This window comes from Ornithinimicrobium cryptoxanthini, assembly GCF_023923205.1.
GTDB classification, from domain to species: domain Bacteria; phylum Actinomycetota; class Actinomycetes; order Actinomycetales; family Dermatophilaceae; genus Ornithinicoccus; species Ornithinicoccus cryptoxanthini.
In genome coordinates, this window is record NZ_CP099490.1 from 1371804 (window position 1) to 1428225 (window position 56422).

53 protein-coding genes and 1 riboswitch (2 of these 54 only partly in view) are annotated in these 56422 nt (G+C 69.2%); of the genes, 34 read left to right on the plus strand and 19 right to left on the minus strand.

All coding sequences use genetic code 11. The annotated features are described in order from the left end of the window. Positions 1 to 103, minus strand: partial view of a DUF937 domain-containing protein gene (locus NF557_RS06385; protein ID WP_252622750.1) — the beginning only. Its footprint begins 503 nt before the window's first position; 103 of the gene's 606 nt are visible here — the first part of the coding sequence; it begins with the start codon at positions 101 to 103; its stop codon lies off the left edge, out of view. An 87-nt stretch (positions 104 to 190) separates the two neighbouring features. Here NF557_RS06385 and NF557_RS06390 point away from each other — a divergent pair, with 87 nt between their 5' ends. After that, positions 191 to 412 (plus strand): hypothetical protein, encoded by a 222-nt coding sequence (locus tag NF557_RS06390; RefSeq protein ID WP_252622752.1) that lies wholly within the window; start codon positions 191 to 193, stop codon positions 410 to 412. Positions 413 to 442: 30 nt separating this feature from the next. Here the strand turns inward: NF557_RS06390 and NF557_RS06395 are convergent, their stop codons facing one another. Beyond that, on the minus strand, positions 443 to 1033 hold the full coding sequence (locus tag NF557_RS06395) for a DUF3043 domain-containing protein (RefSeq protein WP_252622754.1): 591 nt from the start codon (positions 1031 to 1033) through the stop codon (positions 443 to 445). Between the two features lie 39 nt (positions 1034 to 1072). Between NF557_RS06395 and NF557_RS06400 the strand changes: the two genes are divergently transcribed. Then, positions 1073 to 2470: a dipeptidase gene (locus tag NF557_RS06400; protein WP_256855749.1), complete on the plus strand. Its 1398-nt coding sequence runs from the start codon at positions 1073 to 1075 to the stop codon at positions 2468 to 2470. Then, positions 2463 to 3464, plus strand: a complete 1002-nt coding sequence (locus tag NF557_RS06405; protein WP_252622756.1) for a glutathione S-transferase family protein — start codon at positions 2463 to 2465, stop codon at positions 3462 to 3464. The genes NF557_RS06400 and NF557_RS06405 overlap by 8 nt, the downstream gene beginning before the upstream one ends. 643 nt (positions 3465 to 4107) lie before the next feature. On the opposite strand, the gene NF557_RS06410 is transcribed toward NF557_RS06405, so the two are convergent. Beyond that, entirely contained in the window at positions 4108 to 4830 is a 723-nt protein-coding gene (locus NF557_RS06410) for a hypothetical protein (RefSeq protein ID WP_252622758.1), read from the minus strand. Between the two features lie 241 nt (positions 4831 to 5071). On the opposite strand from NF557_RS06410, the gene trpS reads away from it, so the two are divergent. The 8 genes from trpS (at position 5072) to NF557_RS06450 (ending at position 12802) form a co-directional block, all read left to right on the plus strand. After that, the gene (gene trpS / locus NF557_RS06415) at positions 5072 to 6214 is read left to right on the plus strand and encodes a tryptophan--tRNA ligase (RefSeq protein WP_252622760.1); all 1143 of its coding nucleotides are present in this window, start codon (positions 5072 to 5074) and stop codon (positions 6212 to 6214) included. Between the two features lies 1 nt (position 6215). Then, the gene (locus tag NF557_RS06420; protein ID WP_252622762.1) at positions 6216 to 7292 is read left to right on the plus strand and encodes a glycerate kinase; all 1077 of its coding nucleotides are present in this window, start codon (positions 6216 to 6218) and stop codon (positions 7290 to 7292) included. Positions 7293 to 7440: 148 nt separating this feature from the next. Next, positions 7441 to 7815, plus strand: a complete 375-nt coding sequence (locus NF557_RS06425; RefSeq protein ID WP_252622764.1) for a HesB/IscA family protein — start codon at positions 7441 to 7443, stop codon at positions 7813 to 7815. 76 nt (positions 7816 to 7891) lie between these two features. After that, positions 7892 to 8866, plus strand: a complete 975-nt coding sequence (locus tag NF557_RS06430) for a carbohydrate kinase family protein (protein WP_252622766.1) — start codon at positions 7892 to 7894, stop codon at positions 8864 to 8866. 5 nt (positions 8867 to 8871) lie between these two features. Then, a complete protein-coding gene (gene aat / locus NF557_RS06435) occupies positions 8872 to 9549 on the plus strand; it encodes a leucyl/phenylalanyl-tRNA--protein transferase (protein WP_252622768.1) in 678 nt (225 codons plus the stop codon). A 195-nt stretch (positions 9550 to 9744) separates the two neighbouring features. Next, on the plus strand, positions 9745 to 10602 hold the full coding sequence (gene ctaC / locus NF557_RS06440; RefSeq protein WP_252622770.1) for an aa3-type cytochrome oxidase subunit II: 858 nt from the start codon (positions 9745 to 9747) through the stop codon (positions 10600 to 10602). Then, positions 10602 to 12404 (plus strand): aa3-type cytochrome oxidase subunit I, encoded by a 1803-nt coding sequence (gene ctaD, locus NF557_RS06445; protein ID WP_252622772.1) that lies wholly within the window; start codon positions 10602 to 10604, stop codon positions 12402 to 12404. Before ctaC ends, ctaD begins: the two co-directional genes overlap by 1 nt. Then, positions 12401 to 12802 (plus strand): cytochrome c oxidase subunit 4, encoded by a 402-nt coding sequence (locus NF557_RS06450; RefSeq protein ID WP_252622774.1) that lies wholly within the window; start codon positions 12401 to 12403, stop codon positions 12800 to 12802. The genes ctaD and NF557_RS06450 overlap by 4 nt, the downstream gene beginning before the upstream one ends. 97 nt (positions 12803 to 12899) lie before the next feature. Here NF557_RS06450 and NF557_RS06455 read toward each other — a convergent pair whose 3' ends face one another. The 6 genes from NF557_RS06455 to ctaE all read right to left on the minus strand — a co-directional run bounded on the left by NF557_RS06455 (position 12900) and on the right by ctaE (position 19525). Beyond that, positions 12900 to 13241: a metallopeptidase family protein gene (locus NF557_RS06455; protein ID WP_252623967.1), complete on the minus strand. Its 342-nt coding sequence runs from the start codon at positions 13239 to 13241 to the stop codon at positions 12900 to 12902. Positions 13242 to 13488: 247 nt separating this feature from the next. Next, positions 13489 to 14925 (minus strand): HNH endonuclease signature motif containing protein, encoded by a 1437-nt coding sequence (locus NF557_RS06460; protein ID WP_252622776.1) that lies wholly within the window; start codon positions 14923 to 14925, stop codon positions 13489 to 13491. A gap of 238 nt (positions 14926 to 15163) precedes the next feature. Then, complete coding sequence (qcrB, locus tag NF557_RS06465; RefSeq protein ID WP_252622778.1) at positions 15164 to 16930, minus strand: cytochrome bc1 complex cytochrome b subunit; 1767 nt, start codon at positions 16928 to 16930, stop codon at positions 15164 to 15166. Further along, positions 16930 to 18015 (minus strand): cytochrome bc1 complex Rieske iron-sulfur subunit, encoded by a 1086-nt coding sequence (qcrA, locus tag NF557_RS06470; RefSeq protein ID WP_252622780.1) that lies wholly within the window; start codon positions 18013 to 18015, stop codon positions 16930 to 16932. The genes qcrB and qcrA overlap by 1 nt, the downstream gene beginning before the upstream one ends. Positions 18016 to 18018: 3 nt before the next feature. Then, positions 18019 to 18822, minus strand: coding sequence for a cytochrome bc1 complex diheme cytochrome c subunit (gene qcrC / locus NF557_RS06475; RefSeq protein WP_252622782.1), 804 nt, complete (start codon positions 18820 to 18822; stop codon positions 18019 to 18021). A gap of 49 nt (positions 18823 to 18871) precedes the next feature. Then, positions 18872 to 19525 (minus strand): aa3-type cytochrome oxidase subunit III, encoded by a 654-nt coding sequence (gene ctaE, locus NF557_RS06480; protein ID WP_252623969.1) that lies wholly within the window; start codon positions 19523 to 19525, stop codon positions 18872 to 18874. Positions 19526 to 19684: 159 nt separating this feature from the next. On the opposite strand from ctaE, the gene NF557_RS06485 reads away from it, so the two are divergent. From NF557_RS06485 to NF557_RS06495, 3 genes are all read left to right on the plus strand, one after another. Next, positions 19685 to 20095, plus strand: coding sequence for a response regulator transcription factor (locus NF557_RS06485; RefSeq protein ID WP_252622784.1), 411 nt, complete (start codon positions 19685 to 19687; stop codon positions 20093 to 20095). Beyond that, a complete protein-coding gene (gene trpD, locus NF557_RS06490; protein ID WP_252622786.1) occupies positions 20092 to 21153 on the plus strand; it encodes an anthranilate phosphoribosyltransferase in 1062 nt (353 codons plus the stop codon). Before NF557_RS06485 ends, trpD begins: the two co-directional genes overlap by 4 nt. Positions 21154 to 21380: 227 nt before the next feature. Next, positions 21381 to 25157 carry a cell wall-binding repeat-containing protein gene (locus NF557_RS06495; RefSeq protein WP_252622788.1) on the plus strand — a complete coding sequence of 1259 codons (3777 nt, stop codon included), beginning with the start codon at positions 21381 to 21383 and terminating at the stop codon, positions 25155 to 25157. Between the two features lie 64 nt (positions 25158 to 25221). On the opposite strand, the gene NF557_RS06500 is transcribed toward NF557_RS06495, so the two are convergent. Both NF557_RS06500 and NF557_RS06505 read right to left on the minus strand, forming a co-directional pair. Beyond that, positions 25222 to 25503, minus strand: coding sequence for an Lrp/AsnC family transcriptional regulator (locus tag NF557_RS06500; RefSeq protein WP_252622790.1), 282 nt, complete (start codon positions 25501 to 25503; stop codon positions 25222 to 25224). Positions 25504 to 25539: 36 nt separating this feature from the next. Further along, a complete protein-coding gene (locus NF557_RS06505) occupies positions 25540 to 27312 on the minus strand; it encodes a DEDD exonuclease domain-containing protein (protein ID WP_252622797.1) in 1773 nt (590 codons plus the stop codon). A 157-nt stretch (positions 27313 to 27469) separates the two neighbouring features. Between NF557_RS06505 and NF557_RS06510 the strand changes: the two genes are divergently transcribed. From NF557_RS06510 to NF557_RS06520, 3 genes are all read left to right on the plus strand, one after another. Continuing rightward, the gene (locus NF557_RS06510) at positions 27470 to 28012 is read left to right on the plus strand and encodes a DUF7010 family protein (RefSeq protein ID WP_252622798.1); all 543 of its coding nucleotides are present in this window, start codon (positions 27470 to 27472) and stop codon (positions 28010 to 28012) included. Between the two features lie 139 nt (positions 28013 to 28151). Then, positions 28152 to 28433: a hypothetical protein gene (locus tag NF557_RS06515; protein ID WP_252622800.1), complete on the plus strand. Its 282-nt coding sequence runs from the start codon at positions 28152 to 28154 to the stop codon at positions 28431 to 28433. Between the two features lie 208 nt (positions 28434 to 28641). After that, positions 28642 to 29418: a hypothetical protein gene (locus NF557_RS06520; protein WP_252622802.1), complete on the plus strand. Its 777-nt coding sequence runs from the start codon at positions 28642 to 28644 to the stop codon at positions 29416 to 29418. A 55-nt stretch (positions 29419 to 29473) separates the two neighbouring features. Here NF557_RS06520 and NF557_RS06525 read toward each other — a convergent pair whose 3' ends face one another. Continuing rightward, positions 29474 to 31285: an AMP-dependent synthetase/ligase gene (locus NF557_RS06525; RefSeq protein ID WP_252622809.1), complete on the minus strand. Its 1812-nt coding sequence runs from the start codon at positions 31283 to 31285 to the stop codon at positions 29474 to 29476. 52 nt (positions 31286 to 31337) lie between these two features. Here NF557_RS06525 and NF557_RS06530 point away from each other — a divergent pair, with 52 nt between their 5' ends. The 7 genes from NF557_RS06530 to NF557_RS06560 all read left to right on the plus strand — a co-directional run bounded on the left by NF557_RS06530 (position 31338) and on the right by NF557_RS06560 (position 35948). Continuing rightward, positions 31338 to 31805: an SRPBCC family protein gene (locus NF557_RS06530; RefSeq protein WP_252622811.1), complete on the plus strand. Its 468-nt coding sequence runs from the start codon at positions 31338 to 31340 to the stop codon at positions 31803 to 31805. Next, positions 31798 to 32292: a hypothetical protein gene (locus NF557_RS06535; RefSeq protein ID WP_252622813.1), complete on the plus strand. Its 495-nt coding sequence runs from the start codon at positions 31798 to 31800 to the stop codon at positions 32290 to 32292. The genes NF557_RS06530 and NF557_RS06535 overlap by 8 nt, the downstream gene beginning before the upstream one ends. Beyond that, a complete protein-coding gene (locus tag NF557_RS06540; protein ID WP_252622815.1) occupies positions 32283 to 33332 on the plus strand; it encodes an ROK family glucokinase in 1050 nt (349 codons plus the stop codon). Before NF557_RS06535 ends, NF557_RS06540 begins: the two co-directional genes overlap by 10 nt. 45 nt (positions 33333 to 33377) lie before the next feature. Then, the gene (locus tag NF557_RS06545; RefSeq protein ID WP_252622817.1) at positions 33378 to 34376 is read left to right on the plus strand and encodes an ROK family glucokinase; all 999 of its coding nucleotides are present in this window, start codon (positions 33378 to 33380) and stop codon (positions 34374 to 34376) included. Beyond that, positions 34373 to 35119 (plus strand): endonuclease/exonuclease/phosphatase family protein, encoded by a 747-nt coding sequence (locus tag NF557_RS06550; protein WP_252622819.1) that lies wholly within the window; start codon positions 34373 to 34375, stop codon positions 35117 to 35119. Before NF557_RS06545 ends, NF557_RS06550 begins: the two co-directional genes overlap by 4 nt. 64 nt (positions 35120 to 35183) lie before the next feature. Next, positions 35184 to 35244: riboswitch (guanidine-III (ykkC-III) riboswitch) on the plus strand. A gap of 37 nt (positions 35245 to 35281) precedes the next feature. Next, a complete protein-coding gene (locus NF557_RS06555) occupies positions 35282 to 35596 on the plus strand; it encodes a DMT family transporter (protein ID WP_252622821.1) in 315 nt (104 codons plus the stop codon). Between the two features lies 1 nt (position 35597). Next, positions 35598 to 35948, plus strand: coding sequence for a DMT family transporter (locus tag NF557_RS06560; RefSeq protein ID WP_252622823.1), 351 nt, complete (start codon positions 35598 to 35600; stop codon positions 35946 to 35948). 536 nt (positions 35949 to 36484) lie between these two features. Here the strand turns inward: NF557_RS06560 and NF557_RS06565 are convergent. From NF557_RS06565 to NF557_RS06575, 3 genes are all read right to left on the minus strand, one after another. Further along, on the minus strand, positions 36485 to 36895 hold the full coding sequence (locus NF557_RS06565; protein ID WP_252622825.1) for a hypothetical protein: 411 nt from the start codon (positions 36893 to 36895) through the stop codon (positions 36485 to 36487). 105 nt (positions 36896 to 37000) lie between these two features. Next, positions 37001 to 37678, minus strand: coding sequence for a hypothetical protein (locus NF557_RS06570; RefSeq protein ID WP_252622827.1), 678 nt, complete (start codon positions 37676 to 37678; stop codon positions 37001 to 37003). Continuing rightward, entirely contained in the window at positions 37668 to 38438 is a 771-nt protein-coding gene (locus NF557_RS06575; RefSeq protein WP_252622829.1) for an alpha/beta hydrolase, read from the minus strand. The genes NF557_RS06570 and NF557_RS06575 overlap by 11 nt, the downstream gene beginning before the upstream one ends. Positions 38439 to 38519: 81 nt before the next feature. On the opposite strand from NF557_RS06575, the gene NF557_RS06580 reads away from it, so the two are divergent. From NF557_RS06580 to NF557_RS06590, 3 genes are read left to right on the plus strand one after another with little or no spacing between them, the layout of a single operon-like run. Continuing rightward, positions 38520 to 39581 (plus strand): 1-acyl-sn-glycerol-3-phosphate acyltransferase, encoded by a 1062-nt coding sequence (locus NF557_RS06580; RefSeq protein WP_306254966.1) that lies wholly within the window; start codon positions 38520 to 38522, stop codon positions 39579 to 39581. 34 nt (positions 39582 to 39615) lie between these two features. Then, positions 39616 to 40977, plus strand: coding sequence for a class II 3-deoxy-7-phosphoheptulonate synthase (locus NF557_RS06585; RefSeq protein ID WP_252622831.1), 1362 nt, complete (start codon positions 39616 to 39618; stop codon positions 40975 to 40977). A 1-nt stretch (position 40978) separates the two neighbouring features. After that, entirely contained in the window at positions 40979 to 42085 is a 1107-nt protein-coding gene (locus NF557_RS06590; protein ID WP_252622833.1) for a threonine aldolase family protein, read from the plus strand. A 186-nt stretch (positions 42086 to 42271) separates the two neighbouring features. On the opposite strand, the gene pknB is transcribed toward NF557_RS06590, so the two are convergent. Together pknB and NF557_RS06600 are read right to left on the minus strand one after the other, a co-directional pair. Next, on the minus strand, positions 42272 to 44206 hold the full coding sequence (gene pknB, locus NF557_RS06595; protein ID WP_252622835.1) for a Stk1 family PASTA domain-containing Ser/Thr kinase: 1935 nt from the start codon (positions 44204 to 44206) through the stop codon (positions 42272 to 42274). A 49-nt stretch (positions 44207 to 44255) separates the two neighbouring features. After that, the gene (locus tag NF557_RS06600) at positions 44256 to 45683 is read right to left on the minus strand and encodes a LysM peptidoglycan-binding domain-containing protein (protein WP_252622837.1); all 1428 of its coding nucleotides are present in this window, start codon (positions 45681 to 45683) and stop codon (positions 44256 to 44258) included. Positions 45684 to 45815: 132 nt separating this feature from the next. Here NF557_RS06600 and NF557_RS06605 point away from each other — a divergent pair, with 132 nt between their 5' ends. Further along, positions 45816 to 46208 carry an Rv2175c family DNA-binding protein gene (locus NF557_RS06605; RefSeq protein ID WP_252622839.1) on the plus strand — a complete coding sequence of 131 codons (393 nt, stop codon included), beginning with the start codon at positions 45816 to 45818 and terminating at the stop codon, positions 46206 to 46208. 13 nt (positions 46209 to 46221) lie between these two features. Here the strand turns inward: NF557_RS06605 and NF557_RS06610 are convergent, their stop codons facing one another. Further along, positions 46222 to 47313, minus strand: a complete 1092-nt coding sequence (locus NF557_RS06610; RefSeq protein ID WP_252622841.1) for a polyprenyl synthetase family protein — start codon at positions 47311 to 47313, stop codon at positions 46222 to 46224. Positions 47314 to 47442: 129 nt separating this feature from the next. On the opposite strand from NF557_RS06610, the gene NF557_RS06615 reads away from it, so the two are divergent. From NF557_RS06615 to NF557_RS06635, 5 genes are all read left to right on the plus strand, one after another. After that, positions 47443 to 47841, plus strand: a complete 399-nt coding sequence (locus NF557_RS06615; protein WP_252622843.1) for a DUF6504 family protein — start codon at positions 47443 to 47445, stop codon at positions 47839 to 47841. Positions 47842 to 47851: 10 nt separating this feature from the next. Next, positions 47852 to 48376, plus strand: coding sequence for an SAV_6107 family HEPN domain-containing protein (locus tag NF557_RS06620; protein WP_252622845.1), 525 nt, complete (start codon positions 47852 to 47854; stop codon positions 48374 to 48376). Positions 48377 to 48381: 5 nt separating this feature from the next. After that, entirely contained in the window at positions 48382 to 52362 is a 3981-nt protein-coding gene (locus tag NF557_RS06625; protein WP_252623974.1) for a DNA polymerase III subunit alpha, read from the plus strand. A gap of 29 nt (positions 52363 to 52391) precedes the next feature. Then, positions 52392 to 53657, plus strand: a complete 1266-nt coding sequence (gene dinB, locus NF557_RS06630) for a DNA polymerase IV (RefSeq protein WP_252623984.1) — start codon at positions 52392 to 52394, stop codon at positions 53655 to 53657. 179 nt (positions 53658 to 53836) lie between these two features. Beyond that, positions 53837 to 54247, plus strand: coding sequence for a DUF3040 domain-containing protein (locus tag NF557_RS06635; protein WP_252622847.1), 411 nt, complete (start codon positions 53837 to 53839; stop codon positions 54245 to 54247). A gap of 73 nt (positions 54248 to 54320) precedes the next feature. On the opposite strand, the gene NF557_RS06640 is transcribed toward NF557_RS06635, so the two are convergent. Beyond that, positions 54321 to 55571: an aspartate aminotransferase family protein gene (locus NF557_RS06640; RefSeq protein ID WP_252622852.1), complete on the minus strand. Its 1251-nt coding sequence runs from the start codon at positions 55569 to 55571 to the stop codon at positions 54321 to 54323. 75 nt (positions 55572 to 55646) lie between these two features. Between NF557_RS06640 and NF557_RS06645 the strand changes: the two genes are divergently transcribed. Continuing rightward, positions 55647 to 56422, plus strand: partial view of an NAD-dependent succinate-semialdehyde dehydrogenase gene (locus NF557_RS06645; RefSeq protein ID WP_252622854.1) — the 5' portion only. 721 nt of this gene lie beyond the right edge of the window; the window shows 776 of its 1497 coding nt (coding positions 1–776); it begins with the start codon at positions 55647 to 55649; the stop codon falls past the right edge of the window.

The window sequence follows — 56422 nt, forward strand, 5'->3', positions numbered from 1 at the left end:
GCACCTGCTGCACCGCCTGGGAGACCTGGCTCTCGTCCGCCCCCACCTGCTGGGCGAGCTGAGACATGGGGATGGCGGCGAGCAACTCGTCATACTGGCTCATCTTCGTTCCCTTTCCTGGTGACCCGAGCTGGGTCGTCCTGGGCCCGAGCCTAGAGACAATCCGGGGTTTCCGCCTAGTGTGGAACCCATGAGTGAAGTGTTCACATGGCGATACTGCGACGAGACCGGAGAAGCGATCCCGGACCTCGGACTCACCGGGGTGGCGTTCCCGACCCAGGCCGACGCGGAGGCCTGGCTCTCCGACGAGTGGCACATGCTGGCCGACGCAGGGGTGAAGTCGGTGACGCTGCTCAACGGCGACCACGAGGTCTATGGCCCGATGGGGTTGGGCCCCGCTGACCCTGAGTGACGCCTTCCCTGAGTGACCCCCTGGCTCGCCTCAGTGGCGGTGGGGGACCACGGGGTCGCCGCGCTTGATCTGCGGGCGGGGCACGCGCGACATCCGCATCTGCATGGAGCGGAGCGCGACATACATGCTCGTGCCCTTGGGTGCCTCGGTGCCGAACTCCTCGGCGACGCGGCGCTTGGCGCGGCGGGCGAGCAGCCAGGCGTCCATGACACCGACGGCCATCACGCCATAGACGACGGGCAGGATCAGGATCTGCGCCTGCGGGTTGTTGCCGCCCAGGAGCATCAGCATCAGCACGACCAGCATCAGCGGCAGCAGGAACTCACCGATGTTCCACCGGGCGTCGACCATGTCGCGCAGGAACCGCTTGACCGGGCCCTGGTCGCGTGAGGTGAGGTATCTGTCGTCACCGCGCATCATGCCCTCGCGGGCCTTGGCGCGCTCTGCCTTCTGTCGGGCCTTGACGTCCGCGCTCACCGCCTTGGAGTCGCCGACGAGAGGACGCCGGTTGGCGGCTTCCTGGTCGCGACGCCTGGGGGTCGGACGGTTCTTGGCGCCGGGCCGCGCCTCGACGGCAGGGGCGGGCTCGAGCTCGGGGGCAGGCTTCTTGCGGGGGAACACCCCACCACTGTATGTCGTGGGGCGGCTATCGTCGGCCATGTGACCTCTGAGATCCCCACCACTGCACCCCGTCCGGATGAGCGGCGCGCGGAACTGGCCGCGCGCGTGAAGGAGCTGATGCCTGGCGTCCGCTCCGACCTGGAGGCGCTGACCCGGATCCCTTCGGTGTCGCTCGACTCGTTCGACCAGCGGCACGTCGACGACTCGGCCCGCGCCGTCGCCGACCTGCTGCGGGCGGAGGGGATGGAGGTGCGCATCGTCCAGGAGGGTGGCCGACCTGCCGTCGTCGGCCACCTGCCCGGGCCGGAAGGCGCGCCGACCGTGCTGCTCTATGCGCACCACGACGTGCAGCCCCCTGGCGATGAGGCCGACTGGAACACCCCGATGTTCGAGCCGACCGAGATCGACGGCCGGCTCTATGCGCGCGGCATCGCCGACGATAAGGCGGGCGTCATGGCGCATGTGGCCGCGCTGCGGGCCCACGGCGGCAAGCCGCCTGTTGGCGTGACGGTCTTTGTCGAGGGGGAGGAGGAGATCGCCTCCGAGTCGCTGCCGACGATCCTGGAGCGGCACGGGGACAGCCTGCGAGCCGACGCGATCGTGCTGGCTGACAGCCAGAACTGGAAGATTGGCGTCCCCGCCCTCACCACGACTCTGCGCGGACTGGTGCGGGTCGTCGTGGAGGTCAAGGCGCTGGAGCACGGCGTGCACTCCGGGATGTTCGGTGGTGCGGTGCCCGACGGGCTGACCGCACTGGCCCGGCTGCTGGCGACGCTGCACGACGATGAGGGCAACGTGGCCGTCGCCGGGCTGAAGTCCTCCGAGGCGGCGGACCTGGACTACCCGGAGGAGGTCCTGCGCGCGGAGTCTGGCCTGGCCGAGGGAGTGCAGCCGATCGGCTCAGGCTCGTTCCTGTCGCGGCTGTGGACCAAGCCCTCGATGACCGTCATCGGCATCGATGCGCCGTCTGTCGCCAAGGCTGCCAACCTGCTGACGCCGGTGGGGCGGGCCAAGCTGTCCATGCGCATCCACCCCGCAGAGGTGCCGGGCACGGCATACGAGCTGTTGAAGAAGCACCTGGAAGACAACGCGCCGTGGGGGTGCCAGGTGAGCGTGACCCTGGACGACGAGGGGCCGGGCTTCGCGGCTGATGCGCAGGGGCCGATCTATGAGGAGGCACGTGCGGCGTTCCGCGACGCCTGGGACGGCACCGATCCGGTCGACATCGGGGTCGGCGGGTCGATCCCGTTCGTGGCCTCGTTCGCCGAGAGGTTCCCGGACGCCGCGATCCTGGTGACCGGCGTCGAGGACCCGGACACCCGCGCCCACGCCGCCAACGAGAGCCTGCACCTGGCCGAGTTCGAGCGGGTGTGCCTCGCCGAGGCGCTGCTGCTGGAGCGGCTGGGCGCGCTACCTACAGGAGGAACTGATGGCTGACCAGGGCAAGTATGTCGAGGAGTCGTTTGAGCGCGACACCCGCTACATCCCGACGCGGATCACGGCAGATGGGCGCGATGGGTTTGCGGTGGAGGCGGGGCGCTATCGCCTCGCGGTGAGCCGGGCGTGCCCGTGGGCGCACCGCACGACCATTGTGCGCCGGCTGCTCGGGCTGGAGACGGTGCTGTCGATGGCGGTTGCCGGGCCGACGCACGACTCGGACAGCTGGACGTTTGATCTTGACCCCGGGGGAGTGGACCCGGTGCTGGGCATCGCGAAGCTGAAGGAGGCCTACGAGGCGCGGCCCGACGGCTACAAGCCGGGCGTGACCGTGCCGGCGATCGTGGACACGACCACCGGGCAGGTGGTCACCAACGACTTCGCCCAGATCACCCTGGACTTCTCGACCGAGTGGACTCAGTTCCACCGTGACGACGCGCCGGATCTCTATCCCGAGGCGTTGCGCTCCGAGATCGACGAGGTCGCCGAGCTGGTCTATCAGGACGTCAACAACGGCGTCTATCGCTGTGGCTTTGCCGGGAAGCAGGAGTCCTATGACAAGGCCTATGACCGACTTTTTGCTCGTCTCGACTGGTTGACCGAGCGGTTGTCGGGGCAGCGCTATCTGGTCGGTGACACGATCACCGAGGCGGATATCCGGCTGTTCACGACGCTGGTGCGCTTTGACGCGGTCTATCACGGGCACTTCAAGTGCAACCGGTCCAAGCTGTCGGAGATGCCGGTGCTGTGGGCCTATGCTCGCGACCTGTTCCAGACGCCGGGCTTTGGCGACACGGTGAACTTCGACCACATCAAGGCGCACTACTACGCGGTGCACACCGACATCAACCCGACCGCCATCGTGCCCAAGGGGCCCGACCCCTCGGGCTGGCTAACGCCGCATGGGCGCGAGGAGCTGGGCGGCATGCCGTTCGGTGAGGGCACGCCTCCTGGCCCCGTCGCCGCCGGCGAGGAGGTCCCGCCGCTCGCCTGAGACGCGATCGGCCGGCGGCCGCGCTATTCACAGCTGCGTTCCGGTTCGGGGACCCCCGTCACACCCCACCATGCGGACGCTGCAACCGTTGGTCGCTATCTGCTGGCGGCGGTCATCCTGCTGGAGCGGCTGCGGTCACGGTTCTGGTGGTTCGCGGCCACGGCACTGGACGGTGCCTGGCTGATGACCTTCCCCGATCCGATCTCGGGTCCGGGTCGGAGATGGCGCGGCCGGACGTCGACCAGGCCGTGCGGACGGCTGGGTACGTGGGGTTTGAAAGTAGCAGGCTCTTCGGGAGCGGCTTCGTACCCTCCGCGGCTCGCGGATCTCTGCTGGTGGGTCACCGATGAACGTGTGGCGAGTTCCGATTCTGAGGGCGCTCGGGCCGCGTTGCACGAGGTCTTCACCGGTCCGCTTTGCGGCGGGCATCGGCACCTGCCCAACTAGGCAGGGGCTCGACGGGCGGGTGGTGCTCGCCGAGCAGGTGATAATCAACCGTATCCACGAACTGACCGAACCGGTGGCTGACGCCTGACCAGGTGGTCGTGCGCAGCGCGCTGCTCCCGCTCGACGACTGAGCGCGGAGTCAGCAGGCACGGCAGAGCGCGCTCCTGATGCGAGGCACCCTCAGCCGTGCTGTGGGTCAGCCCTTGGGACTGGCGGTGCTGGACTCGGTGTCCGCGCCTGGGGCAGGAGCGGGAACTGGCTGCTCGGAGGGAGTCTCAACGACGGGCTCCTCGACCCTCGCTGCGGGTTCCTCGTGGCTGGTGGGCTTGTCCACAGCAGGTGAATCGGACTTCTCTACTTCGGTGGCATCTCCTACAGTCCGTAAAGCATTGGGGACGTTGTCCGCGCACCAATCGGTCTTCTGTGGAGAATCGATTTCAGCTATCAGCACGCCGTTGTAGTAGAACTTTACACCGTTGGCGTTACTACCGGCTGACAACCACACGCCGGCTGTGCATGACTGCTCCTGCGCCGGAGGCACAGGGATGGTCAGGACGAAAGGGTCGTCAGTCCCGTAGTAGACGAACGGCTTATCGGAATTGTTCTCGATCTCAAAGGTGAAGGTGGGTGGGAGTTGTGTGCCCTCCGCGCACCTGTTCGTGATGCAGAAGCCGAGGAAATAGGCATCAGTGTTGGACACGCGGCACGAGTCACCCGTGACTCCGAGTTCCAGACAGGATGGCGGGGGGCCTTCGTGCGAGTGAGCCATGACCGGCGCTGCAGAGGCGACGGCCACGACGGGCACCGCCCACGCAGCACCCTTCACGATCGTGCGGCGTGCGGGCCGCAGGCCGCCCTGGGTGGTGGCGGTCTCGTTGCTAGCCATGCGGGTTCCCCTCACAACATCGGACTGGGTCATCAGATCACAGCGTACCCATCTGTGGGCCTACGTCAAGCGTTTCCCATGTTTTGGTCAAGGACAGGCAAAGTGACCTGCGTCACGTGCAAGGATCTACGGTCGACCATCGAGACCCTGGCAGGGGGCGAGGTCTGCGCGTCCGTGGCCGACCAACAGGCGCCGCGCCCACATGTCGTAACCTTCCTGGGGTGCCAGGCCCCCGGCCTGGACGACTCCCACCAAGGCCCAGGAAGGCAATCCGATGACCTCCGCAGACAGGACCATCGAGGACGCAGCAACTGACGACGCCGCCGTCGGCGACGCCCTCGCTGCGTCCACGTCCGACGCCTCGCTGGCCCGCACCATCGCGCGCTCCGCCCAGATCGAGACCGAGATCGACCAGGACCCCAGCAAGTTCCGCGTCCTCACTGGCGACCGCCCGACCGGCAACCTGCACTTGGGCCACTACTTCGGCACGCTGCGCAGCCGCGTCCTGCTCCAGCAGCGTGGCGTCGAGACGTTCATCCTCATCGCCGACTACCAGGTGATCACCGACCGCGACGGCGTCGGTCCGATCCGCGAGCGCGTCTACTCCGTGCTGGCCGACTACCTGGCCGCAGGCCTGGACCCCGAGCAGACCACGATCTTCACGCACTCCAGTGTGCCGGCGCTCAACCAGCTCATGCTGCCCTTCCTGTCGCTGGTCACCGACTCCGAGCTGCGGCGCAACCCCACGGTCAAGGCGGAGTTTGAGGCGACCAGCGGCCGACCCATGTCGGGGCTGCTCCTGACCTATCCCGTCCACCAGGCTGCCGACATCCTCTTCTGCAAGGCCAACATCGTGCCGGTCGGCAAGGACCAGGTGCCCCACCTCGAGCAGGCGCGGCTCATCGCCCGCCGGTTTGAGGAGCGCTATGGCCGCGCCGACGCCGGCCAGCCCGTCTTTCCCGCCCCCGACGCGCTGCTGTCGGAGGTCACCAACCTGCTCGGCACCGACGGCACCAAGATGTCGAAGTCCAAGGGCAACACCATCGAGCTCGGCATGGACGCGGACACCACGGCCAAGATCCTCAAGAAGGCCGTCACCGATGCCGACCGCAACATCACGTTCGACCCGGTGAACCGCCCCGAGGTCTCCAACCTCGTCCTGCTTGCCGCGATGTCCAGCGGCCGCGACCCGCAGGAGATCGCCGCGCAGATCGGCGACGGGGGTGGCGGCACGCTCAAGAAGGTCGTCACCGAGGCGGTCAACGAGCACTTCGCGCCGATCCGCGCCCGGCGCGCGGAGCTCGCCGCCGACCAGGGCTATCTCGAGTCGGTGCTGGCGCGCGGCAACGCCCGGGCCAACGAGATCGCCGACGCGACCCTGGATGAGGTCCGCACCGCCATGCAGATGACCTACTGACATGCGGGTGGTCCTGGCCACGGGGGAGTATGCCGACACGCCCGGCCCACTCGCCGCGGCGGTGAGGTTGGCCCAGGGTTGGCGACGGACCGCTCCCGCTGACCAGGTGGTCGTGGCGCCGGTCTCTGACGGTGGGTCGGGCTTCATCGAGGTGCTGGCACACGCGCTGGACGCGCAACCGGCGCCGGTCGTCGTCACCGGGCCGCTGGGGGACGAGGTTCCGGCCCAGGTCCTGCTGCACGAGGACGCCGCCTATATAGAGGCGGGACAGGCTGCCGGGCGTCACCTCGCGGCTGACGTGCTGGCCGGTGCGGACCAGGCGACGCTGCAGGGACTGACCAGTCGGGGCGTGGGCGAGCTGGTCGCGGCGGCGTTGGAGGCCGGGGCTAGCCGGATCGTGCTCGGCTGCGGTGACCTGGCCAGCCATGACGGCGGCGTGGGCTTGTTGCAGGCGCTGGGCGCGGGGGAGGACCTGACTGATCTGCCGGCCGTGCGCGATCGGCTGCGCGGCACGACACTGCTGCTGGCGCACGCGTCAAACATGCCGCTCACCGGCTTCCACGGCGCGAGCGCGGCGCTGGGCGTCGAGCACGGCGTCCCGGCTGACGTGACCCAGCAGCTCGAGGAGGCGATGGGGCTGCTCACCGAGCAGGTCAACCGGGTGCTGCCGCCGCGCAAGGACCTGCTCACGGGGCACCGGATCCGCCCCGAGCGGGCTGACGGGGCAGGCGTGGGTGGGGGAGTCGGCTATGCCGCGATCCTGCTCGGGGCCCGACCCGTGAACGGCGCGACCTTCGTGATCGAGGAGATCGGCCTGGCCGACGTGCTCCCCGGCGCCCTCGTGGTGGCTGGCGGTGCGGCATACGACTGGAACACCGTGCACGACGGCGTGATCGCCGAGGTCGCCCGCGCCGCGCTCGAGGTCGGCTCCCCAAGCATCGTGCTGGCTGAGCGGATCGAGGTCGGCCGCCGCGAGGGCATGGCGCTCGGTGTCTCTGCGTCCTATAGCCCGCGCGACGGCGAGGGGCTGGACGACCTGGCCGAACGCATCGCGCGCACCTGGTCGCCGCAGCGCTGACCCGTGCACGTCCTGCCGGCGGTGGGCTAAAGCCCGGGGTGGGTGGTTGTTCTTTCCGCGATGAGCCGTAGTCTGGATGCAGGGAACAACAGCGCCGAGACTGCTGTTGCGCCCGATAGCAGGTTTGCCGAGAGGACAGGACAGACAGATGAGCGTGCAGGACACAGAGACCCAGACCACGGAAGCCACCACCGCGGAGCACGGCGTCGTCTTGACGCCGCTGGCCGCCGACAAGGTGAAGTCCCTCCTCGCGCAGGAGGGGCGCGACGATCTGCGCCTGCGCATCGGCGTGCAGCCGGGCGGTTGTTCCGGCCTGATCTATCAGCTCTACTTCGACGAGCGCACCCTCGACGGTGACCTCACCTCCGAGTTCGACGGTGTCGCGGTCGTCGTCGACCGGATGAGCGCCCCCTATCTCGACGGCGCGTCCATCGACTTCGCGGACACGATCGAGAAGCAGGGCTTCACGATCGACAACCCCAACGCGGGCAGCTCCTGCGCCTGCGGCGACTCCTTCGGCTGAGTCGCGACCACACGCGAGACGGCTGGTTCCCCACGCGGGGACCAGCCGTTCTGCGTTTCCGCGATAGGTTGCGGCCGTGAGAATCGCTGTCTGCGGGTCCATCGCGACCGACCACCTGATGACCTACCAGGGGCGCTTCGCCGACTCCCTGGTGCCCGACCAGCTCGCCAAGATCTCGGTGTCCTTCCTCGTGGAGGACCTGCAGTTCCGGCGCGGTGGCGTCGGGGCCAACATCAGCTTCGGGATGGCCCGGCTGGGGCACCAGCCCGTGCTGGTCGGCTCCGTCGGCGAGGACTTCGCCAGCTATCGCTCCTGGCTCGAGCGGCACGGCGTCAACTGTGAGCACATCCACGTCTCGGAGGTGCGCCATACGGCGCGGTTCGTCTGCACCACCGACGAGGATATGGCCCAGATCGCCTCGTTCTATGCGGGGGCGATGAGCGAGGCCCGCGGCATCGAGCTCGGACCGATCATGTCGGCGGTGGGTGGCCTCGACCTGGTGATGGTCAGCCCCGACGACCCGCAGGCGATGCTGCGCCACTCCGCCGAGTGCCGCAGCCGCCAGATCCCGTTTGCCGCCGACCCCAGCCAGCAGCTGGCCGTGATGGACGGCGCCTCGATCCGCCAGCTCGTGGACGGTGCGACCTATCTGTTCACCAACGAATACGAAGCCCACCTGACCGAGCAGAAGACCGGCTGGTCGGCCGAGGAGATCCTGGACCGGGTCGGCACGCGGGTGATCACCCGCGGCAGGGACGGTGCCACGATCCTGCGTCGCGGGCAGGAGCCAATCGAGGTGCCGATCGCCGCCCCCGTGGAGCGGGTCGACCCGACCGGAGTCGGCGACGGCTTCCGAGCCGGCTTCCTCGCGGGCCTGGCCTGGGAGCTCCCGCTCGAGCGGTGCTCCCAGCTCGGGTCGACGCTGGCCAGCTTTGTGCTGGAGACCGTCGGCACGCAGGAATACACGTTTGACGCCGACGAGTTCCTCGCCCGCTTCACCGATGGTTATGGCGCGGAGGCCGGGGCCGAGATCTCGGCCCACCTGGCCTGAGTCCCATGCCGATCGAGCCGCCTCCCACCCAGTGGCACCTGGATCTCAGCCAGGCCGAGCCGGGGGAGGACCTCATCGGCGTCGGTGCTGACCTGGAGCCCGGGACGCTGCTGACGGCCTACCGCTCCGGCATCTTCCCGATGGGGCTCGGCGTCCGGGGCCGCGGGACACTGGGCTGGTGGTCACCCGACCCGCGCGGTGTGCTGCTCCCCGGTGACCTGCGGGTGAGCCGGTCGTTGCGGCGCTCCTGCGCGCGGTTCGAGTTCCGTGTCGACACGGCGTTTGCCCAGGTGGTGGCCCAGTGTGCGGCCCCGGGCCGGAAGGGGCGTTGGATCACACCTCCCATCGAGCAGGCGTATGTCGAGCTGCACCGGCTGGGGTGGGCCCACTCGGTCGAGACGTGGCTGGGTGGCGAGCTGGTGGGCGGCCTCTATGGCGTCGCGGTGGGGGGCCTGTTTGCGGGGGAGTCGATGTTCCACCGGGTCACGGACGCCTCCAAGGCCGCCCTGGTGCACCTGGTGTCGCTGGTGTCCCCGACCGATGCCCTCATCGACGTGCAGTGGAGCACCGACCACCTGGCCACGCTGGGGGTCACCGAGGTGAGCCGCACGGCATACCTCGGGCTGTTGTCCGACGCCGTGCGCCGACCCCTGCCGGCCGCTTTTGCGACTCTCTCCCGCTGAAACCACGTGTCCCAGGCGTCTCAACATGCCACGCACGACGGACCCGACATTTCGTGTCCCACCCTGCCCGCCCTCGTGGACCGCAAGGGGGTAGGCTCTGGCGTGGAAAACCATGGCTCGATAGTGAGGTGCGCATTGCAACGGCAGACTGCTCCGGCCCGTCGCCGCAACACGAGGCTCGGCCGCCTCGGCCTGATGGCTGCTCTGGCCCTGGTCCTCAGTGGCTGCGGGGCCGAGTTCCAGCGTGGCTACCTCCCCGAGCCGGTGACCGAGATGGGTCCGCGGATCGTCGGTTTCTGGAACGGCACCTGGATCGCCGCCCTGGCTATCGGTGTCCTGGTGTGGGGCCTGATCCTGTGGTGCGTCGTGGCCTACCGTCGCAAGAAGGACGAGACGGGGCTGCCGGTGCAGCTGCGTTACAACGTCCCCCTCGAGATCCTCTACACCGTCGTGCCCGTGCTCATGGTCGCCGTCCTGTTCGGCAAGACCGTTGACCTGCAGCACGACATGGTCGACACCTCCCAGCCCGCCGACGTCACGGTCAACGCGATCGGCAAGAAGTGGTCCTGGGACTTCAACTACGTCGAGGACCAGGCGCACATCGTCGGCACGCAGGCGCTCGGCCTGAGCAAGGGCGAGGAGGGGCTCCCGGAGACCCTGCCCACCCTGGTGCTCCCGGTCGACTCGCGCATCGAGTTCGTGCTCACCTCGCGCGATGTCATCCACTCGTTCTGGGTGCCGCAGTTCATCACGAAGCTGGACATGCTGCCCGGGCGCGTCAACACCTTCCAGGTCGTGACGACCACTGAGGGCGTCTTCCAGGGCAAGTGCGCCGAGCTGTGCGGCGCCTACCACTCGCAGATGTTGTTCCAGGTCGAGGTCGTGTCCCAGGCGGAGTATGACGAGTTCATCGCCGACCTGAAGGCCAGCGGCGGCGAAGGTCTGCTCGGCAACGAGTACAACCTCTATGGTCTGCACGAGGGGGAGCCGGCCAAGCTGCCGGCCGAGCTGCTCGAGGACTACGACGCCTCGCTCGAGGAGGAGGACAACTGATGGCCATCACCACCACGCGGCCGTCGGGGCCGATCGTCCCGGCTCGGGAACCGGGTCAGCCCAAGGAGAGTCTCGGCAAGCTGCTCGTCAAGTGGATGACGACGACCGACCACAAGGTCATCGGCAACCTCTATTTCGTCACCACGGTGCTCTTCTTCATGCTCGGTGGTGTGCTCGCGCTGATCATCCGCCTGGAGCTGTGGACCCCTGGGCTGCAGGTGGTGGACAACCCCGAGCAGTTCAACCAGATGTTCACGATGCACGGCACGATCATGTTGTTGCTCTTTGCGACACCGTTGTTTGCCGGCTTCGCCAACGCGATCATGCCGCTGCAGATCGGTGCTCCCGACGTGGCGTTCCCGCGGCTCAACATGTTTGCCTTCTGGCTCTTCCTGTTCGGTGGTCTGATCACCGTCAGCGGCTTCCTCGCTCCCGGCGGTGCCGCTGCGTTCGGCTGGTTCGCCTATATGCCGCTGGCCGGCCCCGCGCACAGTCCGGGCGTCGGCGGTGACCTGTGGGTGATGGGTCTGGCGATGACCGGGTTCGGCACGATCCTGGGTGCCGTCAACTTCATTACCACCATCGTCTGCATGCGCGCACCGGGCATGACCATGTTCCGGATGCCGATCTTCACCTGGAACATCCTGGTGACCTCGATCCTCGTCCTCATGGTCTTCCCGGTCCTGGCCGCCGCCTTCTTCGGGATGGCTGCCGACCGAATAGTCGGGGCAGAGGTCTTTAATCCGGAACACGGCGGAGCCATGCTCTGGCAACACCTGTTCTGGTTCTTCGGCCACCCCGAGGTCTACATCATTGCCCTGCCGTTCTTCGGCATCATCACCGAGATCCTGCCGGTGTTCAGCCGCAAGCCGGTCTTCGGCTACAAGACCCTGGTCTTCGCCACGGTGGCCATCGCCGCCCTGTCGGTCAGCGTGTGGGCCCACCACATGTATGCCACCGGCGCTGTGCTGCTCGAGTTCTTCGCGATCATGACGATGCTGATCGCGGTGCCCACGGGGGTGAAGTTCTTCAACTGGGTCGGGACGATGTGGGGCGGCCACCTGACGTTCGAGACGCCCATGTTGTGGTCCCTCGGCTTCCTGGTCACCTTCCTGTTCGGTGGTCTGACCGGTGTCATCCTGGCCAGCCCGGTGCTCGACTTCCATGTCACCGACTCCTACTTCGTGGTTGCGCACTTCCACTACGTGGTGTTCGGCACCGTGGTGTTCGCGATGTTTGCCGGCTTCTATTTCTGGTGGCCCAAGTTCACGGGCCACATGCTCGACGAGAAGCTCGGCAAGCTGCACTTCTGGATGCTGTTCTTCGGCTTCCACGGCACGTTCCTGATCCAGCACTGGCTGGGCGCGATGGGCATGCCGCGTCGCTACCCGGACTACATGCCTGAGGACGGCTTCACCTGGATGAACCAGCTGTCCACGGTCTCAGCGCTCCTGCTGGGAGCCTCGATGCTGCCCTTCCTGTATGCCGTGTGGAAGAGCTTCCGCACGGAGAAGGTCCAGGTCGATGACCCCTGGGGCTATGGCGCCTCGCTCGAGTGGGCGACATCCTGCCCGCCGCCGCGGCACAACTTCAACGAGATCCCCAGGATCCGTTCGGAGCGGCCAGCGTTCGACCTGCATCACGCGAACGTCGCGACGATGGAGTCTGCCGAGCCGGACAAGGGCGTCCTGGAGACGCTCCTGGGTGGTCCGGACACCGACCCGCAGGGCCGTCAGGGCACCGTGACAGGTGGCACCGAGGGCAAGGACGACCCCGACACGTTCGACGGAGACCGCCGATGAAGGTTGAGAGCAAGCTCTTCTGGTATCTGGTCGCCTTCTTCGCGATCGTCGCGGTGATCTATGCCTACTTCACCGGCATGGGTGAATGGGTCGGCATCCTGGGCCTCGGGCTGACCGCGACCATGTGCGCGATGATCGCGTGGTATCTCGCCAAGTCCGGCCGCACCGTCGACTTCCGCCCAGAGGACAACCCGGACGGTGAGATCGCTGAGCAGGCGGGCCCTTATGGCTTCTTCAGCCCCCACTCGTGGTGGCCGCTGTGGCTGGGCGCCTCCCTCGGACTGCTGGTCCTCGGCGTGGCGATCGGCTGGTGGATCGTCATCATCGCGACGCCGTTCGTGGCGATCGCCAGCGTCGGCTGGGTCTTTGAGTACTTCCACGGCGAGAAGGCCATCTGACGCCTCCTGCGCCTCGCTGAGCGGCCGCTACACCCGGATGGGTGTGGCGGCCGTTCTTCTGGTGGCCGTTCGTCTGGTGGCCGTTCGTCCGCGCTCTTCAGCCCCAGCCGAGGGCGTGCAGCTTCTCGTCGTCGATCCCGAAGTGGTGGGCAATCTCGTGGACCACCGTGACCGCTACCTCGTCGATCACCTCGTCCCGGTCGCGACACATCCGCAGCGTCGGTCCACGGAAGATGGTGATGCGGTCGGGCATCCCACCGCCGAACAGGTCTCCGCGCTCGGTCAGCGGCACCCCGTCATAGACGCCCAGCAGGTCCGGGTCGTCCTCGGGTGGCTCGTCCTCGACGAGGAACACCACGTTGTCGAGCAGGTCCATCAGTTGCGGCGGGACCTCGTCGAGCGCGTCACCGACAGCAATCTCGAAGTCCTCCCGGCTCATCTCGACCGGGTCGGGAGCTGGCTCCTCGAGGTGCCGGTGATGGTCCTGCTCATCCGCATGGTCGTGCGGCTGCCCGTGGTGCTCGGTTGCGTCGGCGGACGGGTCGTCATCATGGGAAGCCACCTCGCCAGTATGCCTTTGTGCGTGTCAGTCACGGAGGCGGGGCCAGGGTCGAGGAGTCAACGTGGCGGAGCCAACGTGGCGGACTGGGAGTGGTGGTCCCGACGTGGTGGCGTGGGTGCCGCGGTCAGAACGGCGGGGGCAGTTCGTCGTCTGCCCGCCGCTTGGCTTCCTTGCGCCGGGTCTGGTGGGGTGCCTCGAACGGCCAACCCATGTCGAGAAACTGCTGGGCGTCCTCAAAGTCGTCCCAGCCAGCCAGCTTCTCGTCGTGGAAGACCGTCCGCTCGGTGAGCGCGGCATAGATCAGTCGGTCCCGGACGTCGATGTCATTGAGGTTGGGCCCGTCGGGGTGGTCCAGGATCGCTGGCCAGGGCGGCTGACTGTATTGGCGGTAGTCGTGGGGATAGGTGGTGTAGATCCGGCCGAACAGCGTGCGCCACGTCATCTTGCGGGTCTCGGGCTCGAGCAGTGCCTCAATCAGTCCGCGTGTCTTGTAGAAATGGTCGGCGCCGTGCTCGGTGGCGAGATTCTTGATCGCGGTCGGTCCGCCGCGTTGCTCGTCGTCGTGGTCGTAGGGCTCGACGTGGTCGAACTGACATCGTGAAGCAGGCACAGTGCACCCGGGCGCTCGACAGAGGCGGTCTGCCGCTGCGATCTGCTCGCGCATGTCACGATCTGGCGCGTAGGCCTTGCGGGATCGCTCGACACAGACTCCGGTGCCGGGATCGGTGAGCAAGCGGTGCATCGTCGTGCCGGGAGCCAACGCAAGCTCACGCACGTGCTCGGCCGTCAGGAAGATGCCGTGGTTGGCGATCTCGGCAACCGCCGTCGAGCTGGGGTCCAGCAGCGCGTCCAGCGGGACGATCACATCCAGGTGGACGGGACCGAGGCCGGCGATGACCTGGGCCAGCGTCAAGGGGTCGACCAGCGGACTATCGCCGGCATCCCGGGGCTGCTCACGCGTGGCGACATCCTGACCGCAGTTGCGGATGCCGCTGCCGCTGCCGCTGCCGCTGGTGGTGGTGCGGCTGCTGGTGCTGGAGCAGGTGCAGGTGGCGCCGCTACCGTCGTTGGTGGCGAGGGTGCCGTGCGCCAGGAGAGCGAGAGCTGCATCGACGGCCAGCTGCCTGACCGTGTCATCCGCACCGGCAGCGCGAGCCTTGCGGGCAATGACGTCGATCCGGTCATAGGACCCGACGACCGCCGAGGTCGGACCACGCAGTGAGATGGTCGCCGTCCCGTCGTCATCGACCCTCATCGACATGGCTCGTTCGGCCCGTGCCTGCTTGCGCTTGGCACGCTGCGACTCGGGATCGCTGCCCTGCACACGCGCGATCTCGCGGTTCAGGTCGCGCTTGAACTGAGCCGTTGAGGTCCGTGCACTCTGGCCGGCCTCGTCGGGCTGCGGGTCAGACGGCGGACAGAAGAGACGGGACGCGATGGCCCCGGCCTCGTGGTGGGGCAGGTTGCGGCACTTGTCATACCACGTCCGGGCCATGTGCCAGTCCACCTGGCCGCTAGCCATCGCGGCCCGCGCCGGGGCGCGCGGTCTTGGAGAGCTCATCAGGGGAGGCCACGCCCAGGCGGTCCAGCAGCTCACGACCGGCCGCGACGTTCATCTCCTGTGCCAAGTCATGCACAGCCTGTCAAAGGGCGCGTCAGAACCGTTCGACGAGACGACGGCCTCGTCGAAAACAAGGAGCACGCCCAGGGCGCCGTCTAACGCCGGATGGCCGTGGCGCCTGGGGCACCACGACCATCCGGATCGTGCGTGAGGGGCTCGCCCCCGTGGTGACTACGTCTTAGTGACGGTCGTCCGAGCGCAAGCGTGCGGTCTCGTCGGCCCGGGACTCCTCGATGGACTCCGCGTGGCCGCCGGGCAGGGCCTCAGCCTCACCGTGGTGGTGCGCGGCCGCCAGCTCGGACGGCGTGACGGGCTCGACCCGGTCCTTGAAGTAGAACTCCGACAGACTGCGCCGCAACTTGTGGCCGATGCCGCGGGAGGTGGGGGAGGCCACTCCATACTCATCCGTGTCTGCGGCAGTCGTGAGCGACAGCGGACGCTGCACCTCGTGCTGCACCAGGGGCCAGCGCTCCTGTGGGTCGAGGTCCTCGTGCACCTCATAGAAGCGACCCTCCGGCGTCCGCTGGATGCGGCCGGACTCCGCGCCGTGCAGGACGGTCTCACGGTCGAAGCGCTGCAACGACAGGCACAGGCGCTTGGTGACCATGAACGTGACGATCGGCAGGAGGAAGAACAGGACCCGCAGGGCGACCGTGATGTCGTTGATGGACAGGTAGAACTTGACCGCGATGATGTCGTTGATCGTGGCGAGTGCCAGGACGAGATACATCGAGATGGCAGCAGCGCCGACCGCGGTGCGGACCGGGGCGTTGCGCGGGCGGTCGAGCAGGTGGTGCTCGCGCTTGTCGCCGGTGATCCACGCCTCGACGAAGGGATAGGCACCCAGGATGATCCACACCAGCGGCAGCAGGACCAGCGAGCCCAGGAAGATCTGGGGACTGACCGTGAAGCCCCAGAGCGAGAACTCCAGGAAGCCAGGCAGGAGTCGCAGCGCACCGTCAGAGAACCACATGTAGAAGTCCGGCTGCGATCCTGCGGTGACCTGCGCCGGGTCATAGGGCCCGTAGGCCCACACGGCGTTAATCGTGACCGTCGCAGCAATGAGTGCGGTGATGCCGAAGACGATGAAGAAGAACCCACCGGCCTTGGCGGTGTAGACCGGCATCAGCGGGAAGCCCACGACGTTGTCGTTGGTGCGGCCCGGGCCGGGGTACTGCGTGTGCTTGTGCCAGAAGACCAGGAAGATGTGGACGGCGAAGAGCCCGACCAGGATCGCCGGCAGCAGCAGCACGTGGACGATGTAGAGACGCGGGATGATCAGCTCGCCGGGGAACTCCCCGCCGAAGATCATGAACGTCATGTAGGAGCCGATGACCGGCGCCGACGAGACGAAGCCGTTCATGGCGCGGATGCCGGTGCCGGAGAGCAGGTCGTCCGGCAGGGAGTAGCCCGCGAAGCCCTCGATCGCGGCCAGCAGGGACAGGACGGTGCCGATCACCCAGTTGAGCTCACGCGGCTTGCGGAAGGCGCCGGTGAAGAACACCCGGGCCACGTGCAGCGCGATGCCGACGATGAACAGCAGCGCCGCCCAGTGGTGGAGCTGACGGATCAGCAGACCGCCCTTGATCTCAAAGGAGATGTCCAGGGTCGAGGCGTAGGCCTCGCTCATGCCGACGCCCTTGAGTGGCACGTAGGAGCCGTCGTAGATGACGTGGCCCATGCTCGGCACGAACCAGAAGGTCAGGAAGGTCCCGGTGATCAGGCAGATGATCATCGAGTACATCGCGATCTCGCCGAGCAGGAACGACCAGTGGTCGGGGAAGACCTTCTTGAACAGGCCCATGCCCTTGGCGACACCAAGCCGCTCGTCGGCCCACACCAGGGGCGGGGGCAGCGACGGACGGGCGTCGTCCGCGGAGGTCTCAGTTGCAGCGCTGGAGGGCCTGGCGCGCACCGCGTCGGCTCCCTGCGGGATGGTCGTCATCAGCCACGCTCCCAAAAGCTCGGGCCGACCGGCTCAGCAAAGCCGTCAGCCGCCACGAGATAACCGTCCTCAACCGTGATGCGCAACTGCGGCAGCGGTCGTTTGGCCGGGCCGAAGATGACCTCGCAGTCGTTGGTCATGTCGAACGTCGACTGGTGGCACGGGCAGAGCAGGTGGTGCGTCTGCCGCTCATAGAGCGCCACCGGACAACCGACGTGGGTGCAGATCTTGGAGTAGGCCACGATGCCGTCGACACCCCAGTCGCGCTGCTTGGCGCTCTTGATGTCTTCGGGGTTCATCTTGACCAGCAGGACCGAGGAGGTGGCCTTGGCCGTCATGATCTCCTGGTCGCTGGGGCCGTCCTCGGTGTGCGCGCCGGCATACCCCTCGGGCATGACGTGGATGACCGAGCCCTGGGTGAGGTCGGAGGCACGGATCGGCGTCCCGGAGGGGTCGATCACCAGCCGCATGCCCTTCTTCCACACCGTCCTGGAGAGCATCTCGGCCGGCGAGGGGTCGCGCCAGATGTTGGGGTCCAGGCCACCAGCGACCTGCAGTGCCATCGGGAGGGCGAACAGGCTCAGGGCGCCACCGGCGGTCAGCAGCAGCATCGGGCGACGGTGCAGCTGAGCGCCGCGGTAGCCGTCGGACAGGACGCCAGCGGCGTCATCGCGTGCCGCCTGGTCGGAGGCCTGCAGGTGACGCTCCTCGACGACCTCGGTGTCGGGCATGAGCGTCTTGGCCCAGTGCACGGCACCGAAGCCGATGCCGAGCAGCGAAACCGCCATGGTCAGACCGAGGATCAGGTGGTAGAGGTTCATCTCGCCGATGAGCAGGATCTCGCCACGCAGGTTCGGGTCGACGAACAGGTAGGCCACGATGAAGCCGAGGGCGCCCAGCATGGACAGCCCGAACATCGTCGTCACCTGACGCTCAGCGCGCTTGGCGGCGCCCTCGTCCAGGTCGGCCCGACGGGGGCGGTGCGGGGGCAGCCCCGGGTTCTCGAAGCGGTCGAGGCCATCGGCCTCGACATAGGTGGCCGGCTTGTCGTGCGGGTCGTGCACGACGATCTCGTCGTCACTCATCGGTCAGGCCGCCTTTCGTCCGAGCCAGACCGCTGCCGCGATCAGCATCCCGATGCCGATGGTCCAGATGAACACGGCGTCACCCGCCGGACCCATCGATCCGAGATCGTGACCGCCGAAGGCGTTGCCACCCTCTTCGATGTTCTTGATGAAGGCGATGACGTCTTCCTTCTCCTGCGGGGTGATGGTCGCGTCGTTGAAGACAGGCATCGACTGCGGGCCAGTGAGCATCGCCTCGTACATGTGGACCGGCTCGACGCCCATCAGGGTCGGGGCGTACTTGCCGCGGGTCAGCGCACCACCCTGCGCGGCGGAGTTGTGGCACATCGCGCAGTTGGTGCGGAAGATCTTGCCGCCGTTGGCGATGTCGGCGTTGGCCAGGTCGGTGTACTCCGCGTCCGGGATGTCCGGGCCCGGGCCCAGGGAGGCGACGAAGTCACCCAGCTGGTCGATCTCCTTCTCGCTGAAGTTGACCTCGTTGGGGTTGGCCGGAGCCTGCACGCCCGGGGTGGCGAGCGGCATACGACCCGTCGACACCTGGAAGTCTGTCGCCGCCTTGCCCACGCCAGCCAGGGACGGACCCGCGGTGCCGTTGCCCCCGCCATTCTTGCCGTGGCAGGTCGCGCAGTTGGCCAGGAAGAGCTTCTCGCCCTCCTCGACGTCGTCGACCGCAGCGGCGGCGGAATAGCTGTCAGCCGGAGCGACCGGCTGCAGGGCCGCATAGGCGGAGCCGGTGAACGTCAGCCCGAGGAACAGCAGGACGATCAGGGCGATGGGGCTGCGTCGGTATGCGGCCAACTTGCTCACGCGGCGCTCCTCGGTCGTAGGTCGGTGCGGATGCTAAACATGTTGCGGCTCACTGGAGGACGTAGATCGTGAAGAAGAGGGCGACCCACACGACGTCGACGAAGTGCCAGTAGTACGACACCACGTGGGCGCCGACCTTCTGGGCGTGCGTGAAGCGCTTGGCGGTGAAGCTGCGGCCGACGATCAACAGGAAGGCGAACAGGCCGAGCGAGACGTGGATGCCGTGGAACCCGGTGGTCATGTAGAAGACCGAGCCGTAGGGGTCGGAGTTGATCATGACGCCCTCGCTGATCAGCGTGGCGTACTCCCAGATCTGACCCGAGACGAAGATCGCACCGAAGATGTAGGTGAGCACGAACCACTCGCGCATGCCCCACCCGCGCAGGTCAAACAGGCTGCCGGTCCGCGAGACGCGCCCCTCCTCAGCCTTGAACACGCCGATCTGACACCACACCGAGGAGATCACCAGGATCGTGGTGTTGACCGCCGCGAACGGCACGTTGAGCATCGCCGTGCGCTCGTCCCACAGCTCGGTCGAGACGGCGCGGATCGTGAAGTACATCGCGAAGAGACCCGCGAAGAACATGATCTCGCTGCCGAGCCAGACCATCGTGCCGACCATCGTCATGTCGGGACGGGTCGCTGGGCCCTGGGTCGCCTCCAGAGGACGCCCTGCTGCGCCTGCTGTTGCTGCTGTTGTCATCGCCACGCGGGCCATTATTGCCTACCTGGTGACCGGATGGACAGTGACCCTCCGATCGGGCGTGCCGTGACCAGGATGAGAGGCGTATGACGGGACGCGCGGCGGCCGGCGGCTGGCCGGTGCGCCCATCCGGGAACGGCGGTGGGTACCATTCGTCTCATGACCGTCCCGACTGAGGCCACGACCGCCGTCAAGGGCATTTCCGTCCTGGTGTTTAGCGATGACCGCGCCACGCGAGATGCGGTGCGTCTCGGTGTGGGCCGTCGACCGGCTGAGGGCGTCGCCGTCGAGTCCTGGCACGAGTGCGCGACTGCGGACGGCGTGCTGCTGGCGCTCAAGGAGCACACCTTCGACGTCCTCATCCTGGACGGCGAGGCCACTCCCTATGGCGGGCTCGGCCTCTGCCGCCAGATCAAGAACGAGGTCTATGACTGCCCGCCGATCATGGTGCTCCTCGGACGCGCCCTCGACGGCTGGCTGGGCGCCTGGTCGCAGGCGGACGCGGTGGTGGCGCACCCGCTCGACCCGGCCGCCTTGGCGCAGGGTGTCGCCGGACTCGTCGGCCGGTGACCGGGCAGCCCTTTGCCTGGTCGGACCTGCTGACCACTGTCTGCTCCGGCGGTGACCTGAGCGCCGCGGAGTCGGCGTGGGTCATGGACCGCGTCATGCTGGGGGAGGCCTCTCCCGCGCGGCTGGCCGCGTTCCTGGCCGGGCTGCGCGCCAAGGGCGAGACGGCCCAGGAGATGCAGGGCCTGGCCGACATGATGCTCTCGCACGCGTTGCGCTTTGAGGTGGACGGACCCAGCCTCGACATCGTTGGCACGGGTGGAGACCGCGCGCACACGGTCAACATCTCCACGATGTCGGCTGTGGTTGCCGCAGGCGCGGGGGTCCCGGTCGTCAAGCACGGCAACCGCGCAGCCTCCTCGTCGTCCGGGTCGGCCGACGTCCTCGAGGCGCTCGGCATCCGGTTGGACGCCACCCCGGAGGACGTCGTGCGGGTCTTCCACGAGGTCGGCATCACCTTCTGCTTCGCGCTGACCTTCCACCCCTCTTTCCGTCACTCGGCCACGGTCCGCAAGGAGCTGGGCATCGCGACGGCCTTCAACTTCCTCGGGCCGCTGACCAACCCGGCCCAGCCCCGTTATGCCGCCGTCGGTGTCGCCGATGAGCGGATGGCCCCGCTCGTGGCAGGAGTTTTCGCCGGCCGTGGCAAGGACGCGGCGGTCTTCCGCGGCGACGACGGTCTCGATGAGCTCACCACCTCCGGCAGCTCACGTGTCTGGTGGGTGCATGACGGACGGGTCCAGGAGTATGCCGTGAGTCCAGTGACCGTCGACCTGCCGGTCCACCCGGTGTCAGATCTGCGAGGCGCCGACGCAGAGCACAACGCCGGCGTCGCACGCAGACTCTTTGACGGTGAGCGGGGCGCCGCCCGTGTCGCGGTGCTGCTCAATGCCGGGCTCTCGCTGGCGGTCGCTGCCGCCGGTGAGGAGGGCAGGCACCCGACCAGCCAGGACGAGTTCGAGTCCCTGACCCGCGAGGGTGTGGCCCGGGCCGCGGAGTCGATCGACTCCGGCAGCGCCGCGGCGGTCATCGACCGCTGGGTCGCCGCGACCAGCGTCTGACCCAGCGCGGCAGGCCGCGACACGTGGTCACAAGAGCACCTCCCTGAGTAGGTCAAGAGTTCATCCTCCAGATGCATGCGAGGCCCCTGGGACTTGGCTAGGTTCCTTGGTGGGCCCCTGGCGCGTTCTTGACCTCGGGCTTGCACGAAGTCACTGATTGCACGAAGCCACTGCTTGCTCGGTTGTCAGGGGTGGGCAGAGCCGACTACTACAGGGGGAGACCTACCGTGTCACGAACGCACCCGACCCATCGCTACAGGCGAGGAGCCGCCGCCCTGGCGGCAGTGCTGCTGGGCAGCGGACTCAACGCTGCCTACGCCGCCCCGAGCGCTCCGTCCGACCAGGGCAGCGACGCCGCTGTCGCGGCCGACAACAGCTCGGAGTCGGACAGCGCCGCGCTGCTCGCCGAGCCGCAGCAGCATGAGCCGAACCACTTCGGCAGCTCACCCTTCACCCCGCGGGAGGCGACCGACAGCCTCTTCGTGGTCGACGAGAGTCCCGGACTGGACACGGGCTGCACCTTCCGCAGCAGTGGCCCGCTCGAGTTCGACATCGAGGTGGACCGCGTGCTGGGCGACGCCGACCGGGACCGGCTGGTGTCCAATGGTCTGCTGCCACAGTTCGCGAGCCTGCGGATGCCGGCCTATGACGTCGACTTCGACGCCGTCGTGCCGCCCTACAACCCCGAGCGTGACCGGGTCCTGTTCAACGGCCAGGTGGTGCAGGAGGAGTGGCTGACCGGGGAGAACGACGTCTGGAAGATGAACCAGTTCCTGGTGCCGATCGAGTGGGTCGAGTTCGCCGCGGATCCTGGTGCCGGAGGCACACCGGCACCGGTGGTCAACACCATCACCATCGAGATCGACACCGCCAACACGGACGAGCTGTGGTGCACCTCCATCGACTGGGCCGAGCTGTCCTTCACGATGCCGCGCCCGACCGTCTTTGCCCACGGCATCTTCTCCAGTCATGACATCTGGCTCACCCCGTGGTCCGCGACGCTGCAGGACGCCGGGATCTACACCCACGACACCCTCGACATGGGAGCGCTTGACTCGATCGCCAACAACGCCGACAAGATCGGCGTGGCGGTGGAGGAGACCCGAGAGCGGTATGGCGTCGACAGCGTCAACATGGTCGTGCACAGCAAGGGCGGCCTGGACTCACGCCACTACGTGGAGAGTCACGAGGGCGTCGACCGCATCGTCCAGCTGGGCACGCCGAACGCCGGCAGCCCGCTGGCTGACCTGGCCCAGGGGATCGTGGTGAGTGTCGGTGGGATCGGTGGGAGCCTGATCGGTGGCCTTGCCGCCCCCGCAGGGGTCCAGCTGACCACGCCCTACATGTGGCTCTACAACAACACGCACGCGCTGAGCCCCGAGGTGGACTTCACGGTCATGGCGGGCGACTACAGCGCCACCGGCTGCCCCCTGACCCTGGACTGCCTGCGGGACCGCTTCCTTCTCCAGGTCACCGGGCAGGGTGACACCATCGTCCCGCTGTGGTCCGCCCACCGGTTCGCGAGCATGCTGCAGCACACGTATGCCTCCTCCGGACAGGACAAGGACGCGACCCACGGCGGACTGCACCACTCGGACGCGATCCTGGATCTGCTGAGTCCGACGGTCGAGCAGCCCGGCACCGACGACACCGGGGCGGTCTTCTCGACGCAGTCCGCCTTAAGCGCGCCGACCGCAGAAGGACCGGTCGGCCAGCTGCCACAGCACACGGCCACGGTGGTCGGGCTGACCGCTGCCGGTCCGGGCGAGCACGAGGTGCCCATCGATGCGTCCTCGCCGACCTTCGTCTCGGTGCTCTACACGGCAGGGGCAGCGGTGACCGTGGAGCTGGTCTCACCCTCCGGTGACCGGATCACTCCAAGCACTCCTGGGGTGGAGTTCGAGGACTCTGAGATGGAGGGCAGCCGGCTGGCCGTCTATCACCTCCCCAGCCCCGAGGTGGGGACCTGGACAGTGGAGGTCGGCGGAGGGTCGGCCACCACGGCATACGCCATCCACGCGTGGCCCAGCGAGACCGACGTGTCCCTGACACTGGAGCTGCCCGAGCCCAGCGTGGCCTCGGGCGAGGCGGTGACGGTGCACGCCACCCTCACCGACGGCGCGACAGCGCTCACCGGCGCTCAGCTGTCGGCCACCGTGTTGCGCCCGGACGACACCTCGGTCGAGGTTGCGCTCGCCGACGACGGGCTCGGCGCTGACGTGACGGCCGGTGACGGCATCTACTCGACCACGCTGACCACCGGACCGGTCGGGATGTACCGCCTCGGGGTCGTGGCCTCGGGCGACACCGCCGGCGGCACACCCTTCAGCCGCGAGGTCTTTGCCCTGGCGACCGCGAGCAGCGGCCAGGCCACGGTCGGCACCATCACCGACCAGGGCGTCGACACCAACGGCAACGGGTTGTATGACGAGCTCCAGGTGTCCATGCAGGTCGACGTCGATGCCGCGGGCACCTACCGGGTCTTCGGTGAGCTGACCGACAGCGACGGCAACGTCGAGATCAGCAGCACGGTCGTGGACCTGCCCGCGGGCACCTCACCGGTCGTGGTCAGCTTCGACGGCGCGAGCATCTATGACGCCGGCGTGGACGGGCCCTACACCCTCTCGCAGCTGCGCATCACCGAGGAGTCCGAGCTGGCCCTGATGCCGGTCACGGACCTGACGGACGCCCACACCACCGGCGCCTACGGCTTTGCGGAGTTTGAGCACTCCGGCCTGCGGCTCACCGGCGTCGGGACCGCGCAGGGCGTGGACCTGGACAGCAACGGGTTGTTCGACCAGCTGGCCGTCACCGTGCAGGTGCATGCGGACGCTGCGGGCTACTACGAGTGGTCGGGCCAGCTGCGCTCACCCGCAGGGACCGAGCTGGACTTCGAGTCCGGTGCGGCGAACTTCACCGTCGGCACCAACGACCTGACCTTCGTCTTCGACGGCTGGGCGGTCGGCGACAGCGGTGAGGACGGCCCCTACCGCATCACCGATGTGCTCCTCTTCGGTGCGGGCCACAACCTGGTCGCAGGTGAGGCCTACGAGACGCCGCACTTCACCGCCAGTCAGTTCGAGGGCTATCGCGGCGAGGTGGAGCGGATCGCCGGCGCGAACCGCTATGAGACTGCAGGTTTGATCGCCCAGGCGGCACCTGCGGGCAGTGCGGAGGTGCTGGTGGCCAGCGGCGAGGTCTTCCCGGACGCCCTGGCGATGTCCGCGGCGGCTGGTGCGGCTCCCGGGCCGCTCCTGCTGACCAGGGCCGGTTCGGTTCCTTTGGCGACCAGCGCCGAGATCCAGCGGCGGGTCACGGAGAACGGACCCCAGGCGCTCGGCGTGGCCGGTGGACGCGAGGTGATCCACGCGGCCACCGTGGAGGCTCTGTCCGCTCTGGCCGGCACTGACGCCGAAACCCACTTCGGGTCGGACCGCTATGCCACCGCTGCAGCCATCGCGGCGGCGACCGTCGCGCCGGGTGCGACCTCCTATGTGGTCAGCGGGCTGGACTACCCCGACGCGCTGACGGCAGCAACCCTTGCGGCACCTGAGCAGGGGTCGGTGCTGCTGACTCGTCCCGGCGCCCTGCCGAGCGCGACAATCACCCAGCTGACGGCGCAGGCGCCGCAGCGGATTGTGGTGGTGGGTGGCACCGACTCCGTGTCCGACGACGTGCTGGCGCAGCTGCAGGACTATGCGCCCGTGGTCGAGCGGCTGTCCGGTGACGACCGTTATGCCACGGCGGCAGCCGTGTCCGACACCTTCGACCCCGTCATCGACGTGCTCTATGTCGCCACTGGAGAGAACTATCCGGACGCGTTGACCGTGGCTGCGCTGGCGGGCCAGCAGGGCGCACCGGTGCTGCTGACCCAGACGGGCAGCCTGCCGGCCGTCGCCGCGGCGGCGGCGGACCGTCTGGATCCGGACCGGATCATCGTGGTCGGTGGCACCGAGTCGGTCTCCGATGCGGTGCTGGAGCAGCTGGAGGCATATCTGAACTGACCCGGATCACCCGTTCGTCCCCGCCTGCACCTCTGGGCGGGGACGAACGTGTGCGTGGGCCGGCCTACTCGTCCAGGCCGATGGAGAAGGCCGCCTCGAGGTCCTGCGCGGAATAGGTGCGGAAGGCGATGTGGGTCTCGGTCTCCTGCACGCCCTGAACCTTGTTGAGCCGGTCGGCGATCACGTCGGCGAAGTCCTCGTGCCTGGCGACCCGCGCGACTGCGATCAGGTCGACGTTGCCGGTGACGGAGTACACCTCGGTGATGCCCTCGATCTCTGCGATGGCCTGGGCGGCCTCCGGGATGTGGGCTACCTCGACCTTGATCAACACGATGGCGGAAATCACGGCATCACTCTAGTGGGCACGGTCCCCGCGTGAGACTCAGGCCAGCCCCACTCGCAGGGCCCCGGGCGGGCGCTCGAGCGGACGGACGGCTGGGGTCTCGCCCCAGGGCTCGGCGAACTCACCCCACTGGCGCGCCATCGGCTCGAGCTCAGCCCGGGCGGCACCGGCCCCGCCGACCGGACAGGTCCACTCGCCCTCCATGGTGACCAGGCGGGTGCCCGGTGCCTCCAGCCAGCGCAGCACCAGCTCGGTCTCCTCCGGGTGGGCGGCCGGTGCGGGTGCCGTCGGGCCGGACACCACCTCGGCGGTGGCGCGGACCGCATCGATGAACGGCATCGGGTCGGCGCCGCGCGGAGTCACCGTGCTGCCCGCGAGCCGGCCGAACCGCACGCACACCACCTCCCAGCCGCCCGCGTCACGGCGCCGCGCCGCGACGACCTCGGGCGCCGACGACAGGGGAGCCAGCCGCTGGGCCCGAGCGCTGGCCCGGACCAGGGCGATCATCCGGTCGCGCAGGGTGGTCGCGTCCTCAAAGCGCTCCTGGGCGGCGAGAGAGTCCAGCCTGCCCCGCAACGCGGCCAGCACGTCCCGACCGTCGCCGACCAGGGCCATGGCCGCCTGACCGGCGAGCGCGGCATACTCCTCCGTCGTCTGCTCGCCGATGCACGGCGCGCCGCACCTGCCGATCTCGAACAGGACACAGGCGCTCTTGCGGGACCGCTCCGTCAGTGTCTGGGTGCACTGCCGCAGGGGGATCACCTCGTGGACGGCCGTGACCGCGGCCTCGGCCGTCTTGCGCGAGGCGAACGGGCCGGCATAGTGCGCCCCGTCACCGCGGACCTGGCGCACGATCGACAACCGCGGGAACGGCTCGGCCGTGAGCTTGACCCACAGTGCCTTCTCCGGGTGTCGGGAGCGGCGGTTGTAACGCGGCTTGTATTCAGCGATGAGGCGCAGCTCACGCACCTGCGCCTCGAGCCGCGTCGCGCAGACGATCGGGGTGATCGACTCGGCGATGCCTACCATCTCAGCCATGCGTCGCCGGGTCTCCGACGCTGTGAAATAGGTGCGCGTGCGCCGGCGGATGTCGACGGCTGTCCCGACATAGAGCGGCTCGCCGCGACCGTCCTTGAAGACATAGACCCCCGGCGCCGACGGCATCTCGTCGGCCAGGAACCGCTTGCGACGCTGGGCGGTGCTCACCCTGCTCGTGTAGCTCTGCAGCTCCTCCAGGGTGTGCACACCGAGGTTGCCGACCCGCTCGATCAGGCCATGAAGCACGTCGACGGTGGCCCGCGCGTCGTGCAGTGCCCGGTGGTCGGGGGTGGTCGTCGCGCCGAACAGGCGCGCGAGGCTGGACAGCTTGTGGTTGGGCGTCTCGTCGCGGTGCACGAGCTGGCGGGCCAGCCGGACGGTGTCCAGCACCGCAAAGCCGGGCCAGACGTGACCGGTGCTGGCGGCCGCCGCCTTGAGGAAGCTGACGTCGAAGCCGGCGTTGTGGGCGACCAGGACCGAGCCGCGGGCGAACTCGAGGAAGGCGGGCAGGGCGGAGTCGATCCGTGGCGCCTCGGCCACCATCGCGTTGGAGATGCCGGTCAGCACCGTGATGAACGCCGGGATCGGCACGCTGGGGCGCACCAGGGTCTGGAACTCGCCGATCACCTCACCGCCGCGCACCTTGACGGCACCGATCTCGGTGATGCCGCAGTCGGCGGGGGAGCCCCCCGTCGTCTCCAGGTCCACGACCACGAATGTCACATCCGACAGGTGGACCCCAAGGTCGTCGAATGTTTCCTGCACCATCTGCATGAGACGAACGTACGACTGAGCACTGACAGTGGGTCTCAGACACCCCGTGCGGCAGCCGATCACCCCCTCGACCACCCGCGCGGGGACGGTTGCCGCACACCCGCGTCCATGACAGGGTCTGCCGTGCAGGCACCACCTGGGGGCGAGGGGAGGACCGATGACCATCTCGGAGTATGTCGAGGTGCTGGGTGAGGCGACAGGTCACGGGTGGGGGTTCCTCACGGCATACGGACTGACGTGGTTGGTCTGTGCGGTGCTGTGGCTGCGGTCGAGCGCGCGTGTCGCGGCCTACGGCACCCTGTTCCAGGGCATGGTCGCCCTGCCGGTGGCACTGCTGCTGACCGAGCTGACGCCCGGTCCGCCGCGTCCGGTGCTGGACGGGATGCAGAGCCTGACCATCCTGCTCTCGAGCGGGCAGCTGCTCGCGCTGCCGGTCGTGATCTATCTCGTGGTCCGGCAGCGCTACACCGCGGTGCCGCTGGCGATGGTGCTCGTGCTGGTGGTTCACTTCGCGCCCTACTCGTGGCTCTATGGCACACCGCTCTATCTGGTGATGGGGGCGGCCGTGTCACTCGCCGCGGTGGCCGCGTCGGCGTCCGCCCGCGATGACGACGCGTCGGCCGCCACGAGCGCTGGTCGCGTCTGTCTGACAACCGGCACGATCCTGCTGTTGTGCGCCGCGGTGGCCTGGCTGCTGTAGTCCGCGACACGCCGGGGTTCGTGCGGCGGTGACCGGGGACCAGGCGGTGCCAGACACGCGTGTCAGGGGGGTCTGTCAGACCTCACCTCTAGCGTTTTCACATCAGTTGGAAGCACAGATGGAGGTGAGAGCAATGGGCATGACGATTGACTGCGAGACCTGCCCGGTTCGTGGCCGGCACTGCGGCGACTGCATCGTCCCGCTCCTGGGACGGACCTGGTTGGAGGAACCGACCCGGCGGCCGAAGCCAGCCGGGCGGCCGGAGCCAGCCGACGCCGACGGTGCGTCCCCGGCGTCGCTGCCGTTGGACTTCGAGGAGATGGAGGCTGTCGAGGCGTTTGCACACGCAGGGCTGATCAGCCGGGTCGAGGCGCACGAGGCGCGGGTACAGAGCACGCTGCCGTGGGTGGCGGTCGGCTGACCCGGCCGAGTGGCTGTGGGCTGGCTCGGCCGAGGGGCGGTGGGACCGCCCGGACGAGTGGCTGTGGGCTGGCTCGGCCGAGGGGCGGTGGGACCGCCCGGACGAGTGGCTGTGGCCTGACCCGGCCGAGTGGTTGTGGGCTGGCTCGCTGGCCGGCCACGAGCTCGGAGGCTCTCAGGCCGCTGACCTGCTCCCCTAGGATGGAGGCATGTCGGGAGCGCAGCGCCGCGCCATCCTCGCGATGGTCGCCGCCCTGATGCTCACCGGGTGCCAGAGCCAGCAGGTCGCCGTGACGGGGACGGCTGACCGAGACCGGATCGAGGCCTATGAGGCGATGTCTGAGACTGCCCTGGTTGAGACAGAGGGCCTGTGGGGCGACGGTTCGGTGCAGCTGCCGGTGAGCGTGGTGCTGCCCGCAACCCCGGAAGAGTTTGAGGAGCTCACGGGCGGAGCCGCCTCGAGTCGGGATGCCCCGGCGGTGACGGTCGGCGCGATGGCTAAGGCACACGTGGTGGTGCACCCGGACTCCTGGGACCTGTTGACCGCCGAGGGGCGACAGGCCGTGCTGACCCATGAGGTCACCCACCTGAGCATGCAGGGTGACGGCCCGGTGCCGCCGTGGCTGGGGGAGGGCCTGGCGGAATACACCGCGCACCGCAGCTCGGCCCTGGCTCCGGCCACGATCGCGGGCTCGGCCCTCGATCGGGTGCGTGCGGGAGAACTGCCGACGACCTGGCCGACACTGGCCTCCCAGGCGGGCCCGGTGCGGTCCAGGACCAACACCTGGGGCAGCTATGCCATGTCGTGGCTGGCCTGCCTCTATGTCGCGGACGCCTGGTCAGAGCGCGATCTCCTCGAGCTCTATGAGCAGGTCGCAGGCGGCACCCGCGTCGAGGACGCCATCCCCGCGGTGCTCGGCGTCTCGGAAGCGGAGGCGATCAGCGGCTGGCAGGTGTGGCTGCGCGCGATGGTCGCCACCGAGTGAGGGCGACGGTGGCCGAGCTCCACTGACCATGGCGCCGCCTCCGTCGAGGGCTGGGTCAGCTGTAGAGCCCCTCGATGTCCGCGGCGAAGTCCTTGGTCACCAGGTTGCGCTTGAGCTTCAGCGACGGCGTGAGATAGCCGTTCTCCTCGGTGAAGTCATGCTCGAGGATCTCGAACGTGCGGATCGTCTCGGCCCGGCTGACTGACTCGTTGGCCTTGTCGATCGCCTTCTGGACCGCAGCGCGCAACAGGTCGTTCGCCCGAAGCTCCTCAAACGCCAGACCGGTCAGCTCGTGGCGCTCCAACCACCCGGGGAGCACCTCGGGGTCGAGCGTGATCAGCGCGGCGACGAACGGCTTGGCCTCACCGACCACGAGGGCCTGCGAGATCAACGGTGTGGCGCGCAGCTGGTCCTCCAACGGCCCGGGAGAGACGTTCTTGCCGCCCGCGGTCACCAGGATCTCCTTGGCCCGACCGGTGATCCGCAGGAAGCCGTCCACGTCCAGCTCACCGAGGTCACCGGTGCGGAACCAGCCGTCCGCCATCCCCTCCTCGGTGGCCTCCACGTTGTTGTGATAGCCGCGGAACACGTTGACTCCGCGCACCAGCACCTCACCGTCGCTGATGCGGACACCCACGCCGGGCAGCGGCGGACCCACGGTGCCGATCTTGATCAGCTCGGGGGTGTTCACCGTGATCGGCGCGGTGGTCTCGGTCAGGCCATAGCCCTCGAGGACGATCAGCCCGATGCCACGGAAGAAGTGACCCATCCGCTCGCCGAGTGCGGCGCCACCGGAGACGGCATACTCCACCCGGCCGCCCATCGCGGTGCGCAGCTTGCTGTAGACGAGCTTGTCGAACAACGCGTGCTGGACCTTGAGCAGGAGCGAGGGCCCGCCGGTGTCCTGAGCCCTGCTCCACCGCTGCGCGACGTCGGCAGCCCGCAGGAAGATCGCGCCGCGCCCGCCGTCGATGGCCTTTTGCGCAGCACCGTTGTAGACCTTCTCGAAGACTCGTGGGACGGCCAGCAGGAACGTCGGCTGGAAGGACACCAGGTCAGCCATCAGCTGCTTCACGTCGGGGGAGTGCGCCAGCTTCATGCCGGCCTGCAGGACGAGCACCTCGATCAACCGGGCAAAGACGTGCGCGAGGGGCAGGAACAGCAGGATGCTGGCGCCCTCCTTGTGGAGGATGGCCTCGAACCGCTCCTCGGCGTTCTCGCAGAGGTCGAGGAAGTTGCCGTGGGTCAGCTCGGCACCCTTGGGTCGTCCGGTGGTGCCCGACGTGTAGATGATCGTGGCAAGGTCCGAGCGGTTCAGGTCGGCGCGCCGCCCGTCCAGCTCGTCCTCGGAGACGTCGGCCCCAGCGGTGACCAGCTCGTCCAGGCCGCCGCCGTCGATCTGCCACACGTCGCGCAGCGCAGGCACCTCCTCGCGGATCCCGGCGATGAGCTGGCTGTGGCGCGCGGCCTCGACCAGGATCGCGACCGCGGCGGTGTCCTGGATGATCCAGGTGGCCTGGTGCGGCGAGGAGGTCTCATAGATCGGCACCGGCACGGCGCCGGCGGTCCAGAGCGCGAAGTCGGCGACGGTCCACTCATAGCGGGTCCTGCTCATGATGCCGACCCGGTCCCCGACCTGGATCCCGGCCGCGACAAAGCCCTTGGCCAGGGCACGCACCTCACGGGAGAACTCCGCAGCGGTGACGTCACGCCATACGCCATCTGTCTGCCGGGACACCAGGGGACGGTGCGGTTCGCGGTCGGCCCACCCCTGCACGATGTCAGCCAGGGTGCCTTCCACCCGCGGGGGGACCAGGGGTGGAACCACATACTCCTGCACAGGAACTCCTCGCGGGTCGGGGGCCATGGATTCTCACTGTATAGCCCTGCTGCCACCCGGTCGGTATAGCCTTCCGTGCATGGCAGACCGCACAGAGTCCCGCATCGTGATCCCCGCCGCGCCGCACGAGGTCATCGAGGTGATCTCCGACTTTGAGAACTACCCGCAGTGGGCCGACTTCAAGGCAGCGACGATCCTGTCCGAGGACGAGGGCGGCTGGGCGCACGAGGTCGAGTTCGAGCTGGAGGCCGGTCTGATCAAGGACACCTATGTGCTGGGCTATGACTGGCAGATCACGGAGACCGGCGAGGGCTCGGTGTCCTGGGAACTGGTCCGCGCCGAGGTGCTCAAGGCGATGAACGGGACCTATGCCCTTGATGCGGTCGACCTGGCGGAGGCACCCGGTGGGGTGGGCACCGAGGTCCACTACCAGCTGCACGTCGACGTCAAGATCCCGATGCTCGGCGTGATGAAGCGCAAGGCCGAGAAGATGATCGTGGACACTGCGCTGAAGTCGCTGTCTGCGCGCGTGGTCAAGGATGGCTGAGCCTGCCGGCTCGGGGCCGGTGGAGCAGGAGGCAAGGCAGCTGGTCGAGGCGGCGGCGCGCTGGTTGGCGGCCGTCCCCGACACCGGTGCGTATGCCGATCGCGCGGATGAGCAGGAGAGTGACACTGAGGGGTCGGCCGGGACAGGGCCGGGGCCGGGTTTCGGCGAGGACGTCGACGGGAGTGCAGGGGCAGAGCACCTGTGCCGTAGCTGTCCGTGGTGCCGCGCCAAGGCGGCAGTAGGTCCCATTGGTGCGGACACGCTCGACTCGGTCGCGCACCTGCTCAGCGCGGCGGCCGAGAGCCTGTCGCTCTTTGCCCAGTCGCGACGCGAGGCCCAGCGCCGCGACGAGGCTGGACCCGACTCCGGAGCCCAGGACGAGGCGCCTCCTCAGGGCGAGGACTCTGAGGAGCGCCGCGACGTGCCGGGCCACAGCCGGCACGACGAGCAGAGCGACGACTCGGAAGGCGCACCACGATGGGCCTAAACATCGGGATCGACGTCGGCGGCACGAAGATCGCCGGAGCGACCGTCGACGTGGACGGTCAGATCCACCACCGATCACGCCGCGAGACACCGGCCCAGGACGTGGACGCGATGAGCGCGACCATCACCGACCTGGTGCACGACCTCCTGCGGGCCGCTGACGCCGACGGCCGCACGGTCGGTGCGGTGGGCGTGGCCGTGGCGGGGTTCGTGGATGCGAGCGGCACGACGGTGCTCTTCGCTCCCAACATCGCCTGGCGCGACGCACCACTGAAGCGGATGCTCGAGGAGACGGTCGGCAGGCCGATCATCCTGGAGAACGACGCCAATGCCGCGGCCTGGGGCGAGTTCCGCTTCGGCCCCGCGCGCGACGATGACGACATGCTGCTGCTCACGGTCGGCACCGGCGTCGGGGGCGGGATCGTCAGCGACGGCGAGCTGCTCCGGGGCCACGAGGGCGTGGCCGCCGAGGTGGGACACCTGCGCGTGCAGCCGGACGGCTACCGCTGCGGGTGCGGCAACAAGGGTTGCCTAGAGGCCTATGCGTCCGGGACCGCGCTCGTGCGCGAGGCACGTGAGCTGGTGCGCGGGGGCAGCCCGCACGCCGGCGCGCTGATCGACCTGTGCGGCGGTGAACCTGAGCAGCTGACCGGTGAGATGGTGACGCAGGCGGCGGCCGGCGGTGACCCTGCCGCCGTCGAGCTGCTCGCCGACCTCGGCACCTGGCTCGGTGAGGGCATCGCGAGCCTGGTCGCCGTCCTGGACCCCGCGGTCATCGTGGTCGGCGGCGGTGTCGCGGACGCCGGAGACCTCCTGGTGGGGCCGGCGCGCGCCGCGTTCGGGCGCCAGCTCACCGGCCGCGGGCACCGCAGGCAGGCCGACATCGTGCTGGCGGAGCTGGGCAACGACGCGGGCATGATCGGCGCGGCCGACCTCGCCAGCCGCCGGACCGCACCCGCGGACCGGGCGCTGGCCTCGGCGCGGGCCACCGAGGCAGACGACGCCAGACGCACTGACGCTGGCTCGCCGGCCCCCGCCTGACGGCATACTCCCGTGCGAGCGAGCCCTCCCGACCCACGCGACACGGTGACCGACCCGACTGACGGGGCGCTGGCGATCGGCGTCGACGTGGGCGGCACCAAGGTGGTCGCCGGTCTGGTCGATGCGCAGGGCGTCCTGCTCTCGACGGCGCGGCGGAACACGCCGGGGCGCACGACCGAGGCCACCGTCGTCGAGGACGTCATCGTCGACGCCGTGAACGAGGTGGTGGGGTTCGCGGCCACACACCTGCCCACCCGGGAGGTGGCAGGCGTCGGGCTAGGAGCCGCCGGTTTCGTCTCGGCCGACCGGAGCACCGTGGTCTTTGCCCCACACCTGGCGTGGCGTCACGAACCGATCAGGGACCGGCTCGCGGAGCGCCTGGGGCTGCGGGTCACCCTCGACAACGACGCCAACGCGGCGGCCTGGGCCGAGTTCCGGTTCGGCGCCGGTCGTGGCGAGTCACGGATGCTCCTGGTCACCCTCGGCACCGGCATCGGCGGGGCACTGGTGCTGGACGGCCGGGTGGAACGCGGTCGCTGGGGGCTGGCGGGGGAGTTCGGCCACATGCAGGTCGTGCCGGACGGTGTGCGCTGCGAGTGCGGCAACCGAGGCTGCTGGGAGCAGTACTCCTCCGGGCGGGCGATGCAGCGCGAGGCCCGGGGGATGCTCGAGCAGGACAGCCCGTATGCCGCCGGGCTGGCGGCCTACTGCGACGGTGACCCGGCCCGGGTCGAGGGGCACCACGTCACGCAGGCGGCACGCACCGGGGACGTGGCGGCCCTGGAGCTGATCGGGGACGTGGGCCGCTGGCTCGGGCTCGGCCTGGCCAACCTGGCCGCCGCGCTGGACCCGGGGCGGATCGTGGTCGGCGGAGGCGTCAGCGAGGCCGGTGACCTGTTGCTCGAGCCGGCCCGCGAGATGTTTGCCCGCCGCCTGGCCGGGCGCGGACACCGCCCTGTCGCGCCGATCCTGGCCGCAGAGCTCGGCCCCGCCGCAGGCATGGTCGGGGCCGCAGACCAGGCCCGGAGGCAGGCGGGCGGATGACCTCCCGCATCCGGGTGGCGAGCTACAACCTGCGCGGGCTGAAGGATGACGCGGCCGCCGCTGCCGAGGTGGTGCGTCGCCTCGACCCTGACGTGCTGCTGCTCCAGGAGATCCCGCGGCATCCGCTGTCGGGCGCCCGGATCGCCCACTTCGCGCGGCGCACCGGCATGGTGTGGTCGGGGCGCACGCGGCGCCTGTCCGGCACCGGGATGATGACGAGCAGGCGGGTGATCGCCACGGACTCCATCGACCGCAAGCTGCCGGTGGCGCCGCGGGCCAACCCGCGCAGCTACACCGCGGCGCAGGTGCGTGTGCCAGGCGGGCAGGACATCACCGTGGTGTCGCTGCACCTGTCGCTGCTGGCGGACGAGCGCCTCGCGCACGCGAGACAGATCCTGGACGAACTGGCCGCGGCACCGACGCTGGCGGACGGGCCGTTCGTCGTCGGTGGTGACCTCAACGAGAGCTCTTACGGGCCGGCCTGGCAGGTGCTGGGGGAGCGACTGCCGCTGGTGACACCGGACCGGCCGACCTTCCCCGCAGCTGGCCCGAAGTCCTGGATCGACGCGATCTTCGCCAGCCAGGACCTGACGGTGCTGCCCCACGCGGACGTGCCGTTGGAGCGGGCGCTGGTCTCGGCCGCCAGTGACCACCTGCCGGTCTGGCTCGACCTCCAGGTCGCCAGCGGCACTCCCCAGGAGGACGATGAGGTCAGGGCTGGCTTCCGAGGTTCACGTCACTGAAGCCCACGTCGCAGAATCCGACGTCGCTGAGGGCCCACGTCACTGAGCAGGGTTGTTACCCTTGGCAGTGGTGCCCGGCACCCCGGACGACGGTTCAGTACCCGGTGATGACAAGACTGGCCAGCTCTGTCCGTCTCGTCCGCCAGGGAGAAGTGAACCGTCATGGACTGGGTCATCCTGATCGGCTCAGGCGTCCTCGAGGCCGTCTGGGCGACGGCGCTCGGCGCCTCCTACGGGCTGCGCCGGCTGCGCCCCAGCATCGTCTTCCTCGTCGCCATGGTGATCTCAGTGTGGGGGCTCGCGATCGCGATGCAGACCATCCCCACGGGCACGGCCTATGCCGTCTGGACCGCCACCGGCGCCAGCCTCACCGTGCTGTGGGCGATGCTGCGCGGCACCGAACCGGTGACCCTGGTGCGCATGCTGCTGCTTCTCGGGATCGTCAGCTGCGTTGTCGGCCTGAAGGTGGTGTCCTGACATGCCTTGGGCAGTGCTGCTGGTCAGCGCCGTCTTCGAGGCCGTCTGGGCAAGCGCGCTGGGTCAGTCCGAAGGCCTGACCCGCGTCGGCCCCACGGTGGTCTTCGTGATCTTCTCGATCGTCAGTCTGGTCGGGCTCGGCTGGGCGATGAAGACGATCCCCACCGGCACGGCGTATGCCGTGTGGACCGGTCTGGGTGCCGTCCTCACCGTGATCTGGGCGGCCACCACTGGCCAGGAGGCGCTGACCCCGCTGAAGGTGCTTTTCCTGGCAGGGATCATCGGCTGTGCCGTCGGCCTGAAGTTCGCCACCCCGCCAGCCGGCGACGAGGCTGCTGAGACTGCTCACTGACCGCGGGGACAGGTGGACAGAAACGGACCTGCGTCGCTCGCACCTCCGTCCTCAGCACTATCAGAGCATCGCGCCTTACGGCCACCTCCCGCGCCTCACGGCCACCTTCATCGCCCGCACTCTCCCGGCATCGCGTGGGATTCAGTCCTCCTGAGGGAACGAACCCCACGCAATGGCCGGGCACGCACACATCACGGCCACCTCCCGCGCCTCACCTCCCGGCATCGCGTGGGACTCAGTCCTCCTGAGGGAACGAACCTCACGCAATGGCCGGGCACGCACACATCACGGCCACCTCCCGCGCCTCACCTCCCGGCATCGCGTGGGACTCAGTCCTCCTGAGGGAACGAACCCCACGCAATGGCCGGGCACGCAGTCCGTTTGTGGATAGCGCGGAGGGCGCTGCGCCCAGGACGGGCACGCTGAGCCGATGGAGTCAGGTCATGCCTGCGGTCATGCGGCTTGCAGAACGAGCGCCGCGGGAACGAGCTTCGCGAACGCGGATCTCACACCCGCAGCAGGGAATGGTTCCTCCATCATGATGGTGAGGTGCTCGTTCCCTCCCCGCGCCCTCCGCCGAGCCCGAAGACCTGCTGCCGCACGCGCTCAGAGTCCTCGTCGTCCTGCCACACCACGCGATGCCTGGTGCCGCCGTGCGTGAAGTCGCCGCCGGTCCAGTCGTCCACGGCCCGATCCAGGTCGTCCCCGGAGATCAGCCAGTCGGTGACAGCACCATCATGCAGGAGGTAGGCGTGCACGACCTCCTGCGGGCCGGTCCACCTGGACCACCACAGATGTCCTGAGACCCGCGACCAGGACTGCTCGACGCACAGGAAGAGGTCGGCGACCTTCTCACCCTGGTGATCGAGGAGCACCCCCGCCCGCTCCCGGAAGGAGTCGAGGCGTCGGTCGCCGGGACTCTCGATGTCATCGGGCGACCACGGCATGAGGCCGACTATGCCACCTGGGGTGCTCCAGGATCGAGCGGGTGGCAGGCGATCGCCAAAGGCCGGGCGGCGGAGCTGGTCGGCTGACCTCTGCCTCCCTGGCGCTCAGACTCTGGCGCCGCCGGAGGAGTCGGTGTAGTCGCGGTTCTTGGGCAGCCGCAGCACCAGCAGCACCACGCCTACGACAGACACGACCAGGCCCACGGGGGTCCACCAGTCGGCGCGCAGGACGCGGAAGACCTCGCTGAGGATGAGGATCAGCGGACCTCCGAGGAGGCCGGCGACGATGGACCACAGGTGCAGGTCACCGGCGGGCAGGGACGGGGTCGGCGGGATGAAGTGCTCCTCCTCGTCCGACTCGTCCCAGCCGCGCCAGGCCTCCTGCGGCGGACCGCTCCCGAGGTCGTCGTCCGGTGGACCGGGTGGCGGCGGCGTGGCACCACGCGGCGGGTCCGCCGGGGGTGGGGCGGCACCACGGGGTGCGTCCGGTGGTGGGGTGAAGTTCCTCAGCGGCGGGTTGACATCCGGTCGGAGTGGGTTGGCTCCCGGTGGGGTGACACCCCGACGGGAGGGCGGCCAGGGGTTCGGGTCGTCGAAGCCCTCGAGCGGACGGTTCTCCTGGCGCTCCTGGTGGCGGCGCTGCAGCTGCGCCCGGCGGATGGCCTCGCGGCGTCGTGCGACCGACTCGGCCTGCTCGGCCCGCAGGCCGGACACGATCTCCTCGAAGCGGGCGTCGATGTCATCCTCGGGTCGCTCGCCGCGCCCGGATCCCTCAGGTGCCATGACCACTCACCCTGTTCACGAACTCCAGTGTGCCCTCGATCAGCTGCTCGGCGTCATGGTCCAGCGGCGCCACGTGTGCCGACTCCTCGAGCCAGGTGACCGTGACGTCGTCGCTGCCGACCTCGGCGAGGAACACGTCACAGGAGACCGCGGGCACCACACTGTCGTGCCGGGACCGCACCAGCATGACGGGCTGACGGATCTCGGGCAGCTCCCGCACCAGCCGCGGCCACTGCTCGACGAAGGAGTCGAACGCCTTCAACGGCGTCAGCGCGTAGGCCATCTCACGAGGCGGACCCTCCCGCCGGATGTCGTCCCCGATGCCCTGGATCGCCGGCACGACATGCTTGACCAGCGGGATCACCTTCAAGCGCCAGTCGTCGGCGGCGAAGGCCGGGTTGACCAGCACCAGGCCGTCGATCAGCTCGGGGCGCCTGGCTGCGACGTCGGTGACCAGCGACGCGCCCATGCTCACCCCGAAGGCGACCACCGTGCGGTGGCTGGCACGCAGCTCCTCCAGGGCGGCAACCACGGCGGCCAGCCAGTCGGCATACCTTGTGCGGGACATCTCCTGCCAGGTCGTGCCGTGCCCCGGGAGCAGGGGAGCTGACACGGCATACCCCTGCTCGGCGATCCGATCCGCGACCGGCCGCACCATCTGGGGCGAGGAGGTCATGCCGTGCATCACCAGCACCGCGGTGTCGGCCCGCTGGCCCGACCCGGGCGAGTGGAACGGCTCGGCGCCCTCAAGAATCTGCACACCTCGATCTTGTCATGACAGACTGCGGAAGCGGTGCGCCGTGTCCGCCGGGGATGCCCCCTAATATGTCCTGAACCGGTGATGGAGGTCCTGGTGCTCTATTGGTTGATGAAGAACGTCCTGATCGGCCCGGTGGTCCGGACCCTGTTCAAGCCCTGGGTCGAGGGCGAGGAGCACGTGCCCGAGCACGGAGGCGCGATCTTCGCCAGCAACCACCTGAGCTTCTCCGACTCGGTCTTCCTGCCGCTCGTCGTGGACCGGCGGATGACCTTCCCGGCCAAGATGGAGTACTTCACCGGCACCGGGATCAAAGGGTGGCTGACCAAGACGTTCTTCAAGGGCATGGGCCAGATCCCGATCGACCGCTCCGGTGGAGAGGCCAGTATGGCGGCGCTCAACTCCGGCCTGCGGGTGCTGGACCGCGGCGAGCTGTTCGGCATCTACCCCGAGGGCACGCGCAGCCCGGACGGCAAGCTCTACAAGGGCAAGACCGGCGTCGCGCGGATGGCGCTGGAGGCCAAGGTGCCGGTCGTGCCCGTCGCGATGATCAACACCGACAAGGCGCAGCCGACCGGTCAGGTCATCCCCAACGTCAAGCGGGGTCAGGTTGGCATCCGGTTCGGCAAGCCGCTGGACTTCTCACGCTATGAGGGCATGGAGGAGGACCGCACGGTCCTGCGCTCGATCACCGACGAGATCATGTATGAGCTGATGCAGCTCTCCGGCCAGGAGTATGTCGACGACTATGCCGCGTCGGTCAAGGAGCGGATCGCGGCGCGGGCCAAGGCCGCGGTCGAGGGAGCTCGCGTGGCGGTCGACAAGGCCGTCGACCAGACCAGGGTGCAGGTCGGGCAGGTCCGCCGCCAGGTCGACGAGCGGGTCGAGACGGCCCGCACGCAGATCGAGGAAGGCGTGCAGTCCGTGCGCAGCCAGGTCGAGTCCGTCGGTGAGCAGATCAAGGCGCGCGGTGAGGCGAAGGCGGCTGCGGAGCAGGACGACGCCAACGCGACCGACGAGAGCGTCACAGGCGAGAGCGTCACCGACGCGGCGACCGTGGAGGGGGAGCAGCAGGACCCCGGTGAGCACGCGGCATACGACACGACTGTCGAGCCGCTCGAAGGCGCGTCCGACGACCACCGGTGAGGTTCGGCGCCACTGAGGCTCCTACGATGTCCAGGTGACCACGGACGTGACCGGACCGCCCCCCACCGGGCACCATCTCGAGTGGGGCGACCTGCCCGCCAAGCAGCAACCCACCTGGGGTGACGCCGACGCGCTGGAGCGAGCCGTCACCACGCTGCGCGGCTTCCCGCCCCTGGTCTTCGCCGGTGAGTGCGACCAGCTGACCGCCAAGCTCGCGGCGGTGGCGCGGGGCGAGGCGTTCCTGCTCCAGGGCGGTGACTGCGCCGAGACCCTGGACGGCGTCACGGGCCCCAACATCCGCGAGCGCATCAAGACGATCCTGCAGATGGCGGTCGTGCTGACGTATGGCGCGGGCATGCCGGTCGTCAAGGTCGGCCGGCTCGCGGGTCAGTTCGCCAAGCCCCGCTCGGCCGACACCGAGACGCGCGACGGGGTGACGCTGCCCGCCTATCGCGGCGACATGGTCAACGGCTTCGAGTTCAGCGCGGAGTCGCGGGCGCACGACCCGTCGCGGATGGTCAGCGTCTATCACGCGAGCTCGTCGACGCTGAACCTCGTGCGCGCGTTCACCAGCGGTGGCTATGCCGACCTGCGCAGCGTGCACACCTGGAACAAGGGCTTCGTGGCCGGGCCCGCGCAGGCGCGCTACGAGAAGATGGCCTCCGAGATCGACCGGGCCGTGCGCTTCCTGGAGGCCTCGGGGGTGGCCGACGCCGAGGAGCTGCGCCGCGTCGAGTTCTATTCGAGCCACGAGGCGTTGGTGCTCGACTATGAGCGCGCCATGGTGCGCCGCGACTCGCGGACCGGGTTGCCCTACAACACCTCTGGCCACTTCATCTGGGCCGGCGAGCGCACCCGTGACCTGGACGGGGCGCACATCGACTTCCTGTCCAAGGTGCACAACCCGATCGGCGTCAAGCTCGGCCCGACCGCGACGCGCGACGACGTGCTCGGGCTGCTCGACAGGCTCGACCCCGAGCGCACGCCCGGGCGGCTGACGTTCATCACCCGCATGGGTGCCGACAGGATCCGCGACCTGCTGCCCCCGCTGCTGGAAAGCGTCGGCGAGGAGGCGGGCAAGGTGGCCTGGGTCTGTGACCCCATGCACGGCAACACGTTCTCCTCGCCGAGCGGGCACAAGACGCGCCGCTTCGAAGACGTCATCGACGAGGTTGCCGGCTTCTTCGAGGTGCACCGGGCGGCTGAGACCTGGGCCGGGGGCATCCACGTCGAGCTGACCGGGAACGACGTCACCGAGTGCGTCGGCGGCTCCGGTGCGCTGGACGTGCAGGACCTCGGGCTGCGCTATGAGACGTTGTGCGACCCCAGGCTGAACCACCAGCAGAGTCTGGAGATGGCCTTCCAGGTCGCGGCGATGCTCGAGGCCGGGCGTTGACATGAGTGGGTCGACTGGGCATCCCTCAGCGGGGCGGCAGACCGCGGGTGGGCAGACCACGGGGCAGAGCACGGCAGACCTGCGCTCGGACACGCTGACCCGCCCGACCGACGCCATGCGCGAGGCGATGGCGTGGGCACCGGTGGGCGACGACGTCTATGGCGAGGACCCGACCATCCTGGCCCTGCAGAGTCAGGTCGCCGAGCTGCTCGGCCACGAGGACGCGCTGTTCACCCCGAGCGGGTCGATGGCCAACCAGCTGGGTGTGCGGCTGCACGTCGCGCCAGGTCAGGAGCTGATTGCCGACGACCTGGCTCACGTGCTGCGCGCCGAGATGGGTGCTGCGGCCGTGCTGAGCGGCATCTCCGCCCGCAGCTGGCACGCGAACGCCGGCCTGCTGGACGTCGACGCGGCCATGGCGCTCGCGGTGACCGACGGTGGTGCATATCAGGTCGGCACCTCATGCGTCGTCGTCGAGAACACCCACAACTTCGGAGGCGGCACCGTCCAGCCGCTCGAGGCCATGCGGGAGCTGCACCGGCGTGCGCACGAGCGTGGCATGGCTGTGCACCTGGATGGCGCACGGCTCTGGAACGCCCACGTCGCCACCGGCGTCCCGTTGGCGGACTATGCCGCCTGCGCCGACACCGTCTCGGTGTGCCTCAGCAAGGGGCTGGGTGCCCCGGTCGGGTCTCTGCTGGTGGGCTCGCGGGCCCACATGGAGCAGGCGCGGGTCTGGCGCAAGCGCTTCGGCGGCGGCATGCGTCAGGCGGGGATCCTCGCGGCCGCGGGCCAGTTCGCGCTGGAGCACCAGCTGGAGCGGCTGGCCGACGACCACGAGCGGTGCCAGCGGGTCGCCCGCGCGGTCGCGGCCACTCGCGGCGACGCCGTCGACCCGGCGGCCGTGCACACCAACATCCTGGTCCTGCATGTCGCCCCGGCCGGGTGGAGCGCGAGCGACTTCATCGCCGCAACCGGCGAGCGTGGAGTGCTGGGCTATGCGATGGGCCCTGAGCACGTGCGCTTCGTCTGGCACCTAGATGTCGACGATGCCCAGACCGACCACGCCGCCGCAGTGCTGACCGACCTGGTGTCGCAGCAGGCCTGAACCGCGTGGGGCGCGGCGGCGGGCCGGTTTGGACCGCTGTTTTGTCGGCCATGGCAAGCACATGGGAGGTCGAAACGGCGTGTGCGGGGGGCGGGCGGGTTTGGACCGCTGTTTTGTCGGCCATGGCAAGCACATGGGAGGTCGAAACGGCGTGCGCGGGGGGCGGGGAGACGCTCACGACAACGCTCAGAGCACAGTCAGGACGATCTCGGTGCCCTTCGGCCTCATCTCGCCGGCGTCGACGCTCTGGAAGCGCACGGTCGAGAAGTAGCCCCCGGCCAGGTCCTCACGCTCGACCACGAAGCCCGCGTCCGTCAGCAGCTTCTCCGCCTCGTCCCACTGCTTGCCGATCACGCCGGGCACCTCGAACAGTTCTGGGCCCTTGGACACCGTCAGCGTCACAGTGTCGCCGCGGAAGCCGGTGCCGGAGGCCGGTGACTGCGCCACGACGGCTCCGTCGGCCACCGAGTCGCTGAAGACACGCTCCTCCTCGACCACCACGGTGAAGCCGGCATCGGTCAGTGCCTGCTCGGCGTCAGCCTGCGGCTGGTCCACGACGTTGGTGATCTCGATGGGCTGACGGCCCTGGCTGATGGTCACCGTGACCTCGGTGTCGGGCTTGAGCGACTGCCCCTCCGCAGGTTCGACGGAGATGATCTGCCCCTCGGGGATCGCCTCGTCGTGCACCAGGACCGGTTCTGCCAGAGTCAAATTGGCGTCCTCGATCATGGGCGTCGCCTGCTCGAGCGTCTTGCCGACAACGGGCGGCACGGCATACCTCTCCGGACCCTGGGAGACCGTGAGCGTCACGTCGGTGCCGTGGCGGACCGAGACGCCGGGGTCGTGCGAGGCAGCCATCACCGTGTCGGGCGTGACCGTCTCGGAGAACTCCAGCTCGACGACGGGGTCGAGCTCCTCGGCGTCCAGCGCCGCCCGCGCATCAGCCTCGGTCAGGCCGACCAGGACCGGCACGGGGGAGTGGATGCCGGGACCCTCGGTGAAATACCACGCCGCGCCGGCGCCAGTGCCACCGATCAGGACCAGGAGTATGCCGAGGAGCCAGCCCGCGGCCTTCATGCGCCGGCGGGGGCGCCGGGGGGCCGGAGCCGGCTGACGCGTCTTGCGCGGCTTGTTGCCGCTGGTCCGAGCGTAGTGCTGAGGTGTCTGGCGGGCGACGGCCATGGTGTCGGTCGTCCGCAGCGGCCTGGTGTGGTCGAAGCCCTGGGTCAGGTCGGGGTCCACCGGCTGGCCGGGCAGGGCGTCGAGCTCGGTGTCGGAGAGCTGGCGCACCGAGTGACGCAGCTCCTTGAGCGCGGCGCCGGCGTCGGTGGGGCGGCGCTCGGGGTCCTTGGCGCAGGCCCACTGGATGAAGGCCTCGATCTCGGCGGGCACCGTGGCCACCGTCTCCGCGGCCCGCGGGACCTCGCCGTGCACGTGGGAGTAGGCCACCTGCACGGGGCTGTCGCCCGGGAAGGCCTTCACGCCGGTCAGCAGCTCATAGAAGAGCAGCCCGGCGGAGTAGATGTCGCTGCGCTCGTCGGTGCGGCCGCGCTCGACCTGCTCCGGGGCGAGATAGGCGGCGGTGCCCCACACGAGCTCGCTGCTGTGGCTGGAGGTCGCGGCGGTGACCGCACGGGCCAGGCCGAAGTCGGCGACCTTGACCATGCCGTCGCTGCGGATCAGGACGTTCTCGGGCTTGACATCACGGTGTGCCAGACCAGCCTCGTGCGCGGCCGCAAGCGCCTGCAGCACCGGGTCGAGATAGCTGACGGCGTCGCGGACGCTGTGCGCGCCGTGCTCGGTGATCACCTCACGCAGCGTGCGTCCCTCCACGAGCTCCATGGCCAGGAAGACGAGATCGTCGTCCTCGCCCTGGTCGAAGACCGAGACGACGTGCGGGTGGGACAGCCGGGCTGCGGTGCGGGCCTCCTGCCGGAAGCGGGTGACGAACTCGTCGTCGCCAGCGAGGTGGGCGTGCATCACCTTCAGCGCGACTCGTCGGTCGAGGCGCAGGTCGGTGGCGCTGTAGACCGCCGCCATGCCGCCCTTGGCGAGCAGGGACTCCACGCGGTATCGACCGTCCAGGACACGGTCGATCACGGCAGAGGTAGCGGTGCTCACCCCTTCAGGATACGGAGCCTGGCCTGGGAATCGGTGGAGGTGGCCTGCCTCACATGCGATCGCGGTGGTGCTTGACCGTCTTCACATAGTTCTTGGTGTCGGCATACATGCCATGGGTCTGCACGCCGTACAGACCCTGGTAGTAGCCACCGATGGCCTGGTCCTCGTTGTCCGCCGAGCGCAGCAGGGCACGCATGATCACGGTGCCGGCGGTGACGTTGTCCTGGGGGTCGAGCAGGTTGAGCTCGCGCCCGACCAGACCGGAGGCCCAGTCGCCGCTCGCGGGGATCACCTGCATGACACCGATTGCGTTGGCGGGGGAGACAGAGCGGTGGTTCCAGCCGGACTCGGTGTAGCTCAGGCCGAGCATCAGGTCGGGGTCCACGCCGTGGCGCTTGGCCGTGTCGCGCACCATCTTGTTGACCTCGTCCCGGGTGGGGACGGGGACGCCGGACAGGTAGTCCCGGTTGGCGGCCGCCGACCCGGCGACCTCGTCGCTGTAGGTGTAGTGCAGGAACGAGTTGGGTGCGCCCTTCTTGGCTCCCTCACCATCTCGGTATGCCGAGGAGCGGCTGGCCGCGGCCGTGGCACCTGGCAGGGTGATCTGCTGCCCCACCTGCAGGCCGCGGGCGTTGACACCCGGGTTGGCGTTCACCAGGGTGGTCAGGGAGATGCCGTTGGTCGCCGCGATGCCGGAGAGGGTGTCGCCCGCACGCACCGTGACGGTGCCGCCCGAGTGCGTGCTGGCTGCGCTGCCGCTCTTGCCAGAGCCTGCTGAGGAGTCCTTGCTCGGGGTGTCGGCCTTGGCGCCGGGGATGCTCAGCTGCTGACCGGGATAGATCATCGCCGAGGGCAGGTTGTTGGCGCGGATGATGGCGGAGACGGACACGTTGTGCCGTGCGGAGATGTGCGACAGCGTGTCGCCGGGGCGCACCGTGACCTTGGCCGACGCCTTCGCCGGCGTGGACGTGCCCTTGCCTGTCGCCTTGACCGGTGCTGCGTAGCCACTGGCCTTGCCTCCCGGGATGGTCAGCTGCTGGCCGGGGTGGATCATCGCCGAGGACAGGTTGTTGGCCCGCATGATCGAGCCGACCGACACGTCGTGCGTGAGCGAGATCGCCGACAGGGTGTCGCCGGAGCGGACCGTGACCGACCCGGCGCCGCTCGCCTTGCCGCTACTCGCCTTGCTGCTGCCACGGGACGAGGCCTTGTCACTCTTGCCGCTGACCTTGCCCGGCACCTCGATGACCTGGCCAGGGTGGATGAAGCCCCTGATGCTGTTGTGCGTGGTGAGCGCCGAGACCGTGGTGCCGTGCTCGATGGCGAGGTCATAGAGGGTGTCGCCGGGTTGGACGCGGTAGTCGCTCCAGGCCTTCTTGGCTGTGGCCAGCGTGCCCACAGGCAGATGGTTGGACAGGTCGATGACGGGGATCTCGACGTGCAGTGCCGGGGGCAGGTCTGCGACGGGGCTCATCATGCGCCTTTCGCGGGGCAGGGCGGAGTGACTCGTGGTGAACGTGCGTTCTGTGTGACGCACGTGAAAAGTACCTGAGTTTTGCCAATTGCGCCAGATTCACAGCGTGTCGCTTCTTGTGGCAGACTTGAATATGTGGTAAACGACAGCGATGTAATTCCTCCGTCCGACTCCGGCGACGACGTCCTCGACCAGGCCGAGTGGCTCGCCGTTCCCGACATCATGGAGCTGACCGGCGCCTCACTGGCCGAGGTCAAGACCTGGTTGCAGGATCGGGACATCATCGGCTCGCGCCGCGGTCCGAACAGGGCGGTCTATGTGCCGGCACTGTTCCTGACCGAGGAGGGGCCGGTCTTCCCGCTGCGCGGCACGATCATCGTGCTGGCCGACGGTGGCTACCGTGACGACGAGATCATCAGGTGGCTGCTGGCCAGCGACGACACCCTGCAGGGGGGCAGCGCGATCGCGTCGCTGCGGGACGGCAGCAAGACCGAGGTCCGGCGCCGGGCCCAGGAGATGGCCTTGTAAGACGAGTTGCGGGTCAGGTGGAGCGGGCGGTGCTGATCGAGACCAGCTCGACGAGCGCGGCCCGCCCCTCGTCGGTGAGTCCGTCGGTCTCCTCCAGCGCCCGCAGGGCAGCCGCCGAGGACTGGGAGATCATCTCCTCCGTCGCGCGGACCGCACCGACGCGCTCGAGCAGCTCACGGCATACGCCCACCTGCTCGTCGGTCAGGTCCGGGCGACCGAGACAGTCCAGCAGCGCCGCGGCGTCCTCGTCGCTGCCCAGGCCCAGCGCGTGCGCGACCAGCACGGTGCGCTTTCCCTCGCGCAGGTCGTCGCCGGCCGGCTTGCCCGTCGCTGCGGGGTCGCCGTAGACCCCGAGGACGTCGTCGCGGATCTGGAACGCCTCACCGAGGGCCAGCCCGTATGCCGACAGCGCGGCGAGCGTGTCAGGTCCGGCTCCTGCGGCGCGGGCACCGATCAGGAGAGGTTGTTCCACGCTGTATTTGCCGCTCTTGTAGCGGATCACGGTGCGGCAGCGGCGGATCCGCTCGGCGTAGTCGAGGCCCTCCCAGCCCTGTGCCGCGTCCAGGACGTCGAGATACTGCCCAGCCATCAGCTGGGTCCGCATGTTGTCGAACTCACTTCTGGCAGAGGCGATCTCATCTGGTCGTAGGCCAGAGGTGGCGAACATGCTGTCGCACCAGGTCAGGCACAGGTTGCCGGCCAGGATCGCTGCGGCGTGACCGAACCGGTGGGACTCCCCGGACCAGGCCTGCTGCCGGTGGTCGGCGGCGAAGGTGCGGTGTGCGGTCGGTCGGCCGCGGCGCAGATCGGACTCGTCCATGACGTCGTCGTGCAGCAGGGCGGCCGCCTGGAACATCTCCATCGAGCTGGCGGCGCGGATCAGCGCGGGGGAGTCCGGGCCGCCCAGAGCGCGATAGCCCCAGAAGAGGAAGGCCGCCCGCAGACGCTTGCCGCCGGTGAGCAGGGCGGCGACCTCGTCGACGAGACGGGTGACCTGGGGGCCGAGCTCGTCGAGGACGGCACGCTGGTGGGTGAGGTCCTCATCGAGGGCAGCCTGCACGCGCTCACGCAGCTGCGGGACGTCGATGGGGTGGGGAGTGGACACGGGATGAGCCTACGGCGTTGTCCACAGCGGATGAGCCTGGGGTTGACACACTGTCGGTGGGTAGTCGTACATTTGTCCTATCGAACAAGGATTCGATAACTGGAGTGCGACGAGCAGTGGAGGTGGGCGATGAGCCGACGGTATGCCGACCCGGTCGAGGTGCGGGTGGGCGAGCCGCAGATCGGGCTGCGGCCGGCGATGCCGGCCGGGGTCGATATCGCCGCCGTGCCCACCGCGTTCATCTGGCGCGGGCGGCTGCACATCGTGCAGGTGGTGCTCGATCACTGGACCCAGCGCCTGCCCTGGTGGCGGGGGTCGGTCGACGGCCCGACAGCGGATGACCCGACTGCTGGTGGCCCGGCCGCTGATGGCGGGGCCGCTGGTGGTGGGGCGGTCGAGGAGACGCAGTTCCCAGAGCTGGAGCGCCAGGTGTGGCGGGTGGAGGCCAGCGCCGGCCGACTGATGCAGACAGGGGTCTACGACCTGACCAAGGACGACCGGTGGCGCCTGGTGCGCGTCGCCGACTGAAGGAGGAGCGATGACCACCATGAGCACGCACAAGCCCACGATGAGCACACACCCGATCGGGGGCCCGCACACGAAGGGGTCCCAGGGGGCGGGGTCCCAGGGGGCGGGGCCTCAGGCTGCGCCGCCGTCGGCGAGCACCGTGCTGGACCTGCTCGACCGGTCCCGCGCCGGACTGGTCCAGGCCTGCCACAGCCAGAGCGCCGCGCAGCGTTACACCGAGGCCCACCTGGCTGCCCTGCGGGCCGCGGCCGCCCTGGTCGCTGCCCGCACCCCGGTCAGCGGCCGGTCCCGGCCACGCAGCGTGTGGGAGGTGTTGCCGGGGCTGGCGCCAGAACTGCGGGAGTGGGCCGTCTTCTTCGCCTCGAGCGGGCGTCGCCGGTTGGCGCTCGAGCGGGGCACCGCCATGGTCAGTCCGCGGGAAGCCGATGACCTGGTCCGCCAGTGCGAGAGCTTCGTGGAGCTGGTGCGCGGCGCGCTGCACCTGCCGTTCGCTGAGCCGCTGCCCAGCGAGCTGACCCCCACCACCCCCTGGTGATGGCGATGGGGTCGGAGTTTGCGCACCTGCACGTCGCCTCCAGCTTCTCGATGCGTTATGGCGCGTCGACGCCCGAGGCGCTGGTGGAGCGCGCCGTCGAGCTGGGGCAGTCGACGCTGGGGCTGACCGACCGGGACGGTGCCTACGGGGCCGTCCGGTTTGCTCAGGCGTGTGCCCGCGCCGAGGTCTCTGCGGTGCTGGGGGTCGACCTGGCTGTCGTCGAGCCACCGGTCATGGGGCCCGGTGCCAGGTCCGGCGCCGGGCACGGAGGTCGGGTGTCGCAGTTCCCGGACCGGCCGCTGGATGCCCGCATCCAGGCTGCGGGGGTCCGCTGGACGGGGGCCGATGCGCTCGATGGGGGTCGTCCCAGCCGGGCTCAGCCGGTCAAGGGCGGGGCGCTGGTGGACGATCAGCACCCACGGGTGACCGTGCTGGCCCGCGGGCAGGGCGCGGGGCTGGAGCCCGGCACCGGGTGGTCGCGGCTCTGCCGGCTGATCACCCACACCCACCTGGCCGGCGAGCGGGGCAGCCCCCGGACCAACCGAGCGCTGCTGGCCCGCGCTGCGGCGCCGGTGGGCGGGCCGGGGGAGCAGGTCGCGCCGGTCGTGGTGCTGCTCGGACCCGACTCTGACGTGGGTCGGGCCCTGCTGCGTCGCAGGGTCGGGCTGGCCCGTGACTTGTTGCGCAGCTGGATGAGCACGCTGCCGGCTGGGTCGCTGGCCATCGAGGTGGTCTGTCACGGTGGTCCGGAGGGCACCCCAGCCAGTCTGCAGCACGCCGCACGGTTGTGGTCCCTGGCGCTGGAGGCCGGGCTCCCGGCGGTGCTCACCGCGGCGGTGCGGCACGCGGAGCCGGGCCAGGGCCGGGTCGTCGACATCCTGGACGCAGCTCGGCGCATGGTCGCGCTGGACGAGCGTCACCTGGACCGGGTCAGCACCGCTGGGCACCTGGCCGGGTCCGGGGTGATGCACGCGGTCGCCGAGCGGGTCGCCGAGGCGGTCGGACCGACGGTGCGTGCGGCGGATCTGCTCGCCGCGACCGCGGCGCTGGCCCGGGAGTGTGTGCAGAGCCCGCGCAGCGACCTGGGCATCGGCGATGTCCACCTGCCCGAGCCCGAGGTGGTCGGGGTCAGCGGCACCGGCCAGGCCCAGCAGGTCCTCACCGAGCGGGTCCGCGCGGCGGTCAACGTTCGCTATCCAGGCCATCCCTCGGCATACCTCAGCCAGGTGCACGACCGGCTCGACGAGGAGCTGAGGGTCATCGCGGGGCTGGGCTACCCGACCTACTTCCTGACCGTCGCGGCCGTGTGCGACCTGATCCGTGAGGCAGGGGTGCGGGTGGCCGCGCGCGGGTCCGGGGCCGGCAGCATCGTCAACTATCTGCTCGGCATCAGCGGCGTCGACCCGATCCGGCACGACCTGCTGATGGAGCGGTTCTGCTCACCGCTGCGGGCCCAGCTGCCCGACATCGACATCGACGTGGAGTCCGCCCGGCGCACCGAGATCTATGAGCGCATCCTGGAGCGGTTCGGCTCCGAGCGGGTCACCTGTGTGTCGATGATGGAGACCTACCGGGTGCGCCACGCGATCCGCGATGTCGCCGCCACCCTGGGCATGCCGCCGGGGGAGATCGACGTGATCGCCAAGGCCTTCCCGCACATCCGGGCCCGCGACGCACGGGCGGCGGTGCGGGACCTGCCGGAGCTGCGACGGCACGGGTTTGACGCCCCGCGGATGCAGATGCTGTTCGAGATGGTCGAGAGCCTGGACGGGCTGCCCCGGCACATCGCGCTGCACCCGTGCGGGGTGATCCTGTCCAACACCACCCTGCTGGATCGCACCCCGGTGGAGGCCAGCTGGCTGGGGTTCCCGATGAGCCAGTTCGACAAGGACGACGTCGAGGACCTCGGGCTGCTCAAGCTCGACGTGCTGGGCATCCGCATGCAGTCCGCGATGTCCCACGCGGTCGCCGAGGTCGAGCGGGTCGACGGCGTGCAGATCGACCTGGACGACCAGGGGCAGGTGCCCTATGACGACACCGAGACGTTCTCGCTGATCAAGTCGGCCCGCACGCTGGGGTGCTTCCAGATCGAGTCACCGGGCCAGCGTGAGCTGATCGGCAAGTTCGGGCCCGAGACGTTCGGCGACATCATCATCGACATCTCCCTGTTCCGCCCCGGGCCGGTCAAGTCCGACATGGTCCGGCCGTTCCTCAACGCGCGGCAGGGCTGGTCGGAACCGGAATACCTCCACCCCTCGCTGGCGCCCTACCTGGAGGACACCGCCGGTGTCGTGGTCTTCCACGAGCAGGTGCTGCAGCTGGTCGCCGAGACCACCGGTGTCACCCTCGCGCAGGCCGACGAGGTGCGTCGTGCCCTGGGGACTCCGCAGGGGCAGGCGCAGGTCGAGTCATGGTGGCGACCGGCGGCCGCCGCCCGGGGCTACTCACCCCAGGATGTCAACGCGATCTGGGACGTGCTGGCGGCGTTTGCCTCATTCGGGTTCTGCAAGGCGCACGCGGCGGCGTTCGCGGTCCCGACGTTCCACTCCGCCTGGCTCAAGACCCACCACACCGCGGCTTTCCTGGCGGGGGTGCTGACCCACGACCCGGGGATGTATCCCAAGCGCCTCATCCTCGAGGAGGCCCGCGCCATGGGCGTGCACATCCTCGGGTTGGACGTCAACGCCTCAGGAGAGACCTATCTCCTGGAGCGGGTGAGCCACGAGGCAGACGGTCCCGGCTGGGGACCGCCGTCGACCGATCGCCCCGTCCGGGCGGGACGTGCCGACATCGTCGACCAGCACCTGGCCGAGGTGGAGGAGCGGGCCTCCGGCTATGGCATCAGGCTGTCGCTGGCCGAGGTCAAGGGCATCAGCGGCGACGAGGTCGCCAGGGTTGTGGCCGGTCAGCCCTATCACTCGCTCGCCGACCTGTGGCAGCGGGCCAGGATCAGTCGCCCGGTGGTCGAGCGGCTCGTGCTGGCCGGTGGCTTCGACCAGCTGCACGGGGTGGGCAGCGCCCGGTCCACCACGCTGCGACACGGACCGACCCGCCGGGACCTGCTGCTGCACGTCGCTGAGCTCGACCGGTGGAGTCGTCCCGGGGCAACCAGGGGGCGTGCGCGGACCCGCACGGTGTCTCCCACGCTGCCCGCCGCCCGGTCGTCGGCTGTCCCGTCGTCGGCTGTCCCGTCGTCTGCTGCCCCGTCGTCTGCTGCGGGGGAGGTCGCGGCCCGCGCCGGGGCACAGGCCAGGGGAGCGCGGACCTGGCACCCACGAGTGGTGGACCCGACCCAGCTGACCCTGGACCTGGGCGACGAGCCGGTGCTGCGCAGCGGCAGCGGGCTGCCTGAGATGACCCCGCAGGAGCAGATGCTGGCCGAGCTGGAGGTGCTCGGCATGGACGTCAGCTCCCACGTGACCACCACCTACCAGCCGATGCTGCAGGCGCTTCGGGTGGTCCCGGCCAACCAGCTGCTTGGGCAGCGCAACAACAGCGAGGTGCTGATCGCGGGAGCGAAGGTCGCGACCCAGACCCCGCCGATCCGCTCGGGTCGCAGGGTGGTCTTCCTGACCCTGGAGGACGGCAGCGGTCCCAGCGACGCCACCTTCTTCGAGGACGTGCAGGGTCCGTTTGCCGAGACGGTCTTCCACTCCTTCCTGCTGGTCGTGCGTGGCATCACCCGGCGCACGGGGCCACGCGGCATCTCGGTGCGGGCCACCGGCGCCTGGGAGATGACGGCGCTCGGTCGCGCCTTCGAGACCGGTGGCAGTGAGGCGGTCCGAGAGCTGATGGAGTCCATCGAGCACGACGCCGTGACCGGCGCAGAACACGCCGAGGCCGAGGCACGAGGCAAGGACACCGTGCGGGGGCGCCGGGTGCTGCTGCACGCCTCCGGTTTCAAGCAGTCGCCCTATGCCGACACCAAACCCGCTGGCCCCGGCAGCAAGCTGTGGCACTCCAGCCCGGGCAGCCCAGGGTGGTGAGCCCGACGAGCACTGTGCCCCTCGCGACGATGCCTCCTGGTGGACTCGACGACCGTGGCTGCTCGATCCTGCACGTCGACATGGACGCCTTCTATGCCTCCGCGTCGCTGATCGACCGTCCCGAGCTGGTCGGGCGGCCGGTCGTCATCGGCGGCGGGATGCGCAGCGTGGTGCTGTCGGCCACCTACGAGGCCCGGGCCTACGGCATACGGTCCGGGATCCCGATGGCCAGGGCGCGCCGGTTGTGCCCGCAGGCCGAGATCGTCCGGCCGGACTACGACCGTTACAGCCGGATCTCCGATGCGGTGATGGCGATCTTCTCCGAGGTGACCCACCAGGTCGAGCCGGTCTCGATGGAGGAGGCGTTCCTGGACGTCTCCACGGCCCGACGGCGGCTGGGGGGCCCGGCGCAGATCGGGCAGTGGATCCGGGATACCGTCGCCGACGAGCAGGGCATCACCTGCTCGGTCGGTGGGGCGCCCACCAAGGTCGTCGCCAAGATGGCCTCCCAGGCGGCCAAGCCGGACGGGATGCTCATGCTGCCGCCGCACAGGGTGGTGGAGTTCCTGCACCCGCTGCCGGTCGGAGCGCTGTGGGGCGTGGGGGAGAGCACCGAGGCTGCGCTGCACCGGCTCGGGCTGCGCACGGTCGCCGACATCGCGCACCTGCCGTTCGTGACGCTGAGCCGAGCCATGGGTGCCACCAGCGCGGCGCACCTGCAGGCCCTGGCCTGGGGTCATGACTCCGGTCGGGTCACTCCCGCGCGGACCGAGCGCAGCGTCGGATCCTCCGGGACCTTCCACCAGGACGTCGACGACCCGGCCGTGATCCGGCGTCAGCTGTTGCGCCTCAGTGACCGCAGCGCCACCAGGATGCGGCACTCCGGGCTGCTGGCTCGCACCGTGGTGCTCACCGTCCGGTTCTCCGACTTCACCACCATCACCCGGTCCCGCACGCTGCGGGAGAGCACCGATGTCACTCGCGACATCTTCGGTGCCGCGACTGCGCTGTATGCCGCGCTCGGGCTCCAGCGCGCCCGGATCCGGTTGCTGGGTGTGCGGCTGGAGAGCCTCACCGACGCGGCAGAGACGCCGGTGCAGGGCAGGCTGGATGAGCCGGAGCACGGGTGGCGTGATGCGGAGCGGGCGGTGGACCGGGCCGTTGCCCGTTTTGGCAGCGGCGCAGTGCGTCCCGCAAGTCTGGTTGTCCAGGGCGAGACTCGAGGAGACTGGACCCAGGACGAAGGTGGTGCCGACCCGCCGAGGGGGCAGATAGGTCGGGTTCACAGCTCCTGACCGCAGCGCCCGGCCGGCTCAGGGAAACCTTTTTGGACTGCCGCGCGTATTGACGGTATGGACCCGGCTACCGTTCCGACGCATCCCGGCCTATCCTAGATAGAGGACGCCGTCATCGGTGGCGCGCGTCACCCACCACCCCCAGTGGTGGCCAGAAGTCGACCGTCAGGGAGGTCACCGTGCCGCTCTCCGAGCACGAGCAACGAGTCCTTGAGCAGATGGAGCAGGCGCTCTATGCCGAGGATCCGCGATTTGCGACGTCCCTGGTTGGCAAGACCGAGGCCCGCGCCAAGCGGCGTCGCGCCGCGCTCGGGCTGCTCATCGCGGTCGGTGGCCTCGGGTTGGTCCTCCTGGCCGTCTCCTCGCAGCAGATCTGGGTGGGTGGCATCGGTTTTGCCGCCATGGTCGCCGGCGGTGTCTGGGCGATGACCTCTCCGCGTCACAAGGGCGCCACACTCGGGACCGTGGACGCCGAGGGCAACGTCACCCTCAAGACCAAGTCCGGCCCCGGCAACGCGGCCAAGCAGAAGGGCATCGTCGACAAGTTTGAGCAGCGCTGGGACAAGCGCCGCGAGGAGGGCCCGTTCTAGCAGCACCCGCCACATCGCACGAGCACAGAAAGCCCCCGCCACCGGCGGGGGCTCTCGTGTGTTGGCCGACCCCTCAGAGCGCCGCCGCGACGGTCTGGGACCACACCTGCGCCGCCTCGTCGACCTGCTCCTCGGTGACCACGAGGGCTGGGATCATCCGGACCACCTGACCCCAGGCGCCGCAGGTCAGCAGCAGCAGCCCGTTCTCTGCGGCGGCCTGCTGGACCCGGGTGGCCGCAGCGCCGTCGGGCTTGCCGTCGGCATCGCGGAACTCGGTGCCCAGCATCAGGCCCAGGCCGCGCACGCCCGCGATGGCGTCGTGCTGGCCGGCGACCTCCTCGAGGGCGGCCCGCAACTGCTTGCCACGCTGGTCCGCGTTCTCGACCAGGTGCTCGTCACGGATCACCTCGAGGGTGGCCAGGGCCGCGGCGCACGCGACCGCGTTGGCGCCGTACGTGCCGCCCTGGGAGCCCGGCCAGGCCTTGCTCATCAGCTCCTCGGAGGCGGCGATGGCCGACAGCGGGAAGCCCGAGGCGATGCCCTTGGCTGTGATCAGGATGTCGGCGGTGGCGTCGAAGTGCTCGTGCGCCCAGAAGCGCCCGGTGCGGCCCCAACCGGTCTGCACCTCGTCCAGGATCAGGAGGATCCCGTGCCGCTCCGCCCGTTCACGCAGTCCGGCCAGGAACTCCGTGGTCGCCGGGACGTAGCCGCCCTCACCGAGGACAGGCTCGACCAGGAAGGCGGCGGTGTCCTCGGGGCTGGTCAGTGTCTGCAGGGTGTAGTCCAGCTGCCGGAGGGCGAACTCGGTGGTCTCCTCCTGCGACCAGCCGTAGTGGCTGGGGTCGGGGAAGGGGGTGACGGTGACCCCGGCCATCAGCGGTGCGAACCCGGAGCGGAACTTTGTCCCCGATGTCGTCAGCGACGCTGCCGCGACCGTCCGCCCGTGGAACCCGCCGTGGAAGACGACCACGTTGGGGCGCCCGGTCGCCTGACGAGCGAGCCGGAGCGCGGCCTCGACCGCCTCCGAGCCGGAGTTGGCAAAGAAGACCCGGTCCAGCCCCTGGGGCAGGACCTCACCAAGACGCTCGGTCAGGTCCAGCAGCGGGCGGTGCATGACGGTCGTGTACTGCGCATGGATGATCTTGGCGATCTGCTCCTGCGCGGCGGCCACGATCCTCGGGTGGCTGTGACCGGTGCTGGTGACCCCGATGCCGGCGGTAAAGTCCAGATATCGGCGATCATCCTCGTCCCAGAGAAGAGCACCCTCACCGCGAGCAGCGATCACTGGGGTGGCCTGTTTGAGGATGGGGGACAGCGCGACCATCGGAGCCTCCTGACTCTTGATAGATTGTCGACAATCTTGCCTTGCGAGCGTAGCGCAGAACCTGGAGGTGGTTCGATGAGCCCGACGAGCACGACGTCACCGACATCCGAAGCGACCCATGACGAGCAACGGGTGCTGGACGCCGTCCCGCGTCAGCTGTTCATCGACGGTCAGTGGAGCGATGCCACCGCTGGTGCCACCTTCGAGGTCCTCGACCCCTCGACAGGACAGGCGATCGCCTCCGTGGCGGACGCGACGGCGGAGGACGGGATGCGTGCCATGGACGCCGCCGTGAGCGCACAGGCCGACTTCGCCGCCACCTCGCCGCAGCAGCGCTACGACTGGTTGATGGGCGCGTTCCACCTGTTGCACGAGCGGATCGATGACCTGGCCCTGCTGATGACGCTGGAGATGGGCAAGCCGCTGGCGGAGTCCAGGGGAGAGATCACCTATGCAGCCGAGTTCCTGCGCCACTTCGCAGGCGAGGCGCTGCGCGTCCAGGGCGGCTACCAGCGCTCACCGGCCGGCAACGCCCGGTTCCTGATCACCCGCCAGCCGGTGGGCCCGAGCTTGCTGATCACACCGTGGAACTTCCCGATGGCCATGGGGACCCGCAAGATCGCCCCTGCCATCGCGGCCGGGTGCACCAGCGTGATCAAGCCGGCCCAGCAGACGCCGCTGTCGATGCTGGCCTTCATCGACATCCTGCGCGAGGTGGGTCTGCCGTCCGGCGTGGTCAACGCGGTCACCACCTCCGACTCCGGCGGGGTGATGGAGCCGTTGATCCGCTCCGGCAAGGCCCGCAAGCTCTCGTTCACCGGCTCGACCAAGGTCGGCAAGATTCTGCTGGA

Excerpts from the sequence above, each read along its gene's own strand:
- NF557_RS06390 (WP_252622752.1), top strand. The coding sequence starts at position 191 with ATGAGTGAAGTGTTCACATGGCGATACTGCGACGAGACCGGAGAAGCG.
- NF557_RS06405 (WP_252622756.1), top strand. The coding sequence starts at position 2,463 with ATGGCTGACCAGGGCAAGTATGTCGAGGAGTCGTTTGAGCGCGACACC.
- NF557_RS06410 (WP_252622758.1), bottom strand. The coding sequence starts at position 4,830 with ATGACCCAGTCCGATGTTGTGAGGGGAACCCGCATGGCTAGCAACGAG.
- trpS (WP_252622760.1), top strand. The coding sequence starts at position 5,072 with ATGACCTCCGCAGACAGGACCATCGAGGACGCAGCAACTGACGACGCC.
- NF557_RS06420 (WP_252622762.1), top strand. The coding sequence starts at position 6,216 with ATGCGGGTGGTCCTGGCCACGGGGGAGTATGCCGACACGCCCGGCCCA.
- NF557_RS06425 (WP_252622764.1), top strand. The coding sequence starts at position 7,441 with ATGAGCGTGCAGGACACAGAGACCCAGACCACGGAAGCCACCACCGCG.
- aat (WP_252622768.1), top strand. The coding sequence starts at position 8,872 with ATGCCGATCGAGCCGCCTCCCACCCAGTGGCACCTGGATCTCAGCCAG.
- ctaC (WP_252622770.1), top strand. The coding sequence starts at position 9,745 with ATGGCTGCTCTGGCCCTGGTCCTCAGTGGCTGCGGGGCCGAGTTCCAG.
- ctaD (WP_252622772.1), top strand. The coding sequence starts at position 10,602 with ATGGCCATCACCACCACGCGGCCGTCGGGGCCGATCGTCCCGGCTCGG.
- NF557_RS06450 (WP_252622774.1), top strand. The coding sequence starts at position 12,401 with ATGAAGGTTGAGAGCAAGCTCTTCTGGTATCTGGTCGCCTTCTTCGCG.
- NF557_RS06455 (WP_252623967.1), bottom strand. The coding sequence starts at position 13,241 with ATGAGCCGGGAGGACTTCGAGATTGCTGTCGGTGACGCGCTCGACGAG.
- NF557_RS06460 (WP_252622776.1), bottom strand. The coding sequence starts at position 14,925 with ATGAGCTCTCCAAGACCGCGCGCCCCGGCGCGGGCCGCGATGGCTAGC.
- qcrB (WP_252622778.1), bottom strand. The coding sequence starts at position 16,930 with ATGACGACCATCCCGCAGGGAGCCGACGCGGTGCGCGCCAGGCCCTCC.
- qcrA (WP_252622780.1), bottom strand. The coding sequence starts at position 18,015 with ATGAGTGACGACGAGATCGTCGTGCACGACCCGCACGACAAGCCGGCC.
- ctaE (WP_252623969.1), bottom strand. The coding sequence starts at position 19,525 with ATGACAACAGCAGCAACAGCAGGCGCAGCAGGGCGTCCTCTGGAGGCG.
- NF557_RS06485 (WP_252622784.1), top strand. The coding sequence starts at position 19,685 with ATGACCGTCCCGACTGAGGCCACGACCGCCGTCAAGGGCATTTCCGTC.
- NF557_RS06505 (WP_252622797.1), bottom strand. The coding sequence starts at position 27,312 with ATGCAGATGGTGCAGGAAACATTCGACGACCTTGGGGTCCACCTGTCG.
- NF557_RS06510 (WP_252622798.1), top strand. The coding sequence starts at position 27,470 with ATGACCATCTCGGAGTATGTCGAGGTGCTGGGTGAGGCGACAGGTCAC.
- NF557_RS06515 (WP_252622800.1), top strand. The coding sequence starts at position 28,152 with ATGACGATTGACTGCGAGACCTGCCCGGTTCGTGGCCGGCACTGCGGC.
- NF557_RS06520 (WP_252622802.1), top strand. The coding sequence starts at position 28,642 with ATGTCGGGAGCGCAGCGCCGCGCCATCCTCGCGATGGTCGCCGCCCTG.
- NF557_RS06525 (WP_252622809.1), bottom strand. The coding sequence starts at position 31,285 with ATGGCCCCCGACCCGCGAGGAGTTCCTGTGCAGGAGTATGTGGTTCCA.
- NF557_RS06530 (WP_252622811.1), top strand. The coding sequence starts at position 31,338 with ATGGCAGACCGCACAGAGTCCCGCATCGTGATCCCCGCCGCGCCGCAC.
- NF557_RS06535 (WP_252622813.1), top strand. The coding sequence starts at position 31,798 with ATGGCTGAGCCTGCCGGCTCGGGGCCGGTGGAGCAGGAGGCAAGGCAG.
- NF557_RS06540 (WP_252622815.1), top strand. The coding sequence starts at position 32,283 with ATGGGCCTAAACATCGGGATCGACGTCGGCGGCACGAAGATCGCCGGA.
- NF557_RS06550 (WP_252622819.1), top strand. The coding sequence starts at position 34,373 with ATGACCTCCCGCATCCGGGTGGCGAGCTACAACCTGCGCGGGCTGAAG.
- NF557_RS06555 (WP_252622821.1), top strand. The coding sequence starts at position 35,282 with ATGGACTGGGTCATCCTGATCGGCTCAGGCGTCCTCGAGGCCGTCTGG.
- NF557_RS06560 (WP_252622823.1), top strand. The coding sequence starts at position 35,598 with ATGCCTTGGGCAGTGCTGCTGGTCAGCGCCGTCTTCGAGGCCGTCTGG.
- NF557_RS06565 (WP_252622825.1), bottom strand. The coding sequence starts at position 36,895 with ATGCCGTGGTCGCCCGATGACATCGAGAGTCCCGGCGACCGACGCCTC.
- NF557_RS06570 (WP_252622827.1), bottom strand. The coding sequence starts at position 37,678 with ATGGCACCTGAGGGATCCGGGCGCGGCGAGCGACCCGAGGATGACATC.
- NF557_RS06580 (WP_306254966.1), top strand. The coding sequence starts at position 38,520 with ATGGAGGTCCTGGTGCTCTATTGGTTGATGAAGAACGTCCTGATCGGC.
- NF557_RS06590 (WP_252622833.1), top strand. The coding sequence starts at position 40,979 with ATGAGTGGGTCGACTGGGCATCCCTCAGCGGGGCGGCAGACCGCGGGT.
- NF557_RS06600 (WP_252622837.1), bottom strand. The coding sequence starts at position 45,683 with ATGATGAGCCCCGTCGCAGACCTGCCCCCGGCACTGCACGTCGAGATC.
- NF557_RS06615 (WP_252622843.1), top strand. The coding sequence starts at position 47,443 with ATGAGCCGACGGTATGCCGACCCGGTCGAGGTGCGGGTGGGCGAGCCG.
- NF557_RS06620 (WP_252622845.1), top strand. The coding sequence starts at position 47,852 with ATGACCACCATGAGCACGCACAAGCCCACGATGAGCACACACCCGATC.
- NF557_RS06625 (WP_252623974.1), top strand. The coding sequence starts at position 48,382 with ATGGGGTCGGAGTTTGCGCACCTGCACGTCGCCTCCAGCTTCTCGATG.
- dinB (WP_252623984.1), top strand. The coding sequence starts at position 52,392 with ATGCCTCCTGGTGGACTCGACGACCGTGGCTGCTCGATCCTGCACGTC.
- NF557_RS06640 (WP_252622852.1), bottom strand. The coding sequence starts at position 55,571 with ATGGTCGCGCTGTCCCCCATCCTCAAACAGGCCACCCCAGTGATCGCT.